A 57,671-nucleotide genomic window follows, 5' to 3' on the forward strand; every position below is an offset into this window, starting at 1 on the left:
ATCACGTCCCGGCCCCTGTCGCGCACCCCCCCCCCGCGGGGGGGCGCGCCCGCTGGGGGGGGGGGGGGGGGGGCCCCCCCCCCGCCGCCGCGCCCCCCGCCCCTCCGTCTTTCCCGGGACTCTCGTCGCGTTCGTCTTCCGTTCGTCCCGAACGCGAAGTGGCTCAGCCTGGGCGGGAGTTCACGAGAACCACCTCCCCCGGAAGACGACAGGGGCTCCCGGACGCCCGTCGTAGCGAACGCCCCCGGCCCCGGCACGCCCCGCGCCCCCGGCCCCGGCACGCCCCGCGCCCCCGGCCCCGGCACGCCCGCGCCCCGGCCGGCCGTACCTGACCGTTCCTCGCGTACCGCGCCGCCTGTTCCTCGCGTGCCCCCGGGCCCGGGACACCCCCGGCACGCGAGCGGCGCAGGGGCCGGACCGGCACAATCCGGCAGGAAGCCGCGCCGGGGGCTGTCAAGGCCCTGTCGGTCGACCGGCGAAGGGCTGCGGGGCAGGTCGGCATGTGATGGCATGACAGACGTCAGTCGAAAGGCCGGACCGGCCAGCTGCCGGTCCCTTCGTGGAAGGGACGATCAGTGGCACCCCCGCAACCCCCGCAGGCCTCGCAACCCCCCTCCGCCCGTCACCTCAGCCGGCGAACACTGCTCACGACGTCCGCCGCCGGCGCGGCCGCACTGCTCGTCGGATCCTCGGCCGCGACCGCCTCCGCCTCGTCCTCGGCCCCCGCCTCCGAGAGCACCGGGCCCGACCTCATCCCGCTCCCGGCCGGCTTCCGCCCCGAGGGCATCGCCATCGGCGGCCACCACGCCTACCTGGGCTCGCTCGGCGACGGCTCGATCTACCGCGCCGACCTGCGCACCGGCGAGGGGCGCATCGTCTCCGCGGGCCCCGGCACACCCTCCGTCGGGCTCAAACTCGACGACCGGGGGCGGCTGTTCGTCGCCGGGCGCGCTCAGGGCGCCCGGGTGGTGGACGTCCGTACCGGCAGGATCATCGCGTCGTACCGGCTCACCACGAAGACGCCGACCTTCGCCAACGACGTCTTCCTCACCCCGCGCGCCGCCTGGTTCACCGACTCGTTCCAGCCCGCCCTCTACGCCCTGCCGCTCGGCGGCAACGGCCGTCTGCCGGGCCCGGACAAGGTCGTCACGGTCGCACTGAGCGGGGACTGGACCCAGGCCCCCGGCGAGGTCGTCAACGCCAACGGCATCACCGGCACCCCGGACGGCAGGGCCCTCCTGGTCGTGCAGTCCGGCGCGGGCGGCCTCCACCGGGTCGATCCCGCGACCGGTGTCACCGAACTCGTCGACCTCGGCGACGCGGCACCCCTCACCAACGGCGACGGCCTGCTGCTCCTCGGGCGGCGGCTCTACGTCGTCCAGAACCGCCAGAACGCCATCGACGTGTTCAAGCTCTCCGCCGACGGCCGTAGCGGCATCTTCGAGGACCGCCTGACGGACCCCGACTTCGACGTCCCGACGACGGCCGCGGCCCACAACAACCGCCTCTACCTGCCCAACGCCCGCTTCACGACGACCCCGACGCCGGACACCCCGTACGCGGTGGTGGCGGTGAAGCGCTGACCTCGCGGTGACGACCGGTGCGTTCCCCGTGGCCCGCAGGGGCACGGGGAACCACGTGAACAGCCACGACTCCCCACCACGCTCACCCGCGGAGAAGCACACCCGCGGATCCACGCGGGCCCGCCGCGGAGCCGGGGTTCTCAGTCGTCCGACGAATCCTCGTCCTCGGCCCCGGCTTCGGTGCCGGCTTCGCTCCCGGCGTCCGTCCCGGCCTCGGCGTCGGCCTCGGGCCGCGCCGGCTTCGGCGGACGCGTACGCCCGCTGGGATTGTCCTTGGGGTTCCACGCCCCGGCGGTCCCGTCGCCGCCGTCGACCGTGGCATGACCGCCCGACGCGGGACCGCCCCCGTCACGGCGCCGCAGATACCGCTCGAACTCGCGCGCGATCGCCTCTCCCGACGCCTCCGGCAGCTCCGCCGTGTCCCGGGCCTCCTCCAGCGTCTGCACGTACTCGGCGACCTCGCTGTCCTCCGCCGCCAGCTGGTCCACCCCCACCTGCCAGGCGCGCGCGTCCTCGGGCAGCTCGCCCAGCGGGATGCGCACGTCGATGAGGTCCTCCAGCCGGTTCAGCAGGGCCAGCGTCGCCTTCGGGTTCGGCGGCTGCGACACGTAGTGCGGTACCGCGGCCCAGAGCGAGACGGCCGGGACGCCCGCGTGCGTGCACGCCTCCTGGAGGATGCCGACGATCCCCGTGGGGCCCTCGTACTTGGTCTCCTCCAAATCCATCCGCCGCGCCAGGTCCGGGTCGGACGTGACACCGCTGACCGGGACCGGACGTGTGTGCGGGGTGTCCCCGAGCAGCGCGCCCATGATGACCACCAGCTCCACGCCCAGCTCGTGCGCGAAGCCCAGCAGCTCGTTGCAGAACGAGCGCCAGCGCATCGACGGTTCGATGCCCCGGACGAGGACCAGATCGCGCGGCTTGTCACCGCCGACCCGGACGACCGACAACCTTGTCGTCGGCCAGGTGATCTTCCGCACGCCGCCGTCCAGCCACACCGTGGGGCGGTTCACCTGGAAGTCGTAGTAGTCCTCGGCGTCCAGCGCCGCGAACACCTCGCCCTTCCACTCCTTGTCCAGATGCGCGACCGCGGTGGAGGCTGCGTCGCCGGCGTCGTTCCAGCCTTCGAACGCGGCCACCATCACTGGGTCGATCAGCTCGGGAACCCCCTCCAGCTCGATCACCCAGCGCCTCCTTCCGACGTGCCCTCGCGTACGCCCCAACCTTACGGCGTGCCGAGGGGGCCTCCGCAGCCCCCTTGCACGGGGGAGTGAACGGATCAATGCCCCGTTCGCACGGCACAAACACGCGTCGGCGGTCCGGGCCCGCGGGTGATCGACTTCTCAGAGCGTGGAACGCAGCCACTGCTCCACGCTCGCGATGTGCACCGTGGCCCAGGAACGCGCGGCGTCGGCGTCGCGGTCGCGCAGGGCGGCCAGGATGGCGCGGTGCTCGTGCAGGGTCCGGCTGACGGCGTCCTCCTGGGTCAGGCCGCGCCAGATGCGGGCCCGGGTGGTCGGCCCCGACAGCCCGTCGAGGAGCGAGCACAGGACGGAGTTGCCGGAACTCTGCACGATGCCCCGGTGGAACTCCAGGTCGCAGGCGACCAGTTCCTCCACCGACGGCTCGGTGCCGAGCTTGTCCAGCTGGGTCGTCAGCGCGTCCAGCTGCTGCTCGCTGATCCTCAGGGCGGCCATCGCCGTGGCGGCCGGCTCCAGTATCCGGCGCACGGCGAGGAACTCCAGGACCGTGTCGTCGCGGTGGAAGTCGACGACGAAACTCAGCGCTTCGAGGAGGAGCTGGGGATCGAGGCTGGTGACATAGGTGCCGTCGCCCTGCCGTACGTCGAGGATGCGGATCAGCGACAGGGCACGCACCGCCTCGCGCAGCGAGTTGCGGGACAGGCCGAGGTCGGCGGCCAGCTCGCTCTCCTTGGGAAGCCGGTCGCCGGGGCGCAGCGCGCCGGAGACGATCATGCCCTTGATCTTCTCGATCGCCTCGTCGGTGACTGCCATGGGCGAACCCTCTCTGTCGTTCAGACATCCGATGTCTCAGGACATTATGGAGGCTCCATCGCCTCTATCAGGCCAAAGCCTCCGAATCGGCCGACCCCGGCGAGGGACAGAACCAGGTCAGCCCGCTCCGCCCCACCGCGTCGAACAGTGGTTCCCGTCGGTTTTCCGAGGTCATGTACGGTGTCGGGCATCTTCGGAACACCAGGAGTGCCCCGCTATGCCCCAGGAACTGCGCGCCGTCGAATGGACCGGAAGCAGCCTTGCGCTCATCGACCAGACGGTCCTGCCGCACCGTACCGAGACGGTCGAGATCCGCGATGTGGACGCCCTGGTCTCCGCCGTCCAGCGCCTCGTCGTCCGGGGCGCGCCCGCGATCGGGGCGGCGGGCGCGTACGGCGTGGCGATCGCGCTGCTGGAGGGCGAGCGCGAGGGCTGGTCGGCCGAGGAGGTACGTGCCGCCGTCGCCCGGGTCCGCGAGGCCCGGCCTACCGCCGTGAACCTGATGGTGTGCGTGGACCGCGTCATGACCCGCTTCGACGAGGGGCTGGAGGCGGTGCTGGAGGAGGCCGCCGCCGTCCAGCGCGAGGACGTCGAGGCGAACCGGGCGATGGGCGCGCACGGCGCCGACTGGCTGCTGAAGAGGGTGGGCGTCGACCGTCCGCTGCGCGTGCTGACGCACTGCAACACGGGGGCGCTCGCGACCGCCGGATGGGGCACGGCACTCGGCGTCATCCGTGAACTCCACGCGCGCGGCCGCCTCGACGTGGTCTACGCCGACGAGACGCGTCCCCTGCTGCAGGGATCCCGGCTGACCGCCTGGGAGCTGGCCCAGGAGGGCATCCCGCACTACGTCCAGGCGGACGCCGCCGCCGCCGGAACGATCCTGCGGGGCGAGGTCGACGCGGCCGTCGTGGGCGCGGACTGCATCGCGGCGAACGGCGACACGGCGAACAAGGTCGGCACGGTGGGCATCGCCCTGGCCTGTGCCGACGCGGGCATCCCCTTCCTCGTCGCCGCCCCCACCACCACGGTCGACGTCGCCACCGCATCCGGCGCCGACATCCACATCGAACTGAGGGGCGAGGACGAGGTGCTGGAGTGGGGCGGCATCCGTACCGCCCCGGCCGGGTCGCGGGGCCACAACCCGGCGTTCGACGTGACGCCGGGACGCCTGGTGACGGGCCTGGTCACCGAGCAGGGCGTGTGGGAGGTATCGGCGGGCGAACTGCCGGGGGAGCGCCTGCGGTAGGGACGGGCACGTGCGCCCGCCGTACGGGAAGGCGGCCCCGGTCACCTCGACCGGGGCCGCCTTCCCACGGGTGCTCGGCTCGTGTGTGGTCAGCGCTGGGTGAGCTCCAACTCCAGCAGCCACTCGACCACTTCGGTGTGGTGACGGGCCTGGCGGGGGGTGGTGCCCCAGACGTAGAGGCCGTGCCCGGCGACGACCACCGCGGGCATGTGCGGGTCGCGGGCGGCCTCCAGGCGGTCGCCGAGGATCTTCATGTCCTGGCTGTTGGCGATGACGGGGAGGGTGACCTCGACGTCGTGGGCGGGGCGGCCGATCCCCTTGAGCATCTCCAGGTCACGGAAGACGATGCCGCCCGGCTCCCGGCGGCCCATCGCCACGGAGGCGACCGTGTGCACATGGACCACCGCACCGGCGCCCGTCAGCGCGGCGACGCGCGCGTGCAGCTCGGCCTCCGCGGAGGGTTTGCCGCCCCGTACGGCGGCGCCGTCGCCGTCGACCAGCACCACGTCCGCCGGGGTGAGTTCGCCCTTGTCGTGGCCGCTAGCGGTGACCGCCAGCCGCAGCGGATCGCGGGACAGGACCACCGAGAGGTTGCCCGACGTGCCGCGCATCCAGCCGAAGGAGGCGAAGCGGGCCGACTCGGTGGCCAGGACGGCCCCCGCTTCCTCCAGGTCGAGTGCGGAGATCTCGGTGGTCATGCGGTGCTCCCGGTGATGGTGACTTCGTCGAACGTCCCCGCCTGGGCGTGGTCGCCGACGCCTTGCTCGTAGTACGGCTCCCCGGGCCGGCGGATGCCGACGGCCCGCCAGCCGGCCTCCCGCGCCGCGTCCAGCTCGCCGGGCCGGTCGGAGAGGAAGAGGATGCGCTCGGGGGTCGCGGAGAGGCCGAGCGCCCTCGCGATCGTGCGGTACGAAGCGGCCTCCTGCTTCGGTCCCGCGTTCTCGGTGTCGTACAACCCCTCGATTAGCGGCAGCAGATCGCCCTCGGGGCTCGACCGGAACCACGCGCGCTGGGCGGCCACGGAACCCGAGGAGTACACGTGGAGGCGTACGCCCGCCGTGTGCCAGGCGCGCAGGGCCGGGAGGACGTCGTCGTAGAAGTGCGAGACGAGGTCGCCGCGGGCGAAGCCCTCGGACCAGATGACGCCCTGGAGGGTCTTCAGCGGGGTCGCCTTGCGGTCCTCGTCGAGCCACTCGTTCAGGGCCTTCTCGACGCGCGCGTGGTCGGCGTCGGGCTCGCCGATGAGGTCCCGCACCTGCGCGACCGCCCGCGCCACCTCCGGATCACCGCTCCGCTCCGAGAGCAGTGCTCCGAAGCGAGAGCGGGAGTACGGGTAGAGCACGTCCACGACGAACCCCGTGGCGCTCGTGGTGCCCTCGATGTCGAGCACCACGGAGTCGACGGAGGACGGGTCGGGGGCCTGGCTCACACCGCTGCCCTGTCCTGCCGGTACCCCGCGTCGATCGTGTCGTAGTCGGGGAAGCGGGAGGCGATGGTGGAGCCGGTGAAGGTGCCGATCCAGCCGTCCTCCTCGTGGAAGAAGCGGATCGCGGTGAACGACGGGCTGGTGCCCATGTCGAACCAGTGCGTCGTACCGCGCGGCACCCCCAGCAGGTCGCCCTTCTCGCAGTAGACCGCGTGTACTTCACCGTTCACGTGCAGATAGAAGATGCCGGAGCCGGAGACGAAGAAGCGCACCTCGTCATCGTCGTCGTGCGTGTGCTCCTGGAGGAACTTCGCGCGCGCGGCCTTCGCCTTCGCCGGGAACTCGGGGTCGTCGCTCGGGTGCAGGCCGAGGACGTCGACGGTGGTGAAGCCCTCCTCGGCGTTGAGCCGGTCGATCTCCGGGCCGTAGGCGGCGAACACGGTGTCGCTGTCGGCGTCGGACGGCACGTCCTCGCGGATCGGCCACTGCTCGTAGCGCACCCCGAGCGGCGCCAGCGCGGCCGCGATCTCGACGGGGTCGGAGGTACGGCGCACCAGGGTCTCCGGTCCGGACTCGGGCCAGGTGGTCAGCAGGGTCATGAGAGCAACTCCAGGAGTCTGGAAGGGATGTCCGGATACCAAGACGAGCACCCGGGAGGCTGGGAAGCGGGAAAGGCGAGGGGCGAGCGACCGGTCAGCGGTGACACGGGGCGCCGGGACAACAACGCACACCGGGCATGCTCTGCGCCGTCGCGTCGGAAGTCGTCATCGGGGCCTCACCGTGGTGCCGGTCGGGTGCCGGTACCGCGATGGTAACGCCGGTCCGTGTACCAGCCACGTGTGACGTAGTCGTTGTCTCACGTGCTGAGAAACCGCTCTCATTTCTTTGACGCATGGCTGAAATCGTTCTCATGATCTGCGTATGAAGACGCTGCTGCTCGTACGGCGGCTGTACGTGGACCTGCTCCGGTCGACCACGGCCAGCTGTCGCTGACCACCCCCGGAGCCCCGACGCGCCCCGACGCGCCCTGACGTCCCGGGCGTTCGCCGTGCACCGCACGGTGGCGCATTTCCGCCCCCCTGCTCCGGGTCGCGTACTCCTTTTCTCCCCTCGCACCGCACCGCACCTGGAGCCGTCATGTCCCGCTCGTCCCGTCGTACCCGCCTCCCCCTCGCCGCCCTCTCCCTCGCCTCCGCCTCGGCCCTGCTCCTGTCGGCCTGCTCCCAGTCCACCGACGCTTCGAAGGACACCGGCGACAGCGCCGCCAAGGCCTCGGCCGCCACCGGGAAGAAGCCCGCGCCCTTCGCCGACGGCGCGGTCAAGGTCGCCCTCGTCCGGCAGAGCGGCGCCGGCGACTACTTCGAGCAGTGGGGCAACGGCGCGAAGGCGCAGGCCAAGGCCCTCGGCATCGACCTCACGGTCTACGACGCCCAGGCCGACAACGCCAAGCAGGCCACCGACCTGTCCTCGGCGATCAACTCCGGCGCCAAGGCGATCATCATCGACCACGGCTTTCCGGCGACGATCCAGCCGGAGATCGACAAGGCCGTGAAGAAGGGCATCAAGGTCGTCGTCTACGACGTCGAGACCGACACCAAGGGTGTCGTCTCCACCAAGCAGGACGACGCGAGCATGGCGCAGGCCGTCCTCGACGTGATGGCGAAGGAGGTCGGCAAGGACGCCAAGGTCGGTTACGTCAACGTCGCCGGGTACGCGGCCCTCGACAAGCGCGACACCGTCTGGAAGTCCACGGTCGAGGCGCAGGGCTGGAAGCAGGCGTTCAAGGTCGGCAAGGTCACCGACTCCACGGCCACCGACAACGTTCCCCTCGTCTCCGCCGCCCTCACCCAGCACCCCGACGTGGCGGGCGTGTTCGCCCCCTACGACGAGCTGGCCAAGGGCACCGTCCTCGCCGTGCAGAACAAGAAGCTCCAGGACAAGGTGAAGGTCTTCGGCGCCGACGTGTCCAACGCCGACATCCAGGCCATCACCGCCAAGGACAGCCCCTGGGTCGCCACGGCCGGCACCGACCCGTCCGCCGTGGGCGCCGCCGTGGTCCGTACGACCGCCCTGGAGCTGGCGGGCCAGTTGAACAAGACCTCGGTCGAGTTCCCGGCCGTCGCCATCACCCAGGACTTCCTGCGCGAGAAGAAGATCGAGAACATGGCCCAGCTGCGCGAGGCGCTCCCCGCGCTGAACCTCTCGCAGGTCTCGACCGCCGACTGGATCTCCAATGTCGCCCACTGACACGGGCCCCGAAGAGGCGGACGGCGGCGGGAACCTCCCCGCCGTCCGCCTGCGGGACATCAGCAAGGCCTTCGGCGGCAGGACGGTGCTCGCCTCCGTCTCGCTGGACATCGCGCCGGGCAGCGTGGTGGCGCTGCTCGGCGCGAACGGGGCCGGCAAGTCCACGCTGATCAAGATCCTGTCCGGGGTCCACGCCGACCACGGCGGGGAGGTCCTGGTCGACGGCGCCCCGGCAGCCCTCCAAAGCCCCCTGGCCGCACGGCAGCTGGGCATCCAGACCGTCCACCAGCGCATCGGCGAGGGAGTCGTACCCGGGCTCACCGTCGCCGAGAACCTCGTCTTCGAGGAGCTGGCGCAGAGCCGCGGCAACCCGTTCCTCAACGGCGGCAGGCTGCTGGCCCGCGCCCGGGAGATCCAGGCCGGCCTCGGCCTCGACTGGACAGACGCCGTCCTCAAGCAGGACGTCACCGAACTCGGCATCTCCGACCGCCAGTTGCTCATCCTGGCCCGCGCCCTCGCCACCCGCCCCCGCCTGCTCATCCTCGACGAACCGACCTCGGCGCTCTCCGCCGCCGAGGCCGAGCGCCTGTTCGCGCTCGTCGAGCGGATGCGGGACGACGGCATCGCCGTCCTCTACGTCTCCCACCGCCTCGGCGAGATCGACGCACTCGCCGACCGGCTGGTCGTCCTGCGGGACGGCCGTCTCACCGAGGACCAGGCCCGCCCCTTCGACTGGGACGCCGCCCTGCGCGCGATGCTCGCCCAGGCCCACGAGACGACCACCGCCCGCCCGGTCCGGGAGGGCGAACAGCAGGACGTCGTCCTGGCCCTGAAGGGCGTACGCCTCTTCGAGGGCCGCGCCCCGCTCGACCTCGACATCCGCGCCGGCGAGGTCACCGGCGTCGTCGGTCTGCTGGGCGCCGGCAAGACCGAACTGGCCCGCGGCCTCTTCGGCGCCGAGCCCTTCACCGCCGGCACGGTCGAACTGGACGGCAGGCCCTACGCGCCCCGCCGCCCCGCCGACGCCATCCGCGGCGGCGTCCACCTCGTCCCCGAGGACCGGCACGCCGACGCCCTCGTCCCCGGCTGGTCGGTGGCCCGGAACGTCTCCCTGCCGTTCCTGAAGTCCCTGTCCCGGCTGGGCCTGATGAACACGGCCAGGGAGAACGCCCTCGGCCGCGACACCATCGACGCCCTCGGCGTCGTCACCCGCGACGAGCACAGCACCGTCGAGGAACTGTCCGGCGGCAACCAGCAGAAGGTCGTCGTCGGCCGCTGGCTCGCCGAGACCCCGCGCGTCCTCATCCTGGACGAGCCGTTCCGAGGCGTGGACATCGGTGCCCGGCGTGACATCGGCCGCCGCGCCCGCGCGCTCGCCGCCGAGGGCGCCGCCGTACTCGTCCTGTCCGCCGACGTGGACGAGGTCCTGGAGGTCGCCGACCGGGTCGTCGTGCTCGCCGCCGGAGAGATCCACCTCGACGCGTACGGCGAGGACGCCGAGCGCGACCGCGTCATCCAGACCATCTCGGCGTCCGTGTGACCCCGGCCCGCCGCACAGCAGCCCCGGGACCAGGACCGGCACCCGGACCAGGACCAGGAAGTCCGAGGAAGCACCCATGACCACCACCCAGAGCACCGAGGTCCCCGCCAAGGCGGCGCTCCCGCCCGCCGGCTCCACGGCCGTACGCGTCCAGAACGCCGTCATCAAGTACGGCTTCATCTTCGTCACGGTCGCGCTCTTCGCGTACTTCGCGCTGAGCGAGGGCTCCTTCCGCGAGTCGGCGACGCTCCTCGACACCCTCCGCTACGTCTCCGTCGCCGCCATCCTGGGCCTGGGCGTCACCCTCACCATGGCCGTCGGCGGAATGGACATGTCCGTCGGCGCGGTCGCCGGCCTCGGCGTCTCCGTCGCCGCCCAGAGCATGGTCGTCCTCAACCAGATCGGCACGGTCGCGATCCTCGCGGTCCTCGCGGCGGGCGCCCTCGCGGGCCTCCTCAACGCCCTGCTGATCGTGGTCATGAAGATCCCCGACATGCTGGCCACGCTCGGCACCATGTTCGTCATCCAGGGCACCAAGCTGATCCTCGTCGACGGCCAGTCGATCACCCCCGGCATGACCCTGGAGGACGGCACGACCGCCCCCGGCAAATTCACCGCCGGCTTCCTGGAGATCGACCGGGGCACGGTCCTCGGCATCCCGATCTCGGTGGTCGTCTTCGGCGCGCTGACGGTCGCCGCCTGGGTCTTCCTGGCCCGCACCCGCTGGGGCCGCGTCTTCTACGCGATCGGCGCCAACCCCGAGGCCTCCCGCCTGGCCGGCATCCGCGTCGGCGCGTACCGCGCGCTGGCGTACGTCCTGTCCGGCGTCCTCGCCTCCGTCGGCGGCCTGATCCTGGCCTCCCGCATCGGCCAGGGCGATGTGAGCGCCGGCACCTCCCAGCTCCTGGAGGCGGTCGCCGTGGCCCTGGTCGGCACCTCGGTCCTCGGCCGGGGCCGCCCGAACGTCTGGGGCACCGCCCTCGGCGCCGTACTCATCGGCATCATCACCACCGGCCTCACCATCAAGGGCCTGCCGTACTACACCCAGGACGTCGTCGAGGGCGCGGTCCTCATCCTCGCCCTGGTCTTCAGCTTCACCTTGTCCAAGCGCCGCACCGCATAAGGGAGTTCACCGACCATGGGCTACCGCATCCTGGAGACCGACGACATCCCGGCGTATCTGCGCGAGCGGGGCCACTGGGACGCAACCGACGACATCACCGTCCGCGAGGTCTCCGACGGCAACGTCAACCGCGTCTTCCTCGCCTCGAACGCCGCCGGGACCCGAGGTCTCGCCGTCAAGCAGGCCCTGCCCTGGGTCCGGGTCGCCGGCCCGTCCTGGCCGCTGAGCCCCGACCGCTCCGACGCCGAGGCACGCGCGTACGAGCAACTCGCCAGGGTCGCGCCCGACGAGATCCCGTCGATCCACGGCTACGACCCCGAGAACCACGCCCTGGTCATGGAGGACCTCTCCGACCTGGAGGTCCTGCGCACCCTCCTCAACGAGGGCGCCTCCTACGGCCCGCACACCTCCCCGCAGATCGGCCGCCTCGTCGCCCGGCTCTCCTTCGCCACCAGCGACTTCGGCATGGACTCCGCCGACCGCAAGGCGCTGCTCGCCGCCTCCGTCAACCCCGAGCTGTGCAAGATCACCGAGGATGTCGTCCTCTCCGAGCCGTACATCGAGCACGCACACAACCACTGGCACCCGGCACTGGACGACCTGGCCGCCGCCTTCCGCGCGGACACCGTCCTGCGCACCGAGGTCGCCGACCTGCGCCATGTCTTCATGACGAGTGCCCAGGCACTCCTCCACGGCGACCTCCACTCGGGCAGCGTCATGGTCGGCGAACGCCAGGGTGGCCACGTGGTGCGGGTCTTCGACCCCGAGTTCTCCTTCGTCGGCCCCATCGGGTTCGACCTCGGCCTGTACTGGGCCAACGCGCTCGTCTCCGAGGAACGGGCCCGCGCCCTGGGCACCCTCACGGACCACGGCGACCAGCTCCGGCTGTCCTGGGAGGCGTTCGAGACCGAGTTCCGCCGTCTGTGGCCCACCCGCGTCGACACCTTCTTCGACGACGCGTATCTGGACCGCTTCCTGCGCCGCGTCTGGACGGAGTCCCTGGGCTTCGCGGGCACGGAGATCGTCCGCCGCATCATCGGCTTCGCCCACCTCACCGACCTGACGACCCTGCCCGACCCGGTCCCGGCGTCGCGCCGGGCGCTGCTGCTGGGCCGTGAACTCATCGTCCGTCGTACGGAGCTGACCTCACCGGACGCCGTCCGCGACCTCGTGGCCTCACCACCGCGATGACTCGGCGTCGAACCACTCCTTCCCGGCGGCCCAGTGCGCGACCCAGCCGGCGAAGCCGGGCGCGGAGGTCGTGTGGCCGAACTCCGCGCCGAAGGGCAGGGCACCCACGTCGGTGACGTGCCATATGTGTCCCCGATGGGGGCCGGTGACGACGAGATGCCAGTTCATGGCGCAGCCGTCGGTCCCGAGCACGACGGAGCCATGGTCGCTCACCGCGTCGATCACGGCGTCCGGGTCCTCGTAGGGCCCCTCGTCCTCCTCCCACAGCCACGCGGCCGTGAGCGGGAACGGCTCGCCCAGGGCACGGTCCGCCCCGTCGCCCCGGTCCTCGGGCAGGTCGGCCAGCCCCACGAGCCCGTACACCGGCGGCCCCTGCGACGACCCGTCGGACACCTCCGCCACGAACGTGCGGTACGGCTCCGGGAGCACCACCCCGTGCTCCGCCTCGAAGGCGTGCACGGCCGTCCAGCCGAGGGCCGACTCCCCGCCGTCGTCCACGGAGAACGCCTCGCGCAGGGCGGCCAGCTCGACGGGATCGGCGTGATCGATGTTCATGCGCTCATGAAAACATCGGCCACTGACAGCAAGAGGCGCATCAGCCGGGCGGGCATGCCGAAGGGGCGGCCCCACAGATGTGGAGCCGCCCCTTGTGCTCGGTGCCCGCCCCGGTCAGGGGAGGGGGCCGGCGCCGAAACCCGGTTACTTCTTGTCGAGCAGGTCCTGGACCTTCGTACGGACCTCGTCCGTGGCCAGCCCTCGTATCGTCAGGGTCGTCCGGCGGCGCAGCACGTCGTCGACGGTCTCGGCCCACTCGGTGTCGCGGGCGTAGACGACCTGTGCCCAGATCTCGGGGGCGTCCGGGTGGACACGCTCGCCCAGCTCGGGGTTCTCGTTGGCGAGGCGGGCGATGTCGAAGGCCAGCGAACCGTAGTGCGTGGCCAGGTGGCGGGCCGTGTCGGCGCCCATGCGGGGGCCGGGCGCCGGACGGTCGACGAGGAGCCGGTGGGCGACCGCGCGCGGGTTGGCGACACCCGGCAGCGGCAGCTTCTTCGGCAACGAGCCGACCGGCTCGAAGTCCTCACCCAGCGGGTGCCCCGGCAGCGCCTCCAGCTTCTTCATGATCGTGCGGCCGATGTGCCGGAAGGTCGTCCACTTGCCGCCGGCGACGGACAGCATGCCGCCCCGGCCCTCGGTGACGACCGTCTCGCGCTTGGCCTTCGCGGTGTCACCGGGACCACCCGGCAGCACCCGCAGACCGGCGAAGGAGTAGGTGATCAGGTCACGGTCGAGCTGCTGGTCGCGGATGGAGAACGCGGCCTCGTCGAGTATCTGGGCCGTGTCCTTCTCGGTGACCGCGACATCCGCCGGGTCGCCCTCGTACACCTCGTCGGTGGTGCCGAGCAGCAGCATGTCCTCCCAGGGGAGGGCGAAGGTGATGCGGTACTTGTCGATGGGGGTGGCGAGCGCGGCCTTCCACGGCGCGGTCCGCTTCAGGACCAGGTGCGCGCCCTTGGAGAGGCGGATCGAGGGGGCCGCGTCCGGGTTCTCCATCTTGCGCAGGTGGTCGACCCACGGCCCGGTCGCGTTCAGCACGAGCCGGGCGTTGACGCCGAACTCGTCGCCGGACAGCCGGTCGCGCAGCTCGGCACCGGTCACCCGGCCCTTGGTGAACCGCAGCCCGGTGACCTCGGCGTGGTTCAGGACGACGGCACCCGACTCGACGGCCGCGCGGACCGTCATCAGGGCCATCCGGGAGTCGTTCATCTGGTCGTCGCCGTACACGGCCACGGCCTTGAGGTTGTCGGTGCGCAGCTCGGGCACGTCCTGCGCCGCCTTGGCGGGGGAGAGGAGGTGGCCCACGCCGTCACCGAACGCCGACAGCGCGGAGTAGGCGAAGACGCCCGCCCCGAGCTTCGCCGCGCCGTGCGGCCCGCCCTTGTACACGGGGAGGTAGAACGTGAGCGGGTTCGCCAGGTGGGGGGCCACCTGCCGGGACACCGCACGGCGCTCGAAGTGGTTCTCCGCCACCAGCTTCACCGCGCCGGTCTGCAGATAGCGCAGGCCGCCGTGGAGCAGCTTGGAGGAGGCCGAGGAGGTGGCGCCGGCGAAGTCGCCGGCGTCGACCAGAGCCACCCTGAGCCCGGACTGCGCGGCGTGCCAGGCGGTGGAGATGCCCAGGATGCCGCCGCCGATCACGAGGAGGTCGTACGACGCCTTGGAGAGCTGCTCCCGGGTCTCGGCACGGCTCGGGTTCGAGCCGGACGCCGGGCGCGTCCCCAGGGCAGGCAGGGTCTGCAGGGTGGTCTGACTGGTCATGTCGGGTTATTACTCCTCATCAGAGCTGGTGTCGGAGCCGTCGCGGGCTCCGGCTCAGCTCTCGTCCTCGAGCCAGCCCATGGTCCGCTCGACGGCCTTGAGCCAGCTCTTGTACTCACGGTCGCGGGTCTCCGCGTCCATGCGGGGGGTCCACTCGGCGGCCCGGCGCCAGTTGGCGCGCAGGTCGTCGGTGCTGTTCCAGAAGCCGACGGCGAGACCGGCGGCGTAGGCGGCGCCGAGGCAGGTGGTCTCGGCGACCATCGGGCGCACCACGGGCGCGTCGAGGAAGTCCGAGAGGGTCTGCATCAGCAGGTTGTTGGAGGTCATGCCGCCGTCGACCTTGAGGGCCGCGAGCTCGACGCCCGAGTCCTTGGTCATGGCGTCCGTGATCTCGCGGGTCTGCCAGGCGGTGGCCTCCAGGACGGCGCGCGCGAGGTGCGCCTTGGTGACGTACCGGGTGAGGCCGGCGATCACACCGCGGGCGTCGGAGCGCCAGTAGGGGGCGAACAGGCCGGAGAAGGCCGGTACGAAGTACGCGCCGCCGTTGTCCTCGACCGAGAGCGCGAGGGTCTCGATCTCGGCGGCGGTGGAGATGAGGCCCATCTGGTCGCGCATCCACTGCACCAGCGAACCGGTGACGGCGATCGAGCCCTCCAGCGCGTAGACCGGCTTCTGGTCGCCGATCCGGTAGCCGACCGTGGTCAGCAGGCCGCTGTACGAGTTGATGATCTTCTCACCGGTGTTCAGCAGCATGAACGTGCCGGTGCCGTACGTGGACTTGGCCTCGCCCTCCTCGAAGCAGGTCTGGCCGAACAGGGCCGCCTGCTGGTCGCCGAGCGCGGAGGCGACCGGGATGCCGCCCAGCAGGTCGCCGAGCCGGCCGCCGGTGACCTCGCCGTACACCTCGGCGGAGGAACGGATCTCGGGCAGCATGTTCAGCGGGACGCCGATGGACTCGGCGATCTTGTCGTCCCACTCCAGGGTGTGCAGGTTCATCAGCATGGTGCGGGAGGCGTTGGTGACGTCGGTGTAGTGCTTGCCGCCGTCGACACCGCCCGTCAGGTTCCAGATGACCCAGCTGTCCATGGTGCCGAAGAGGATGTCGCCGGCCTCGGCGCGCTCGCGCAGGCCCTCGACGTTGTCGAGCAGCCAGCGGGCCTTGGGGCCGGCGAAGTACGAGGCCAGCGGCAGGCCCGTCTCGCGGCGGAAGCGGTCCTGGCCGACGTTGCGGCCGAGCTCGCGGCACAGGGCGTCGGTCCGGGTGTCCTGCCAGACGATGGCGTTGTGGACGGGCTCACCGGTGTTCTTGTCCCAGAGCAGCGTGGTCTCGCGCTGGTTGGTGATGCCGATGGCCTTGATGTCGTCGCGTGTGATGCCGGCCTTCTCGATGGCCCCGGCGACGACCTCCTGGACGTTCGTCCAGATCTCGGTGGCGTCGTGCTCGACCCAGCCCGGCTTCGGGAAGATCTGCTCGTGCTCCTTCTGGTCGACGGAGACGATGCGTCCGTCGCGGTCGAAGACGATACAGCGGCTGGAGGTGGTGCCCTGGTCGATGGCGGCGATGAAGGGCCCGGCGGTGTGTGCGTCGGTCACGGTGTGCTCCTGAAAGTTCACTGGGTATGGGGCTGTACGTACGGCGCGTACCGAGTGTTCCGCGGAATCCCGGGTCTCCCGGGACCCGCGGCTCGGCGCTCTCAGGCGAAAGCGACGTTGTAGATGCCTGCAGCGATGGCGGCGCCGATCAGGGGGCCGACCACCGGGACCCAGGCGTAGCCCCAGTCGGAGCCACCCTTGTTGGGCAGGGGCAGAAGGGCGTGCACGATGCGCGGACCGAGGTCACGGGCCGGGTTGATCGCGTAACCGGTCGGGCCACCGAGGGACAGACCGATGGAGACCACGACGAGCGCGGTGATCAGGGCGCCGAGCGTGCCGAGACCCTTGCCGTCGCCGTTCAGGCCCTGGGTCAGGACCGCCAGGACGAGCACGATGGTGCCGATGACCTCGGTGGCGACGTTCTGCCACGCGACGCGGACCTCGGGGCCGGTGGAGAAGATGCCGAGCACCGGGCCGGCGCCCTTCTCCCGGGCCTCGACCGACTTGGTCTTCGCGGCCTCCGCCGGCTCACCGACGATCTCGCGGTCGGTGAGGTGGGCGTGGAACTGGCCGTAGTAGGCGACCCAGACCAGCGCCGCGCCGATCATCGCGCCGAGCAGCTGACCGCCCCAGTAGATCGGGACGTCGCCCCAGGGGATGCCGTCCTTCTTCAGCGCGAGCGCGAGGGTGACGGCCGGGTTGAGGTGGGCGCCGGACAGCGGCGCGGAGGTGTAGACGGCCGTCAGAACGGCGAAACCCCACCCGAAGGTGATGGCGAGCCAACCGGCGTTACGGGCCTTGGAGGCCTTCAGTGTGACGGCCGCGCAGACGCCGCCGCCGAGCAGGATGAGTAGGGCGGTACCTATGGTCTCGCCGATGAAGATGTCGGAGCTGGACACCCGCGACTCCTTTGTCCTTCGTCCAGGGGAAAGAGTTCGGCCCATGGCGTTGTCACACTCTAGCGCGTATTGCCGGTAGGTGTTCGACAATGTCGACCGATGGACGGGAGTCTTGCTTCGGTGTTACGGGTGCGTCAAGAGCTGTGTTGTCGAAAACACGATCGTTATTGATCGAACCGGCCCATCGATCTTGAAAGTGCTGCTAGAGGCCCGTGCGGGCAGGTGGGCGGGGTGGGCGACGGCGCGCGGCGGAGGGTGGCGGCGTGCCCGGCGGAGGGTCGCGGCGCGCGCGGGCGGAGGTCTCGCACGCGCGCGTACAGCGAAGGGTGGGCGCGCCCTGCGGCGAGGAACGGGCACGCGCGCGTACGGCGAAGGCCGGGACACCCGTGGGGGCGTCCCGGCCTTCGCCGTGTCAGGTGGCGGCCGTCAGAACCGTGCCGCGCCCAGGTCGCGCGAGACCGCGCGGGCGCAGTCCCGCACGGCCGCGATCAGCTCGGGGCGCGGCTCGCCCGCACGGCACAGGCGCTCCACGGCGCCGGTGATGCCCACCGCGCCGACGGGCATGCGCCGCCGGTCGTGGATGGGGGCGGCGACGGACGCCACGCCCTCCCAGGTCTCCTCCACGTCGGCCGCGTACCCGCGCGCGCGGGTGAGGTCCAGGACGTTCTCGAAGTCGTCCAGGGCGTGCACGGTCCGGTCGGTGAACGCCTTGCGCTCGGCCTCCAGGACCTCGCTGTGCGCCACCGGGTCGTACGCGGCGAGGACCTTGCCGAGAGCGGTGGAGTGCAGGGGCTGCATGGCCCCTATCTCCAGGACCTGCCGGCTGTCGTCGGGCCGGAAGACGTGGTGCACGATCAGCACGCCCCGCAGGTGCAGCACCCCCAGATGGACGCTCTCGCCGCTGGAGCGGGCCAGGTCGTCCGTCCAGACCAGGGCGCGGGCCCGCAGCTCGTGGACGTCCAGGTAGGTGGTCCCGAGCCGCAGCAGCTCCGCGCCCAACTGGTAGCGCCCGGAGGCGTCGTCCTGTTCGACGAACCCCTCCTGCTGGAGCGTGCGCAGTATGCCGTGGGCGGTGCCCTTGGCGAGGCCCAGCGACGAGGCGATGTCCGACAGGCCGAGCCGCCGCTCGCCGCCCGCGAGCAACCGCAGCATCGCGGCCGCCCGTTCGAGCGACTGGATGTTCCGTGCCATCGCCGTCCTGCCTCCGTCCCCTTCGACCGCCGTACGCGACTGAACTTCCATCGTTCGGCAATGTCGAACACTACCGGTCGTTGCCGACCTCTCGCTAATGGCCGACACCAGCTTTTCGGACACACCTCGTCGCGCGGTGCCGCCCCTGTGCCCATGGGGTGTCCGTCCGGTGCGGGCGCGACGACCGTGTGATCGTGAGGTGTGCGTGTGGTGTCGGAGCGGTGTCCGGCGTTCGTTTCGTCGTCGGAGTAAACCGCACTCGGCCGCGTACGCCACGCCCGTCCGTCCCGTGGACCGCCCTGACCATCCGCGGCGCTGCGGGCTACCCTTGCGGCGTGCGGCTTCCATGGGAGGCCGCAAAGCCGACAGCCGTCGCACTCCAGGGAGCAGCTCCATGGCCTCGTTGCCGAACCCGTCCTCCTCGTCCGCCGCCGCCGGCCGGGCCCGATCCGAGGCCCTGCGTGAGGCCCTCGCCACCCGTGTGGTGGTCGCCGACGGCGCGATGGGCACGATGCTTCAGGCACAGGACCCCACACTGGAGGACTTCGAGCAGCTGGAGGGCTGCAACGAGGTCCTCAACGTCACCCGGCCCGACATCGTCCGCTCGGTGCATTCCGCGTACTTCGACGCGGGCGTGGACTGCGTGGAGACCAACACCTTCGGCGCGAACCTCACCGCCCTGGGCGAGTACGACATCCCCGAACGCACCGCCGAGCTGTCCGAGGCCGGCGCCCGCATCGCCCGCGAGACGGCGGACGAGTTCGCCGCGCGCGACGGCCGCCCGCGCTGGGTGCTGGGCTCGATCGGTCCCGGCACCAAGCTGCCCACCCTCGGCCACACCACCTTCACCGCCATCCGGGACGCCTACCAGCAGAACGCCGAGGGCCTCCTCGCGGGCGGCGCCGACGCCCTGCTGGTGGAGACCACCCAGGACCTGCTGCAGACGAAGGCCTCCGTCATCGCCGCCCGCCGCGCGATGGAGACGGCCGGATACGACGTCCCCCTGATCGTGTCGGTGACGGTCGAGACGACGGGCACCATGTTGCTCGGCTCCGAGATCGGTGCCGCGCTGACGGCGCTGGAGCCCCTGGGCATCGACATGATCGGCCTGAACTGCGCGACCGGCCCCGCGGAGATGAGCGAACATCTGCGCTATCTGGCCCGCCACTCCCGCATCCAGCTGTCCTGCATGCCCAACGCCGGCCTGCCGGTGCTGACCAAGGACGGCGCCCACTACCCGTTGACGGCCCCCGAACTCGCCGACGCGCAGGAGAACTTCGTCCGCGAGTACGGCCTCTCCCTCGTCGGCGGCTGCTGCGGCACCACCCCGGAGCACCTGCGGCAGGTCGTCGAGCGCGTCCGGGAACTCACGCCCACCGCGCGCGCCCCGCGCCCCGAGCCCGGCGCCGCCTCCCTCTACCAGACGGTCCCGTTCCGCCAGGACACCTCGTACATGGCCATCGGCGAGCGGACGAACGCCAACGGTTCGAAGAAGTTCCGTGAGGCGATGCTTCAGGCGCGCTGGGACGACTGTGTGGAGATGGCCCGCGACCAGATCCGCGAGGGCGCCCACATGCTCGACCTCTGCGTCGACTACGTGGGCCGCGACGGCGTCGCCGACATGGCCGAACTCGCCGGCCGCTTCGCCACCGCCTCCACCCTCCCCATCGTCCTGGACTCCACCGAGGTGGACGTGATCCGGGCCGGACTGGAGAAGCTCGGCGGCCGCGCGGTCATCAACTCCGTCAACTACGAGGACGGCGACGGCCCCGAGTCCCGCTTCGCCAAGGTCACCGCGCTGGCCCGGGAGCACGGCGCCGCGCTGATCGCGCTGACCATCGACGAGGAGGGCCAGGCCCGCACTCCCCAGAAGAAGGTCGAGATCGCCGAACGGCTCATCGACGACCTCACCGGCAACTGGGGCATCCACGAGTCGGACATCCTCATCGACACCCTGACCTTCACCATCTGTACCGGCCAGGAGGAGTCCCGGGGGGACGGCATCGCCACCATCGAGGCGATCCGCGAACTCAAGCGCCGCCACCCCGACGTCCAGACGACCCTGGGCCTGTCGAACATCTCCTTCGGCCTCAACCCGGCCGCCCGCATCCTCCTCAACTCGGTCTTCCTCGACGAGTGCGCGAAGGCCGGCCTCGACTCCGCCATCGTGCACGCCTCGAAGATCCTCCCCATCGCCCGCTTCAGCGAGGAGGAGGTGCAGACCGCCCTCGACCTCATCCACGACCGCCGCGCCGAGGGCTACGACCCCCTCCAGAAGCTGATGGCCCTGTTCGAGGGCGCCACCGCCAAGTCCCTGAAGGCCGGCAAGGCCGAGGAACTGGCCGCCCTCCCGCTGGAGGAGCGCCTCAAGCGCCGCATCATCGACGGCGAGAAGAACGGCCTGGAAGCCGACCTCGACGAGGCCCTCCAGACCCGCCCCGCCCTGGACATCGTCAACGACACCCTGCTGGACGGCATGAAGGTCGTCGGCGAACTGTTCGGCTCCGGCCAGATGCAGCTGCCGTTCGTGCTCCAGTCCGCCGAGGTCATGAAGACCGCCGTCGCGCACCTCGAACCGCACATGGAGAAGTCCGACGCCGAGGGCAAGGGCACCATCGTGCTGGCCACCGTCCGCGGCGACGTCCACGACATCGGCAAGAACCTCGTCGACATCATCCTGTCCAACAACGGCTACAACGTCGTCAACCTCGGCATCAAGCAGCCGGTCTCCGCGATCCTCGACGCGGCCAGGGAACACCGGGCCGACGTCATCGGCATGTCCGGCCTCCTGGTCAAGTCCACGGTGATCATGAAGGAGAACCTTCAGGAGCTGAACCAGCGCGGCCTGGCCGCCGACTTCCCGGTGATCCTCGGCGGCGCCGCCCTGACCAGGGCGTATGTCGAGCAGGACCTGCACGAGATCTACGAGGGCGAGGTCCGCTACGCCCGCGACGCCTTCGAGGGCCTGCGCCTGATGGACGCGCTCATCGGCGTCAAGCGCGGCGTCCCCGGTGCGGCCCTGCCCGAGCTGAGGCAGCGCCGGGTACGGGCCACCGCCACCGCCACCGCGGTCGAGGAACGCCCCGAGGAGGGCCACGTCCGCTCCGACGTCGCCACCGACAACCCCGTCCCCACGCCCCCGTTCCGGGGCACCCGCGTCATCAAGGGCATCCAGCTCAAGGAATACGCGACCTGGCTGGACGAGGGCGCCCTCTTCAAGGGCCAGTGGGGCCTCAAGCAGGCCCGCACCGGCGACGGGCCGACCTACGAGGAGCTGGTCGAGACCGAGGGGCGGCCCCGGCTGCGCGGCCTGCTGGACAAGCTGCAGACCGACAACCTCCTCGAAGCGGCCGTCGTCTACGGCTACTTCCCCTGTGTCTCCAAGGACGACGACCTGATCATCCTGGACGACGACGGCAACGAGCGGACCCGGTTCTCCTTCCCGCGCCAGCGCCGGGGCCGCCGGCTGTGCCTGGCCGACTTCTTCCGCCCGGAGGAGTCCGGCGAGACCGATGTGGTCGGCCTCCAGGTCGTCACCGTCGGCTCCCGCATCGGCGAGGAGACCGCCAAGCTCTTCGAGGCCAACTCCTACCGCGACTACCTCGAACTCCACGGCCTGTCCGTGCAGCTCGCCGAGGCCCTCGCCGAGTACTGGCACGCCCGCGTGCGCTCGGAACTGGGCTTCGCCGGGGAGGACCCGGCCGCAATCGAAGACATGTTCGACCTCAAGTACCGGGGCGCCCGCTTCTCCCTCGGCTACGGCGCCTGCCCCGACCTGGAGGACCGCGCCAAGATCGCGGAACTGCTGGAGCCCGAGCGGATCGGCGTCCGGCTCTCGGAGGAGTTCCAGCTCCACCCCGAGCAGTCCACCGACGCGATCGTGATCCATCACCCCGAGGCGAAGTACTTCAACGCCCGGTAGCTCCGCCGGGACGAGCCCGGCCCGGCCGCGGAGCATGAGGGCGGCCGCGGCGCCGTCGTCGCCGGTCGCGGCCCCTGCCGGGCGGGGGCCTGCCGGGCCGCGAGGCGTTTGTCGGCGCGGCGTCGTAGACTGGTCGGTCCACCGCAGGCCGGTTCCCCATCCGGGAACCGGCCTGCTCGTCCCCCAAGGAGGTGCGCCGGATGACCACGACGATTCCCGCGCCAGGAACCCGTACGGCCGAAGGCTCCGCGCTGCAGGCCGTGCTCCTCGACATGGACGGCACCCTGGTGGACACCGAGGGGTTCTGGTGGGACGTGGAGGTGGAGGTCTTCGCCGGCCTCGGCCACGCCCTCGACGACTCCTGGCGCCATGTCGTGGTCGGCGGCCCCATGAGCCGCAGCGCGGGCTTCCTCATCGAGGCCACCGGCGCCGACATCACCCTCCCCGAGCTGAGCGTGCTGCTCAACGACGGCTTCGAGGCCCGCATCGGGCACGCGCTGCCCCTGATGCCCGGCGCCTCCAGACTCCTCGCCGAGCTCGCCGCGCACGACGTCCCCACGGCCCTGGTCTCCGCCTCGCACCGGCGCATCATCGACCGCGTCCTGGCCTCCCTGGGCCCCCAGCACTTCGCCCTGACCGTCGCGGGCGACGAGGTCGAGCGGACCAAGCCGTTCCCCGACCCCTACCTCCTCGCGGCCTCCGGCCTCGGCGCGGAGCCCGCCCGGTGCGCGGTCATCGAGGACACCGCGACCGGTGTCGCCGCCGCCGAGGCCGCCGGCTGCCATGTCGTCGCCGTCCCGTCCGTCGCCCCCATCGCCCCCGCCGTCCGCCGCACCGTCGTGACCTCGCTGGAAGAGGTCGACCTGCCATTTCTGCGCGGTCTGATGGTGACGACGGGCAATTGAAAGCGCAAGGAATTGGGCGATTCCAAGATCGCGAACAGAGCCGGGCACCGGGGAATTCGGTCCGGTCGCAATGACTGAATTCCCGGACCCGGGAACCCCTTTTCGGCTGTGACGTTTGCCACTCCCGTGCGCGTCCGGTACGGCCTCCGGACGTGTCCAAACCCCGCATTCGGGGGAGTTCGACACGTCCTTGTGTCCCGATTGGCGAAGGCTGCACCCAAACATTCCGTGCGCACTACACCGTTTGTGTCCACACCCGGTTCCGCAGCGTGATGGGAACTCAACTCCGGTGCACGCGAGCCTGTTCGGCGCTGCGGGCTAATCTCGACGCGAGAACATCGCCGTACTTCCCGTGACGCGCTCGCACCACCCCGCAGGCACCCGTCCCGGACCACAGCTCTGGAGAAACCGAGCATGAACCGCAAGACCCTGGTGCTGCCGGCCGTGATCGGACTGCTCGCCCCGGTGCTCGCCGCCTGCGGCGCCACCGAAGGCGCGGGCGCGAGCGGCGACGCGATCGTCGTCGGCACCACCGACCGGTTCACCGCCTCGAAGGAGGCCCCGGCCCCGATCGACCCGGCCTACGCCTACGACGTCGGCACGTGGAACATCCTCCGCCAGACCGTCCAGACCCTCCTGGTCCAGCCGCGCGGCGACGGCGAACCGGAACCCGAGGCCGCCTCCCGGTGCTCCTTCACCGACAGCGGCAACGAGCGCTACGCCTGCACGCTGCGCACCGGCCTGAAGTTCGCCGACGGCTCCCCGGTCACCGCCGAGGACGTCAAGTTCTCCATCGACCGCGCCCGCTCCCTCAAGGCCGACAGTGGTGTCTTCGCCCTGCTGTCCACCATCGACCTCGTCGAGACCAAGGGCGACAACGAGGTGATCTTCCACCTCAACAGCCCCGACGCGACCCTCCCGTACAAGCTGTCCACCCCCGTCGCCGGCATCGTCAACCCGGCCGACTACGACAAGGGCAAACTGCGCGACGGCTTCCAGGTCGACGGCTCCGGCCCGTACACCCTGGACGCCGAGGTCGAGAACAACGAGCTGGTCCGGGCCGTGTTCACCAAGAACCCCCACTACAAGGGGCAGTTGGACCCGAAGAACGACAAGGTCGAGCTGCGCTCCTTCGCGGACGCCGACGCCATGGGCAGCGCCCTGAAGGCCGGGGACATCGACCTGATGACCCGCACCATGACGCCCGAGCAGATCACCAAGCTCTCCGAGTCCACCGACAGCGACATCGACGTCATCGAGTCCGCCGGCCTGGAGATCCGCTACCTCGCCTTCAACACCGACGCCGCCCCGGTCAAGAACACCGCCGTCCGCCGTGCCATGGCCGAGGTCATCGACCGCGGCGAACTCGTCGCCAAGGTCTACGGCACCCAGGCCGAACCCCTCTTCTCGCTGGTCCCGGCCGGCATCACCGGCCACTCCAACTCGTTCTTCAACCAGTACGGCGACCCGGACGTCGCCAAGGCGAAGTCGACCCTGCAGAGCGCGGGCGTCACCGCCCCGGTGAAGCTGACCCTCCACTACACGACCGACCACTACGGCTCGGCCACGAAGAAGGAGTTCGAGCTGCTGAAGAAGCAGCTCAACGGCAGCGGCCTGTTCGACGTGACCATCAAGGGCACCCCCTGGTCCACGTTCCGACCCGCCGAGCAGAAGGGCGAGTACGCGGTCTACGGCATGGGCTGGTTCCCGGACTTCCCCGACGCCGACAACTACCTCGCCCCCTTCCTCGACAAGGACAACTTCCTCGGCTCGCCGTACGCCAACAGCGAGATCCGCGGCAAGCTGATCCCCGAGTCCCGCCGAGCGGCCGACCGTCTCACCGCCGCGGGCAGCCTCACCGGCATCCAGGACATCGTCGCCGACGACGTGCCGATCCTCCCGCTGTGGCAGGGCAAGCAGTACGTCGCCGCCCGGGACGACATCACCGGTGCCGAGTACGCCCTCAACGCCGCCTCGACGCTCCAGCTCTGGGAGCTGGGCCGCGGCCGCGGCAACTGACCGGACCTCAACCACCCTCCGGACCAGGGCCCGTCGGCCTCGGGGGAACCCGGAGTGCCCGCAATACACCGACGACACAAGGCATCCATACGTGAACATACGCACCCAGTGGCCCGTCCTGACCATCGCGACAGGGCTGGCCGCCGGCCTGCTGAGCGGTTGCGGCTCCGACTCGGGGGGACCCGGGGACTCAGATTCCGCCATCGTGATGGGGATGTCCGACGACGTCCTGGCCACCGACCCGGCCTCCGGCTACGACCCCGGGTCCTGGCTGCTGTTCAACAACGTCTTCCAGTCGTTGCTGAGCTTCCCCAACGGCGCCACCGAGCCCGAGCCGGACCTCGCCGAGGAGTGCTCCTTCACCGACGGCGGCACCACGGTCTACGAGTGCACCCTCAAGAGCGGCCTGAAGTTCAGCAACGGTGAGGCGCTCACCGCGAAGGACGTCAAGTTCTCCTTCGACCGCATGCTGAAGATCAACGACGACGCCGGCCCCGCGATCATGTTCCCCATGCTCGACAAGGTCGAGACCCCGGACGACAAGACCGTCCGCTTCGACCTCAAGTACGCCGACGCCACCTTCCCCAGCAAGATCGCCTCCGGCGCCGGCTCGATCGTCGACGAGAGCTCCTACGACGCCGACGGACTCCGCGAGGACGGCGAGGCGGTCGGCTCCGGCCCCTACAAGCTGGAGTCCTTCGGCGAGGACGAGGCCGTCTTCACCGTCAACGACAACTACAAGGGCACCGCCGACGTCGAGAACACCGGCGTCACCCTCAGGTTCTTCCACGGCGACCAGGACGCCCTGAAGAAGTCCCTGCTGGAGGGCGACCTCGACGTCACCTACCGCGGCCTCAGCGCCTCCGACATCTCCGACATCGAGACCGACACCTCCACCGCCAACGGCGTCGACATCGTCGACGGCAGCGGCGCCGAGGTCCAGCACCTCGTCTTCAACATGGACGACCCGGTCGCCGGCAAGCTCGGCATCCGCCAGGCCATCGCCCACCTCCTCGACCGGGAGGCCCTCGTCGACGAGGTCTACCAGGGCACCGCCACACCGCTGTACTCGATCATCCCGGCCGGTATCACCGGCCACAACACGGCCTTCTTCGACACCTACGGCGCCCGCCCCTCCACGGACAAGGCCGAGGCCGCCCTCCGCGCCGACGGCATCACCGACAAGGTCGAGCTGACCCTCTGGTCCACCCCCTCGCGCTACGGCCCCTCCACCGACCAGGAGTTGAAGGCCATCGCGAAGCAGCTCAACGACAGCGGCCTGTTCGACGCCGACGTCAAATCCGTCGCCTTCGCCCAGTACGAGAAGGACATCGCCGCCGGCAAGTACGGCGTGTACGTGAAGGGCTGGGTCCCCGACTACCCGGACCCCGACAACTTCACCGGCCCCTTCTTCGGCAAGGGCAACGTGCTGGACAACAACTACAGCAACAACAGCATCACCGGTGAACTCCTCCCCAAGACCGCCGCCGAGAGCGAGCGCTCCGCCACGGAGAAGGAGTACGCCGAACTGCAGAACATCGTCGCCACCGACGTCCCCCTCCTCCCCATCTGGCAGGCCAAGCAGTACGCCGTCGTCGGCGACGACGTCTACGGCCTGGAGTACTGCCTGGACGCCTCCACCGTCTTCCGCTTCTGGGAGCTCAGCAAGGGCTGACGCCACACGGCCGCACACACCGAGGGCGCCCTCTTCCGACGAAGAGGGCGCCCTCGGCGCGTGAACACGATGCGCGATGCCTACTGCGCGCCGGGGCGCACCAGCCCGCTCTCGTACGCGTACACCGCCGCCTGCACCCGGTCGCGCAGCCCCAGCTTGGTCAGCACATGACCCACATGCGTCTTCACCGTGGTCTCGCTGACGAACAGGTCGGCGGCGATCTCCGCGTTCGACAGACCCCGGGCCACCAGCTTCAGCACCTCGACCTCACGGTCGGTCAGCGTGTGCAGGGTGTCCGGCACCGGCTCGTCGCCCGACGGCAGATGCTCCGCGTACTTGTCCAGCAGCCGGCGCGTGATGCTCGGCGCGAGCATCGCCTCGCCGCCCGCCACCACCCGGATCGCCTGCACCAGCTCATTGGCCGGCGCGTCCTTCAGCAGGAACCCGCTGGCACCCGCCCGCAGCGCCTCCACCACGTACTCGTCCAGGTCGAACGTCGTCAGGACCAGCACCTTCGCCGGCCCGTCCCGCCCGGGGCCGGTGATCTGCCGCGTCGCCTCCACCCCGTCCATCCTGGGCATACGGATGTCCATCAGCACCACATCGGGCTGCAGCGCCCGCACCTGGTCGAGTGCCTGCAGACCGTCACCGGCCTCCCCGACGACCGCGATGTCCTGCTCCGCCTCCAGAATCATCCGGAAGCCGGTACGCAGCAGCGGCTGGTCGTCGACCAGTAGGACCCGGACGGCCACGAAAGTCTCCTTCGCTAGAGCCTGATACGGGATCAGACCGGCTTCGGGCCCCCCGGCCCGGGCCTGATCCACCGAAGACCCTAGTCCGGCCCCATTCTGCCCTGCCCGTCGACGCCCGACTCGGGCGACCTCACCTGAAGGATCTGCAGGGGGTACGGCGGGGGAGTGCCCCCGAACTCCGGACACACCGACCGGTGGTCGCACCAGCCGCACAGCTTCGTCGGCCGGGGCCGCCACTCACCGCTCTCCGTGGCCACCCGGATCGCCTCCCACAGCGCGAGCAGCTTGCGCTCCACCCGCTCCAGATCCGCGATCACCGGGTCGTACGTCAGCACGTCACCGCTGCCCAGATAGACCAGCTGCAGCCGGCGCGGCACCACCCGCTTCAGCCGCCACACCACCAGCGCGTAGAACTTCATCTGGAACAGCGCGCCCTCGGCGTACTCCGGACGGGGCGCCTTGCCCGTCTTGTAGTCGACGATCCGCACCTCCCCGGTGGGCGCCACATCCACCCGGTCGATGATCCCGCGCAGCCTGAGCCCCGACTCCAGCTCCGCCTCCACGAACAACTCCCGCTCGGCGGGCTCCAGGCGCGTCGGGTCCTCCAGCGTGAACCAGCGCTCCACCAGCTGCTCGGCCTCGGCCAGCCAGCGCGCCAGCCGCTCACCCTCCGCGTCGTCCGCGAACAGCTCCACGACCTCCGGCCGGGTCTCCCGCAGCCGGTCCCACTGCCCCGGCACCAGCGACCTGGCCCGCGGCGCCGTCCGCTCCGCCGCCGGCGCGTCGAAGAGTCTCTCCAGCACCGCGTGCACCAGCGTGCCGCGCGTCGCCGCCTCGCTCGGCTTCTCGGGCAGCCGGTCGATCACCCGGAACCGGTACAGCAGCGGACACTGCATGAAGTCACTGGCCCGCGACGGCGACAGCGAGGCAGGCGGCGCGGCGGCCCGCACGGCGGGACGGCCGTCCTCGCCGCCCACGGGGACGGGGCCGGTGCCGTCGGTGCTGGTTTCCATGACCTCAGACCATACGGCCCACCACTGACAGTGACAGCCACCGGGCCGCACCGCCCCAGGCCGGCGCCCCGCACCCCGACGCCCGTGTGCCCGATGCGACGCGGGGGAGAACAGAGGGGTGCCGGGGCGGAACGTGCCCCGGCGACCGCATAGCATCGACCGCAGACCCTTCCGCCCGGCCACCGGGCGCGGAAGACGCTTCGAACGAGGGGACATCGTGGAGACGAGCGGCGGGAGCGGACAGCCGCGGTCCGACAGCGACGAGGCGCCCGAGCGCGCACACCGCGACGCGACCGAGCCACCGGCCGAGAACGACGCCCCCACCCCGGCCCCGCACACCCCCGACGAACCGTCCACCCCCGCCGACACCCCCGGAGCACAAGCCCCCGAGCGGCCCGACGCACCCGAAACACCGGACGCCTCCCGACCCACCGGCGAGCCCGACGAACAGCACCCCGCCGAAGAACCCACCGCCGCCCGGCCCCCAGGCGACCCCGCGAACCCCACGCCCCCACCCACCGCGGACGAACCGCCGACGGACCCGGCGACTCCCGCCGACCCGATCGGCCCGGTCGACCTCGACAAGGCGCCGGAGGACGAACAGGAGCGCACGGCGGCCTTCGCACGCCCCGAAGCCCCCACGGACGCCGCACCCAAACCTCCCGCACGCCCCAAGGAGCCCGGCGGCGGCATCCTCATGGGCCGCCCCTTCGGCGTCCCGGTCTACGTCGCCCCCAGCTGGTTCCTCGTCGCAGCCCTCATCACCTGGGTCTTCGGCGGCCAGCTCGACCGCGTCCTGCCCGAACTCGGCGCCGCCCGCTACCTCGTCGCCCTCTTCTTCGCCGTCGCCTTCTACGCCTCCGTCCTCGTCCACGAACTCGCCCACACCATCGCCGCCCTGCGCTACAAACTGCCGGTACGCCGCATCCAGCTCCAGTTCTTCGGCGGCGTCTCGGAGATCGAGAAGGAGTCCGAGACCCCCGGCCGCGAATTCGTCCTCGCCTTCGTCGGCCCCCTGCTCTCCCTCGTCCTCGCGGGCGTCTTCTACCTCGCCCTGCTCGCCGTCGAACCGGGTACCGTCCCCGGCGTCCTGCTCGCCGGCCTGATGGCCTCCAACCTGATCGTGGCCGCGTTCAACCTGCTCCCCGGCCTGCCCCTCGACGGCGGACGCATGCTCCGCGCCGTCGTCTGGAAGATCACCGGCAAACCCATGAGCGGCACCATCGCCGCCGCCTGGGTCGGCCGCGCCCTCGCCGTCTCCGTCCTCATCGGACTGCCGCTCCTCACCCAGTCCGGCCTGCTCGGCTCCGCCGCCGAGGACAGCGTCGGCATGGACACCGTCCTCGACGCCCTGCTCGCAGCGATCCTCGCCGCGATCATCTGGACCGGCGCCGGCAACAGCCTCCGCATGGCACGCCTGCGCGAACACCTGCCCGAACTCCAGGCCCGCGCCCTCACCCGCCGCGCCGTCCCCGTCGAAACCGACACCCCCCTGTCCGAAGCCCTGCGCCGCGCCAACGAGGCCGGCGCCCGCGCCCTCGTCGTCGTCGACCCCGACGGCGAACCCCTCTCCCTCGTCCGCGAGGCCGCCATCGTCGGCGTACCCGAACACCGCCGCCCCTGGGTCGCCGTCAGCGGCCTCGCCCAGGACCTCACCGACGGCATGCGCGTCTCCGCCGAACTGGCGGGCGAAGAACTCCTCGACGCCCTCCGCGCCGCCCCCGCCACCGAGTACCTGGTGGTCGAGGACTCCGGCGAGATCTACGGAGTCCTCTCGGCCGCCGACGTGGAACGCGCCTTCGTCAAGGCGATGGCACGGCCCAGCTGAACTCCCCGCGACCATGGTCGGCGCGCTCCCCGGGGACCGGTAGGCTGGTCACATGTCCGAACCGACCGGTGCCGCCCGCCGTCGCGGGCCCTTCAAGGTCGGGGACCAGGTTCAGCTGACCGACCCCAAGGGCCGCCACTACACGTTCACGCTCGAAGCCGGAAAGAACTTTCACACCCACAAAGGTTCCTTCCCGCACGACGAGCTGATCGGCGCACCCGAGGGCAGCGTTGTCCGCACCACCGGAAACGTCGCCTACCTCGCGCTGCGCCCCCTGCTCCCCGACTACGTCCTGTCCATGCCCCGCGGCGCCGCCGTGGTCTACCCCAAGGACGCGGGGCAGATCCTCGCCTTCGCCGACATCTTCCCCGGCGCCCGCGTCGTCGAGGCCGGAGTCGGCTCCGGCTCGCTCAGCAGCTTCCTGCTGCGCGCCATCGGCGACCAGGGCATGCTGCACAGCTACGAGCGCCGCGAGGACTTCGCCGAGATCGCGCAGGCCAACGTGGAGCGCTACTTCGGCGGCCCCCACCCCGCCTGGCAGCTCACCGTCGGCGACCTCCAGGACAACCTGAGCGACACCGAGGTCGACCGCGTCGTCCTCGACATGCTCGCCCCCTGGGAGTGCCTGGAAGCCGTCTCCAAGGCCCTCGTCCCCGGCGGCATCGTCTGCTGCTACGTGGCGACCACCACCCAGCTCGCCCGGACCGTCGAGTCCATCCGCGAGATCGGCTGCTTCAACGAGCCGAGCGCCTGGGAGTCGATGGTCCGCAACTGGCACATCGAGGGCCTCGCCGTCCGCCCCGACCACCGCATGATCGGCCACACCGGCTTCCTGCTCACCGCCCGCCGCCTCGCCGACGGCGTCGAGCCCCCCATGCGCCGCCGCCGCCCCTCCAAGGGCTCCTACGGCGAGGACTACTCCGGTCCCAACGCCGACGGCGGCGCCGGCCGCTGAACCACCACCCACCCGGACGGGCGGCCCACGCCGCCCACCCCGGTGCCGTGGACGGCCGCCCACCGCGGACAACGCGCCCCTGACATGCCCGAGTTCCCGGCAGCGCCCGCGAACTCGGGCACAGCGCTCCGCCGTTGCCACGCCATCGGAAAGCCGCGGGAACCATCCACCCCGCCGTTCCACCCCACTGTGACGTGTGGCACCATGCGGGTCACCCCCACCGGCACAGCACCCCCAGGAGACGCTCCTAGTGCAGCAATCCGCCGTCCCGGAACTGGCACACGCACACACCCGCCCCATCCACTGGCTCGCCACGGCCACCGCCCTCGCCGGCGTCGTCGCCCTGTCGTCCGCCCTCCAGCCCGACGCGGCACGAGCGGCCCAGCCCACCCCGAAGGCGAACCCCGCCCCGGCCGCCGTGGCCGCCCCCGATCCCACCGAGGCGGACCTCCCCCTCGACTGCGGACCCGTCGGCATCGTCGTGAAGAAGCAGGCCTCCGGAGACCTCGACGCGGACGGCCGCCCCGAAACCGTGGCCGTCGTGCACTGCGACGCCAGCATGGGAACCCCGCCCGACGGCGTCTACGTCCTCACCCGCTCCACCGACGCCGCGCGGCCCCGTGTCGTCGCCACCCTCGTGAACCCCAAGGACCGCGAGACGGTGTCCGACTTCGCCGTCCGGGACGCCGCCGTCACCGCCACCCTGCACGGCTACTCGTCGGCCGACGTACCCAACTGCTGCCCCGACGTCATCGACCCCGTCAAGTGGCAGTGGAAGAACGGGGCGTTCGTACGCTCGACGCCCGCCGGAACACAAAACGTCTGACATCGCCCACCTCGGGCGAACGGGAAGTGATCACCCGGCAAACCCGCTGTGAGAAAGCAGACACGCGGCGACGCGGAGTACCGGGTGGGTCACTCCGCGTCAGGACCGAACACCTCGACCCTGTCCGAAACGCGACGTACATGAATGCACTCGCCCGGACACTCCTTCGCGGAGTCCACCACATCCGTGAGAAGCGGCAGCGGAACGGGCGTTGTCGCCCCCGGAGCCTGCAACAACTCCTCACCCGGGCTCTTCACATAGGCCAGCCCGTCGATGTCCAGCTCGAACACCTCGGGCGCGTACTGGACGCAGATACCGTCGCCGGTGCAGAGGTCCTGGTCGATCCAGACCTCGAGCGCCTCGCCCTCGGCCCCGGCCTCCTGCTGCACGGTCATCTCTCCAGTCCCCTCGATCGTCGTCTCCACCGCCGAGCCGTTCGGGAACGATGCAGACTCCGACGGGTGTTGAACACTTCGACCCTACCCGGGGCGGCTTCCCAATCATGTTCGGTGGGTATTCCCCTGGCGTGAGGGAGAGCGCAAGGGTGAAGATCGGACACACCCCGACCGTCTTTGTGATCTAGGGGTTTCAATCGACACCCACCCAGGTAGGGTCTGGAAGCGTCCAGCTCCCCTTGGAGGAGGTGAGGACCGTGGCAGCCCACGACGACGACATGAACCGCGGCATCCGCCCGGGACGAGGGTCCGACGACCCGTCCGGGCAGATTGCCTACCTTGAGCAGGAGATCGCCGTCCTGCGACGCAAGCTCGCCGACTCTCCGCGACACACGAGGATTCTCGAAGAGCGGATCGTCGAGCTGCAGACCAATCTGGCCGGCGTGTCCGCACAGAACGAGCGGCTCGCCAACACCCTCCGTGAGGCCCGCGACCAGATCGTGGCCCTCAAGGAGGAAGTCGACCGGCTCGCACAGCCGCCGGCCGGCTTCGGTGTCTTCCTCACGGCGAACGAGGACGGCACGGCCGACATCTTCACCGGAGGCCGAAAACTCCGCGTGAACGTCAGCCCCAGCGTCGACCTGGAAGAGCTCCGGCGAGGCCAGGAAGTGATGCTCAACGAAGCTCTCAACGTGGTCGAGGCCATGGAGTACGAGAGCGTCGGCGACATCGTCACCCTCAAGGAGATCCTCGAGGACGGCGAGCGCGCACTGGTACAGGGGCACACCGACGAGGAACGGGTGGTGCGGCTCGCCGAGCCACTGCTGGACATCACCATCCGCCCCGGCGACGCCCTCCTGCTCGAACCCCGCTCCGGCTACGTCTACGAGGTCGTGCCCAAGAGCGAGGTCGAGGAACTCGTCCTCGAAGAGGTCCCCGACATCGGGTACGAGCAGATCGGTGGCCTCGGCAACCAGATCGAGATGATCCGCGACGCGGTCGAGCTCCCCTACCTCTACCCGGACCTGTTCAAGGAGCACGAACTGCGCCCGCCCAAGGGTGTCCTGCTCTACGGACCCCCCGGATGCGGAAAGACGCTCATCGCCAAGGCCGTGGCCAACTCACTGGCCAAAAAGGTCGCCGAAGTCACCGGCCAGGCCCAGGGCAAGAGCTTCTTCCTCAACATCAAGGGCCCGGAGCTCCTCAACAAGTACGTCGGCGAGACCGAGCGGCAGATCCGCCTCGTCTTCCAGCGTGCGAGGGAGAAGGCCAGCGAGGGCACACCCGTCATCGTCTTCTTCGACGAGATGGAATCCCTCTTCCGCACCCGCGGCTCCGGCGTCAGCTCGGACGTGGAGAACACCATCGTCCCGCAGCTGCTCGCCGAGATCGACGGCGTGGAAGGCCTGCAGAACGTCGTGGTCATCGGCGCCTCCAACCGTGAGGACATGATCGACCCCGCCATCCTGCGCCCCGGCCGGCTCGACGTGAAGATCAAGATCGAGCGTCCGGACGCCGAAGCGGCCAAGGACATCTTCCAGAAGTACCTCACCGAGCGTCTCCCGCTCCACACGGACGACCTCGGCGAACACGGCGGCTCCAAGACCACCACCGTCCAGAGCATGATCCAGACGGCAGTGGAACACATGTACGCCGAGTCCGAGGAAAACCGCTTCCTGGAAGTCACCTACGCCAACGGAGACAAGGAAGTCCTCTACTTCAAGGACTTCAACTCCGGCGCCATGATCGAGAACATCGTCGGCCGCGCCAAGAAAATGGCCATCAAGGACTTCCTCGACAAGAACCAGAAGGGCCTCCGCGTCTCCCACCTCCTCCAGGCCTGCGTGGACGAGTTCAAGGAGAACGAGGACCTGCCCAACACCACCAACCCGGACGACTGGGCCCGAATCTCCGGAAAGAAGGGCGAACGGATCGTCTACATCCGTACGCTGATCACCGGAAAGCAGGGCGCCGACACCGGACGCTCCATCGACACGGTGGCGAACACCGGACAGTACCTGTAAAACACAGGGCGGCTGCGGGTGCCCTCAGTGGGTACCCGCAGCCGACTGTTTTCCAGGCACCAGCCGGAGCGAGGCAATGACGCAAATGATCTCCCCACCAGCGCGAAGCCGTTCTAGGCTCGTTCCTACCGCCGAGTCGCGCAGTGCGGGGACGGGCACCGCACACGCACGGGAGCGCCAGCGGTACTTGAGCGGCGTCCCCGACCGAGGACGCCGCCGGGCAAGGAGGGCCGCATGACCGTACGGCGAGTAATGGGCATCGAGACGGAGTACGGGATCTCCGTCCCCGGCCACCCCAATGCCAATGCCATGCTCACCTCGTCCCAGATCGTCAACGCCTACGCAGCGGCGATGCACCGGGCCCGCCGGGCCCGCTGGGACTTCGAGGAGGAGAACCCGCTGCGGGACGCGCGAGGCTTCGACCTCGCCCGCGAGGCCGCCGACTCCAGCCAGCTCACCGACGAGGACATCGGCCTCGCCAATGTCATCCTCACCAACGGCGCGCGGCTCTACGTCGACCACGCCCACCCCGAATACAGCGCACCCGAGGTCACCAACCCCCTGGACGCCGTCCTGTGGGACAAAGCCGGCGAACGCATCATGGCCGAAGCCGCCGAACGCGCCGCCCAGCTCCCCGGCGCCCAGCCGATCCACCTCTACAAGAACAACACCGACAACAAGGGCGCCTCCTACGGCACACACGAGAACTACCTGATGAAGCGGGAAACCGCCTTCTCGGACATCGTGCGCCACCTCACCCCGTTCTTCGTCTCCCGCCAGGTCTTCGCCGGCGCCGGCCGCGTCGGCATCGGCCAGGACGGCCACGAACACGGCTTCCAGCTCAGCCAGCGCGCCGACTACTTCGAGGTCGAGGTCGGCCTGGAAACCACCCTCAAACGCCCCATCATCAACACCCGCGACGAACCCCACGCCGACGCGGAGAAGTACCGCCGCCTCCACGTCATCATCGGCGACGCGAACCTCTCGGAGATCTCCACCTACCTGAAACTGGGCACCACGGCCCTGGTCCTCTCCATGATCGAAGACGGCTTCATCGCCGTCGACCTCGCCGTCGACCAGCCCGTACGCACCCTCCACCAGGTCTCCCACGACCCGACCCTGCAACGCCTCGTCACCCTCCGCAGCGGCCGCACCCTGACCGCCGTACAGCTCCAGATGGAGTACTACGAGCTGTCCCGCAAGTACGTGGAGGAGCGCTTCGGGGCCGACGCGGACGACCAGACCAAGGACGTCCTCAGCAGGTGGGAGGACACCCTCAACCGCCTGGAGAACGACCCCATGAGCCTGTCCGGCGAGCTGGACTGGGTCGCCAAGCGTGAACTCATGGAGGGCTACCGGCGCCGCGACGACCTCGACTGGGACGCCGCGCGCCTCCACCTCGTCGACCTCCAGTACGCCGACGTACGCGCCGAGAAGGGCCTGTACAACCGTCTCGCGGCCCGCGGCAGGATGAAGCGGCTCCTGACCGAGACGGACGTCGACCGGGCCCGTACGAAGCCGCCGGAGGACACGCGGGCGTACTTCCGCGGCCGCTGCCTGGAGCAGTACGCCGACGACGTCGCGGCTGCCTCCTGGGACTCGGTGATCTTCGATCTCCCGGGCCGGGACTCGCTCCAGCGCGTCCCAACCCTCGAACCGCTTCGCGGAACGCGAAATCACGTCAAGGAGCTCCTGGACCGCTGTCGCACGGCAGAAGACCTGGTCAGGGTCCTGTCCGGGCACTGAACCGGGGTCCAATCGTGATCAGCCGGGCAGGGTGGAAACACCGCCGTCCGGGAATCATCGAGGTGGCCCCCTGGCGTTGTGGAAACAACGGGGCCAATGTCGGACCCGGCTTGTAGGGTCTGATCATCACCGATCGGCAGGAATGCCGACCTGTCGACCATGTCGGGCAACAGAGCGGGGTGAGGGTTATGGCGACCAAGGACACCGGCGGCGGCCAGCAGAAGGCCACCCGTTCCACCGAGGAGACCGAGGCGGCGCCGGAGGCGCAGGCATCGGAGGACCTCAAGGAGCGACAGGAGAAGCTCAGCGACGACGTGGACTCGGTTCTGGACGAGATCGACGATGTCCTGGAGGAGAATGCAGAGGACTTCGTCCGTAGTTTCGTTCAGAAGGGCGGCGAGTAGCCTTCGAATCTTAGGTGACGGGGGCTTTGCGGTTGGCAAGTGATGGTGATGTGAAGCGTTGCTCGCGGTGCCAGGAGTCCAAGCCGCGGGCAGCCTTCGCGGGGAACAAGTCGACTCGTGATGGGTTGCAGGCCTACTGCCGGGAATGCTGGGCGGAGTACCACCAGGCCCGGCAGACAGCCAAGGGGAAGAATGTCCGGCCGCGTGTGCGGACGCCGGAGGGGCACAAGTTCTGTCGCAGCTGCGGCGAGATCAAGCCTCACAGTGAGTGGCATCGCAACGCCACCGCTTCCGACGGTCTCTCGACCAGCTGCAAGGAGTGTCGGGCGAACAAGGCGCGTGCCGGTCACCTCAAGCGCCACTACGGCATCACAGAAGCCGAGCGCGACGAGCTGATCGCCTCTCAAGGGGGCGTCTGCTGCATCTGCTTGGCTGCTTTGCCGGTGCATGTGGATCACTGCCACGAGACGGGTAGGGTCCGAGGCGTACTGTGCTTCAGCTGCAACGCGGCGCTGGGGCAGTTCAAGGATCGGCCCGACGTCATGAGGCGGGCTGCGACATATGTGGAAGGAAACGCGTGGAAGCCAACACTCGTAGCACCGGGCGTCTACCAGCTGCCTTCCTGACGCCTGGGTCGTCGTCCTTCATGGACTTCCTGTCGGACCACCAGCCGGAGCTGTTGCCCGGCAAGCGGCAGCTGCCGCCGACCCAGGGTGTCATCGAAGCTCCGCACGGCACGACGATCGTGGCCGTGACGTTCCCCGGTGGTGTGGTGCTCGCCGGTGACCGCCGGGCCACGATGGGGAACATGATCGCGCAGCGGGACATCGAGAAGGTGTTCCCGGCCGACGAGTACTCGGCCGTCGGTATCGCCGGCACGGCCGGTCTGGCCGTGGAGATGGTGAAGCTGTTCCAGCTGGAGCTGGAGCACTTCGAGAAGGTCGAAGGCGCGCAGCTGTCCCTGGAGGGCAAGGCGAACCGGCTGTCGACCATGATCCGTTCCAACCTGGGCATGGCCATGCAGGGTCTGGCCGTGGTGCCGTTGTTCGCCGGTTACGACGTGGACCGGGAGAAGGGCCGGATCTTCTCGTACGACGTGACGGGCGGCCGTTCCGAGGAGAGCGGTTACGCGGCGACCGGTTCGGGCTCGATCTTCGCGCGCGGTGCGATGAAGAAGCTGTACCGTGCCGACCTTTCCGAGGACGAGGCGACGACTCTCGTCATCCAGGCCCTCTACGACGCGGCGGACGACGACTCGGCGACCGGTGGTCCCGATGTGGCCCGCCGGATCTATCCCATCGTCACCGTGATCACCGAGGACGGCTTCCGCCGGCTCACCGACGAGGAGTCCTCCGGCATCGCGCGTTCGATCCTGGAGCGGCGTCTGGAGCAGCCGGACGGTCCCCGGGCCGCGCTGCTCTAGCCGGTCCGGCCCGACGGCCCTCCTTATCCAGGTGATCCAGTGACTTCGACAGAAAGGGACGGATAACCGGTGTCGACTCCGTTCTATGTCTCACCCCAGCAGGCGATGGCCGACCGGGCGGAGTATGCCCGCAAGGGCATCGCCCGTGGCCGCAGTCTGGTCGTGCTGCAGTATGCCGATGGCATCGTGTTCGTCGGGGAGAACCCGTCCCGTGCGCTGCACAAGTTCAGCGAGATCTATGACCGGATCGGTTTCGCGGCCGCCGGCAAGTACAACGAGTACGAGAATCTGCGGATCGGTGGTGTGCGGTACGCCGATCTTCGTGGGTACACCTACGACCGTGACGACGTGACCGCTCGTGGTCTCGCGAACGTCTACGCCCAGACGCTGGGCACGATCTTCTCCTCGGCGGCCGAGAAGCCGTACGAGGTGGAGCTGGTCGTGGCCGAGGTGGGGGAGACCCCCGAGGGTGACCAGATCTATCGGCTGCCGCATGACGGGTCGATCGTGGACGAGCACGGTTCGGTCGCGGTCGGTGGTAATGCCGAGCAGATCAGCACCTATCTGGACCAGCGCCATCAGGACGGTGTGTCCTTGGCGGAGGCTCTGAAGCTGGCCGTGCAGGCGCTGTCGCGGGACACGAACGGCACGCAGCGGGAGATCCCCGCGGAGCGTCTGGAGGTGGCGGTCCTGGACCGCACGCGTCCGCAGCAGCGCAAGTTCAAGCGCATCGTGGGCCGTCAGCTGGCTCGTCTCCTGGAAGCCGAGGGCGCCGCCACCGAGGCGGAGAGTTCGGACGAGGAGGAGTAGTTCCTGCGGCTGCGAGACCTGTCCGTAGTGCGCCCCGGCCGACGTAGGCCGGGGCGCGCGGCTTTGTGTGCTCAGGCCCTCGGTGGCGCTGTGGACCCGCGTACGACCAGTTCCACGGGAATGTCTCCCCGTGTGGGTGTGCGTCCGTCCAGGACGGCCAGGAGGGCTTCCATGCCGCGCTCGCCGAACTGTTCGGCGTCGAGTCGGACGGTGGTGAGTTCGGGGTCGAGTGCGGTGGCGAGGGCGAGGTCGTCGAGTCCGGTGACGGAGAGGTCCTCGGGGACCCGCAGTCCGAGCCGTCGTGCGGCCTTGTAGGCGCCGGCGGCCAGTTTGTCGTCGTCGCAGACGAGTGCGGTGGGCCGGGGTGTGCCCGGCGCGGTGTCGGTGAGCGCGGTCTCGGCGGCGGCGAGTGCTCCGTCGATGGAGATGGGTGCGGCGGCCGTGCGCAGTGATGTGCCGGGGGTGGAGCCGATCCGTGCCGCGAGTTCCCGTGCGCGGACGTCGAAGGTCCAGGAGGGGATGTCGGCGGCCAGGTGGAGGAAGTGGCGGTGTCCGAGGCCGAGCAGGTGGTCGGCGATCTGTCGTACGCCGTCGCGGATGTCGAGGTTGACGGTGGCGGCGCCGCGGCTGCCTTCGGGGTCGCTGTCGAGCATCACCAGGGGGAGCTGGTCGCCGCGGATGGCGGTGAGGGCGTCGGCGGCCATGGAGGAGGCGATCACGCCGTCGAGGGCGGCCTGGGCGGAGGCGAAGGGGTCGCGGGCGGGGCCGACGCCTTCGGGGGAGGGGTAGAGGACGACGCCGAAGCCGTGGCGGGCGGCGACGCGGGCGGCGCCGGTGTAGACGCCGGCGAAGAATTCGGTGGTCAGGGCGGGGACGACGAGCAGGACGGTGCGGGTGCGGCCGAGGCGGAGGTTGCGGGCGGCGAGGTTGGGGCGGTAGCCGAGGTCGCGTGCGGCTTCGCGGACGCGTTGGGCGGTGGTCTCGGAGACGCGGCCGCGCCATTTGTCGCCGAGGACGAGGGAGACGGCGGCCTGGGAGACGCCTGCGGCCTGGGCGACGTCACGGCTCGTGGGCCGTGTACTACCTCGTGCCACGGTCGGCGTGCTCCTTCGTCTGGACTGGTGGGTTGGGCACATGGTACGTATGACGGGAGACGTTATACGTAACACGTCGCTCGTCGAGAGCCCTTCGAGAGGCAGGACATGGCCGCCGGATATCTCGGGATCCTCAGGACGCGGCACGCCGCGCGGCTGCTCGCCGGAACGCTGGTGGGCCGGCTGCCGAACGCCACGGCCGCGATCGCCGTCGTGCTGTTCGTCAGGGCGGAGGGCGGCACCTACAGCCTCGCGGGCGCGCTGGCGGCCGTGTACGGCCTCGCGAACGCCGTGGGGCAGCCGCTGCTGGGACGGCTCGTGGATCTCCACGGACAGCCGCGTGTGCAGCTGCCGGCGGCTGTCGTGTCCGCGCTGGCCATGTCGGCCTTCGCCCTGTCGGGGCTGGATCCGCTGCCGGTGGCGTATCTGGCCATAGCGGTCGCCGGGCTGTTCACGCCTCCGCTGGAGGGCGGGCTGCGGGCGCTGTGGTCCTCCGTGCTGCGCGGGGAGGAGCAGGTGCACACGGCGTACGCGATGGACGCGGTGGCGCAGGAGGTCATGTTCACCGTGGGGCCGTTGCTGGTGACCCTGTGCGTGGCGCTGTGGTCGGCGTCGGCCGCGCTCGTCGTGCTGAGTGTCATCGGGGTGCTCGGGGCCCTGTGGGTGGTTCTCTCGCCGCCTTCGCGGGCCTGGCGTTCGGCTCCCCGCGAGGCGCACTGGCTGGGCGCGCTGCGTTCTCCGGGGCTGCTGGCGCTGCTCGGCGCGTTCTTCTTCGTCGGTGTCGCGCTCGGTTCGATCACGGTGGCCGCGCTGTCGTACGCGGACGGCCACGGTGGGGACGCCGTCTACGGCTGGCTGATGGCGGGTGTCGGGCTGGGCGCGCTCGTGGGCGGGACGGTGTACGGCGCGCGGCGGTGGAGCGGGGCGCCGGAGCGGCGTCTGCAGGTGCTGGTGGCCCTTCTGGCGGTCTGTTATGTGCCGCTGACGCTGATGCCGGGTCCGGTGGGCATGACGGGGCTGACGACGCTCGCGGGTGTGTTCCTGGCGCCGGCGATCGCCTGTGTGTTCGTTCTTGTCGACCGGCACGCGCCGCGCGGCACGGTGACGGAGGCGTTCTCGTGGATCGTGACGACGTTCACGGTGGGCCAGTCGGCGGGAACGGCGGTCGCGGGGCCGGTCGTCGAGTGGGGCGGGACGCTGTGGGGGTTCGTCGTGCCGGGGGCGGCGGGGGCCGTGTCGTTGCTGGTTCTGCTGGCCACCGGGCGGGTTCTCGCTGTTCCCTCCGAGGGTGCGGTGGTTGCGGTCTCATCGGAAAATGATCCAAACCGTGCTGCCGAACCCCGTTTCAGCTCGGTGGATCGGGCGTAATGTTCAGTCATGGACCGCCGCATTTTCGGGCTGGAGAACGAGTACGGCGTCACGTGCACGTTCAGGGGACAGCGCCGTCTGTCTCCTGACGAGGTGGCGCGGTACCTCTTCCGCCGTGTCGTGTCATGGGGCCGCAGCAGCAATGTGTTTCTGCGGAACGGGGCCCGCCTCTATCTCGACGTGGGCTCACATCCGGAATACGCGACACCCGAATGTGACAACGTGACCGAACTCGTCACTCACGACAAGGCCGGCGAGCGCATTCTCGAAGGACTGCTGGTCGATGCCGAACGCCGCCTGCACGAGGAGGGAATCGCGGGCGACGTCTACCTCTTCAAGAACAACACGGACTCGGCGGGCAACTCGTACGGTTGCCATGAGAACTATCTGGTGGCCCGGCACGGGGAGTTCTCCCGGCTCGCCGACATCCTGATTCCGTTCCTCGTCACCCGGCAGTTGCTGTGCGGCGCGGGCAAGGTGCTGCAGACTCCGCGCGGTGCGGTGTACTGCGTGAGCCAGCGCGCGGAGCACATCTGGGAGGGCGTCAGCTCGGCGACCACCCGCTCCCGGCCGATCATCAACACCCGCGACGAGCCGCACGCGGACGCCGAGCGGTACCGCCGTCTCCACGTCATCGTGGGCGACTCGAACATGTCCGAGACGACCATGCTGCTGAAGGTCGGGGCCACCGACCTGGTGCTGCGCATGATCGAGGCGGGCACGGTCATGCGTGACCTCACCCTGGAGAACCCGATCCGGGCGATCCGCGAGGTCAGCCATGACATCACCGGCCAACGCAAGGTGCGGCTGGCCAGCGGCCGTGAGGCCTCCGCGCTGGAGGTGCAGCGCGAGTACTACGAGAAGGCCGTGGACTTCGTGGAGCGCCGCGGCATCCGTACGGGCACCGTCGAGCAGGTCCTGGAGCTGTGGGGCCGCACGCTGGACGCGATCGAGGCCGAGGACCTCGACCGGATCGGTACCGAGATCGACTGGGTGATGAAGTACAAGCTCATCGAGCGGTACCGGGCCAAGCACAACATGACCATGTCGCATCCGCGGGTCGCCCAGATAGACCTCGCGTATCACGACATCCACCGCCGTCGTGGCCTCTACTACCTGTTGGAGAGGAAAGGTCAGGCCACCCGTATCTGCAATGACTTGAAGATCTTCGAGGGCAAGTCGGTTCCGCCGCAGACGACTCGGGCGAGGTTGCGTGGTGACTTCATCCGGCGTGCTCAGGAACAGCGTCGGGATTTCACGGTCGACTGGGTTCATCTCAAGCTCAACGACCAGGCGCAACGCACGGTTTTGTGCAAGGACCCGTTCCGTTCGGTGGACGATCGGGTGGAGAAGCTGATCGCCGGAATGTGAGCCGGCTCGTTCCGGGTGGGATTGCGGAACGCAACGCGGGGCGCCGTACGTTTGCCGTACGGCGCCCTTCGCACGCCGTAGAGTTGCGCGCACGCCATCCGACAAGATCGACCGATACGAGGCCTTCACCGTGCGCCGACGCTCACTCCTCATCGCTGTTCCCGCTGGACTGGTCACGCTCGCCGCCTGTGGTGACGGTGAGTCCGACTCGGCCAAGGCCAGCAGCAGCCCGTCCGCGTCGGCGAGCGGCGCGGCGAAGCCGCCGAAGATCGTGGACGGTCCGCTGCCGGCGATCACGGGCGGGGTGAAGTTCGACGAGAAGCCGACCGTCGCCAAGGGCAGTGGCGATCCGTCGAAGGATCTGGCGGTGAAGACGGTCATCGCGGGCAGCGGGCGGACCGTCGCCGAGGGCGACTACATCCAGGCGAACTACCTGGGGCAGGTCTGGTCGACGGCGAAGGTCTTCGACAACTCCTACGACCGCAAGACGCCGCTGGTCATCCAGCTCTCCCCGCAGGGCATCATCGACGGCTGGCGGTATGCGCTGACCGGCAAGAAGGCCGGCAGCCGGGTGCAGATGGCCGTGCCGCCGACCTGGGGCTACGGTCCGAAGGGCAACCCGAATGCGGGGATCAAGGGCACCGACACGCTGGTCTTCGTCGTCGACGTGCAGGACACCTTCAACGCCAAGAGTTCGGCGAAGGGCACGAAGGTCGCGCAGGGCGACGCGAATCTGCCGAAGGTGGGCACCAACACCGACGGCAAGGCTCCCTCCATCGAGGTGCCGAAGGTCGACCCGCCGACGAAGCTGGTCGCGAACTACATCCTCGAGGGCGACGGCCCGGAGGTCGGCGCCGACGACAGCCTTCTGGTGCAGTACAAGGGCGTGCTCTGGGACACCGGCAAGGAGTTCGACTCCTCGTACAGCCGTGAGGCGCTGAGCTCGTTCGGGTTGAAGCAGGTCGTCAAGGGCTGGTCGCAGGGCATGACGGGCAAGAAGGTGGGCAGTCGCCTTCTCATCGTCATCCCGCCGAAGCTGGGCTACGGGGACACGCCGCCCAGTGGCAGCGACATCAAGAAGGACTCCGTGATGGTGTTCACCGTGGACATCCTCGCGAAGATGTGAGGCCCCGGGATGCGAGACTGTCCGGCGTTGTCCAGTACATACACAAGCAGGAGCCTGAAGACGTGAGCATTGACAAGCCCGAGATCGACTTCCCCGAGGGCGCGCCGCCGGCCGACCTGGAGATCAAGGACATCTGGGAGGGCGACGGCGAGGTGGCCCAGGCGGGTCAGACCGTCACCGTGCACTACGTGGGTGTGTCGTACTCCACCGGTGAGGAGTTCGACGCCAGCTGGAACCGTGGTGCGCCGTTCCGCTTCCCGCTCGGTGGCGGTCGTGTCATCAAGGGCTGGGACCAGGGCGTGCAGGGCATGAAGGTCGGTGGCCGCCGCCAGCTGACCATTCCCGCGCACCTCGCCTACGGCAACCAGAGCCCGACGCCGGCGATCAAGCCCGGTGAGACGCTGATCTTCGTGGTCGATCTGCTCGGGGTCTGATCTGTCGCAAGCCGTGTCAGGGCCGACCGTGTCGTGACCGGTCTCGACTGTCTGGGGTCCATGCCTGTTCGGGCATGGACCCTCGGCTTTTGCCGCGACGCTTCGTAGCGGTAGGTTCGTGCCGCGCAAACACCCGAGGGAAGGGCGTCGATGGCCATTGCCAAGGCCGAGCGGTTGATGAACCTGGCGCTGTGTCTGCTGGGGACGCGCCGGCCGCTCAGCAAGCGCGAGCTGCGGGATTCGATCGAGGCGTACGTCGAGGCCGTCAGGCCGGAACACGGCGCAGCGGGAACCGACGACTCCTTCAACCGCATGTTCGAGCGCGACAAGGACGATCTGCGCGAACTCGGCCTGGTCATCGAGACGGTGGAGAACCTCGACGGCGAGGTCGGCTATCTGGCCCGCCGCGACAGCAACAGCCTTCCGCCCATCACCCTGGACGCCGAGGAGGCCGCGGCCCTCGGGCTCGCCGCGAAGGTCTGGCAGCAGGCCCGCCTCGCCGGAGCGGCGAGCGGCGCCCTGCAGAAGCTGCGCGCGGCCGGGCTGCCCGAGGACGTCGATCCGTACGAGGCCCATGGCGCCCTGGAACCGCGCATCCCGGTGCACGAGGCGGCCTTCGAACCGCTGATGCTGGCCTGCCGTGACCGCCGCCCGGTCCTGTTCGAGTACCGCAAGGCCACCGCCGCGCGTCCCGAGCCCCGGCATGTCGAGCCCTGGGCCCTGGAGTGCTGGCGCGGTCACTGGTATCTCGCCGGGTACGACCGTGACCGGGGCGCCGAGCGGGTCTTCCGGCTCTCGCGGATCACCGGCAAGGTCCGCAGCCGGGGCGGTGCGTTCACCGCCGAGGTGCCGGACGTCGTCACCGTGCGGGAGACGGTCGCGAGCTGGGCGGGGGAGACCGCCGACCGCTCCGCGCGGATCCGGCTGCGCTCCGGTGCCGGCTACCCGCTGCGGGCGAAGTCCTCCGCCGTGCGGGAACTCGGGGACGGCTGGGACGAGTTGGAGATTCCGTACGGGCACGGTCTGGATGCCTGGCTGGTGGAGTTCGGGCCCGATGTGGTGGTCCTGGAGCCCGCGGAGCTGCGGGCCGATGTGGTGGACCGGCTGCGTGCCGTGGCCAAGGGTTGAGGGGACGTAAGAACGTGGTGGGAAAACCGGCGCGGCCGGGGAACGCCATCGACCAGACCCGGCGGATGCTCTCCCTGGTGACGTATCTGCGGGAGCGGCCCGGCGCCCGGATCGAGGACGTCGCCCGTGCCTTCGGGATCACCGAGGACGAGCTGGTCTCGGACCTCGACGTGCTGCCCATGTGCGGGACCAGCTTCCGCGGTGGTGATCTGCTGGACATCGACACCGACGGCGAGCGCATCTGGTGGCACAACCCGGCCGCGCTCGGCGCGGAGGCGGCCGAGCCGCTGAGGCTGGCGGCCGACGAGGCCACCGCCCTGCTGGTGGCCGCCCGCGCGGTGGCCACGCTGCCGGGACTGCGCGAGAGCGACCGGCAGGCCCTGCTGCGGGCCACCGCCAAGGTCGAGGGGGCGGCCGGGGAGGCGGCGGGCGCCAGCTCGCGGCTGTCGGTCACCTTCGAGGCCGAGGGCGGGGTCTTCGCGGACGTCGACCGGGCCATCTCGGAGCGCCGGCGGCTGTGGATCCGCTACTACTCGCCCGCCCGGGACGAGCTCAGCGAACGCGAGATCGACCCGATCCGCCTGGTCAGCGTCGGTCACACCTATGTCGAGGCCTGGTGTCGCCGCTCCGAGGCGCGGCGGACGTTCCGGCTGGACCGGGTCGCCGAGATCAAGATCCTCGACGAGCCGTCCGCGCCGCCCGAGATCGAGCTGCGGGACCTGTCGGAGGCGCTGGTGCAGCCGGCCGCCGAGGATCCCGAGGTCGTCGTCGAGGTGGGGCCCGGGGGGCGCTGGGTCGCCGAGTACTACCCGCACGACAGTGCCGAGGAGCTGCCGGAGGGCGGACTGCGCATCAGCCTGCGCACACCCGACCCGGCGTCGCTGCGGCGCCTCGCGCTGCGGCTCGGGCGCGACGGCCGGATCGTCTCCCCGCAGGATCTCGCGGACAGTGCCCGCAGGGCGGCCCGTGAGGCGCTGGCGGCCTATGGCGAGGCTGTGCCGACGAGTCCGTGACGACGGGCCCCCGACGAGTCCGTGACGACCGACGAGTCCGTGACGACGGGCCCGTGACGACGACGAGTCCCTGACCGCGGGACCGTGACGACGGCGTACGACCGGAACAAGGAGATGCGAGGGCTGTGAGCGGCGGTTCGGTTGTGTCGGGTGTGAAGGCCGGTGTGAGGGCCGGGGTGCAGTCCGGCGTGCAGGAGATCCAGGAGCTCCGGGAGATGAGCGTGGCGGTCGCCTTCGCGGGCATGAAGAAGGCGGTGGACGTGGTGTTCAGAGCCGGCTGCCCCGACTGCCGGGCCCATGTCGAGCTGGGCGCGAGCGCGCTGCGCCTGGCCATCGGTGCCACCAGCAGGACCACGTTCTACTCCTTCACCTGCCCCGAGTGCGGCATCGCCGTCCGCAAGCCGGCCGGCGAGCGGATCGTCGAGCTGCTGACCGGGGGCGGGGTGCGGACCCTGCGGCTGCATTCGCCGGGTTAGGTCGCAGCTCGGCGGATCGGGCCGGCCGGCGGACGGCGACGCTCCGTAGGCGCCCGTGAGCGGTATCTGGTGCGGGCGGCCGCGGGGCGGGTGCGTGCGCCGGACCGTGCCGCTGGCCCGATCCGCCGGGCAGGCCCTAGGGTCGTCGCCATGTTCTGGGCGATGTTCGCGGTGGCTGTGGGTTTTGTGGGGCTGGTCGTGCTCGGGGTGCTCGCCGTACGGGTCTTTCTGGAGGCTCAGCGGCTGGGTATGCAGGTCACGGAGTCGGCGCGGAGGATCAGCCGGGCGGCGGAGGATCTGGAGCGGGCGACGGCGAGCGCGGCCCGTTCCGCGGACGTTCTGTGAGTTCCGGTCGAGGTTCCTGTGTCTTGCCCGGTGAGTGCGTTTTGCGCCACTTCGCCCTGTCACCTTCTCACCTTGTGCAGGTACGCTGCCTGTCGCGGCACGGAGAACGAGGCCCGGGTCGCGAATCGGGAGTACGCACGGGGATTGCCTGACGTTTACCCCTGAGCGTTACGATCGCTGCCAGCACGATCGTTCGGACACATGTCCGACCGGTCGGACAGCCCCCACCCGCCGCCTCGGTGAAGAAGGAAGACAGCTATGGGTAACCTCGGCCCCACCGAGATCATTCTGATCCTTGTCGTCATCGTCCTGCTGTTCGGGGCGAAGAAGCTGCCGGACATGGCGCGTTCGCTCGGCAAGTCCGCTCGCATCCTCAAGAGCGAGGCCAAGGCCATGAAGTCCGACGGCCAGGACGACAACACCTCGGCGGCCGCGCCCCCGCACGCCGGCGGCGAGACCCCGGCGCAGCGCACCATCCAGGCCTCTCCCGGCGATGTGACCACCGCTCGCCCGGTCGCCGAGCCGACGGACACGACCAAGCGCTGACGCAAGGCCGGACAAGGTTTCCGGCCTGCCGCACGAGATGAGGACGTGGGTTGCTCAAGTCTGCCCGCAAGACGGAGAAGGACAAGGATCCCGAGGGGCGGATGCCCCTCGCGGAGCACCTGCGCGAGCTGCGAAATCGCCTTGTCAAGAGCCTGCTGGCCATCGTCGTCACGACGGTCGTCGCGGTGATGTTCTACAAGGACATCATCCAGTTCTTCACGGATCCCATTCTCCAGTCGGTGGGATGCCAACACAGCTTCGCCGAGTTGGCGAAGGACACCAGCTCGGTCAAGTGCGCGCGCATCGTGCAGAACGGTCTGCTGAGCCCGTTCACGCTCGCTCTCACGGTCTCGCTGTCATCGGGCGTGGTACTCGCCGCCCCGGTCTGGCTGTACCAGCTCTGGGCGTTCATCGCCCCGGGTCTGCACCGCAACGAGAAGAAGTACAGCCTCGGCTTCGTGGCGGCGGGCTTCCCGCTGTTCCTCATGGGCTCGTACTTCGCCTACTGGTCGTTGCCCAAGATGGCCTCGGTCATGCTGCAGTTCTCGATCATCGGAAGCGACAACCAGCTGCCGCTCGATGATCTGCTGAACCTGATCATGCGGATGATCGTCGTCTTCGGCCTCTCCTTCGAGTTGCCGCTGCTGCTCGTGATGCTGAACTTCGGCGGGGTGCTCTCCGGCAAGAAGATGTTCGGCTGGTGGCGGGGCATGATCATCAGCATCACGCTCTTCGCGGCGATCGCCACCCCGAGCACCGACCCCATCTCGATGATGGCGCTGGCCGGCCCCATCTGGGTCCTGTACTTCTGCGCCTGTGCCGTCGCGCTGACCAACGACAGGCGCCGGGCCCGCGTCGAGGCGTTGAAGCCCGACGACGACGAGGCCTCCGAGCTGGATCTCACCCCCGAGGACGTCGGTGAGATCGAGACCGTCTCGGCGAGCCGGGCACTGCCCTCGCAGGCCGAGCCCGAGCGGGAGCGGATCAACGGGTACGACGACGTCACCTAGAACGGGCCGGGGTTCCGCGGGCGGACGGGTGCTCTCCGAGTGAGGGGTCCCGATCTGCTCTCCCGCCCGCCTCGAACGCCACTGGGGGCCCACCGGTACAACCGGTGGGCCCCCAGTCACTGTTCGGCGGCGAACGCCGGGATTCCGCTAGATCTCGGGTGAGCCCTGCAGGGGGGGCGTGCCGCCACCCGTTCCGTCGTTGTCGATGTCCCAGTTGATGTCGCCGTCGGCGGTCCAGCCACCCGTCGTGGTGCTGTGGAAGGTCGTGGTCGAGAAACCGCGGTTGCCCGACTGGGCGAAGTCGGTCGCCTCGGCCCAGTCGGCGCTACCGCTGCACTGGGTGCCGTCGTTGCGCTCCAGGCGCAGATTGACCTTGAGCTTGTCCATGCCGGTGCTGAGGCCCCCGCCACCGTCCGACCACCGGAACTTCACGGTGGCCTGGTAGTCGTTGCCCGACGTCCTCGACACGCACAGGTTGACGTACACGTCGAGGTCGGCGCCGATCGTGTCGTACGTCTTGTGCTGCTCGCCCGTGCACTTGCTGGCGGCGGCGGCAGTGGCCTGGGACGGGACGGCGACGAGGCCGACCATGGCAAGTCCCAGGGCGGCACCGGTGGTCATTGCGCGGGTGCTGCGTCGTTTCATGTGAACTCCCCGTAGAAATAGACGACCTGCGGCCGGATGGTCATCGGCCGTCGGCGGACTTCGGTGATCGTTGTTGCCGTGTCGGAGGCTTGGCAGGGCAATTGAGAAAGCGCTTACCCGCGTGCGGGTGCGACGGACGGGACCGCGACGGGCCGACGGTCACGGAAGCACGGGCCCGGCGGAGCCCCCGGACGCCGTGGCCGGTGGGCCGCTGCCGCCGCTCGTGCGCCGTGGGTCCGAGGGGGCGCCGAGGCAAGGGTGTGAGCTGCGCTTATCCCAGGTTTAACAGGATCTGATCCGGATAATGATCGTCCTGTTGTCGGTGGGGCCCGGTACGCTCGAAAGCACGATGACAGAGGACCTCTCCCCGGCCGAGCGTTACGCGGCAGCACGTAGGCGCGCTGTCGAGCAGGCCACCGCGCTCGCCGGTTTCCGCGCGATGTACGACTTCGGTCTCGACCCCTTCCAGATCGAGGCCTGCCAGGCCCTCGAATCGGGCAAGGGCGTCCTGGTGGCCGCCCCCACCGGCTCGGGCAAGACGATCGTCGGCGAGTTCGCCGTCCACCTCGCCCTGGAACAGGGCAAGAAGTGCTTCTACACGACCCCGATCAAGGCCCTGTCGAACCAGAAGTACTCCGACCTGTGCCGCCGCTACGGCGCCGACAAGGTCGGCCTGCTCACCGGTGACAACAGCGTCAACTCCGATGCCCCGGTGGTCGTGATGACCACCGAGGTGCTGCGGAACATGCTGTACGCGGGCTCCCAGACGCTCCTGGGCCTCGGGTACGTGGTCATGGACGAGGTGCACTACCTCTCCGACCGCTTCCGGGGCGCCGTCTGGGAAGAGGTGATCATCCACCTCCCCGAGTCGGTCACGCTCGTCTCCCTCTCGGCCACCGTGTCCAACGCGGAGGAGTTCGGGGACTGGCTGGACACCGTGCGCGGTGACACCGACGTGATCGTCTCCGAGCACCGGCCCGTGCCGCTGTTCCAGCACGTGCTCGCCGGCCGGCGGATGTACGACCTGTTCGAGGAGGGCGAGGGCAACAAGAAGGCCGTCAACCCGGACTTGACCCGGATGGCGCGGATGGAGGCCAGCCGGCCCTCCTACCAGGATCGCCGACGCGGCCGGTCCATGCGCGAGGCGGACCGTGAGCGCGAGCGCAGACAGCGGTCGAGGATCTGGATCCCGAGCCGCCCCGAAGTCATCGAACGGCTCGACTCCGAAGGCCTGTTGCCCGCCATCACCTTCATCTTCAGCCGCGCCGCCTGCGAGGCCGCCGTCCAGCAGTGCCTGTACGCGGGCCTCCGGCTGAACGACGACGAGTCCCGGCTCAAGGTGCGCGCCCTGGTCGAGGAGCGCACCGCCTCCATCCCGAACGAGGATCTCCACGTCCTCGGCTACTACGAGTGGCTGGAGGGCCTGGAGCGTGGGATCGCGGCCCACCACGCGGGCATGCTGCCGACGTTCAAGGAGGTCGTCGAGGAACTCTTCGTACGCGGCCTCGTCAAGGCCGTGTTCGCCACCGAGACCCTCGCGCTCGGCATCAACATGCCCGCCCGTTCGGTGGTGTTGGAGAAGCTCGTCAAGTGGAACGGCGAGCAGCACGCCGACATCACCCCCGGCGAGTACACACAGCTGACGGGGCGCGCGGGCCGGCGCGGCATCGACGTCGAGGGCCACGCGGTGGTGCTGTGGCAGCGCGGGATGAACCCCGACCATCTGGCAGGGCTCGCGGGCACCCGTACGTATCCGCTGCGCTCCAGCTTCAAGCCGTCGTACAACATGGCGGTCAACCTGGTCGAGCAGTTCGGGCGGCACCGCTCGCGCGAGCTGCTGGAGACCTCGTTCGCGCAGTTCCAGGCCGACAAGTCGGTCGTCGGGATCTCCCGGCAGGTCCAGCGCAACGAGGAGGGCCTGGAGGGCTACCAGGAGTCCATGACCTGCCACCTCGGGGACTTCGAGGAGTACGCGCGCCTGCGGCGGGAGCTGAAGGACCGCGAGACCGATCTGGCGAAGCAGGGCGCGGCCCAGCGGCGGGCGGAGGCGGCGGTCGCGCTGGAGAAGCTGAAGCCGGGCGATGTCATCCATGTGCCGACCGGCAAGTACGCGGGTCTGGCGCTGGTGCTGGATCCCGGGCTGCCCGCCGGGCGGTCCAACGGCCACCGCGGGTTCGAGCAGCACGACGGTCCGCGCCCGCTGGTGCTGACCGCCGAGCGGCAGGTCAAGCGGCTGGCCTCGATGGACTTCCCGGTGCCGGTGGAGGCGCTGGAGCGGATGCGTATCCCGAAGTCCTTCAACCCGCGTTCACCGCAGTCGCGGCGGGACCTGGCGTCCGCGCTGCGCACCAAGGCCGGGCACCTCGTGCCCGACCGGCACCGCAAGCGGAGAGCCGCCGCGGCGGACGACCGTGAGATCGCCCGGCTGCGGGCGGAGCTGCGGGCGCATCCGTGCCACGGCTGCAGCGACCGTGAGGACCACGCGCGGTGGGCCGAGCGCTACCACCGGCTCAAGCGGGACACCGCGCAGCTGGAACGCCGTATCGAGGGCCGGACGAACACCATCGCGCGGACCTTCGACCGGATCGTCGCCCTGCTGACCGAGCTGGACTACCTGCGGGCCGACGAGGTCACGGAGCACGGTAGGCGGCTCGCGCGGCTCTACGGCGAGCTGGACCTGCTGGCGAGCGAGTGCCTGCGGGCGGGTGTCTGGGAGGGGCTCGGCCCGGCCGAGCTCGCCGCGTGCGTCTCCGCCCTGGTGTACGAGGCACGGGCCGCGGACGACGCGATGGCGCCGAAGCTGCCGTCCGGGAACGCCAAGGCCGCGCTGGGGGAGATGGTGCGGATCTGGGGGCGGCTGGACGCGCTGGAGGAGGAGTTCCGGATCACGCAGAGCGAAGGGGTGGGGCAGCGCGAGCCCGACCTCGGCTTCGCCTGGGCCGCGTACATGTGGGCTTCGGGGTCGGGACTCGACGAGGTGCTGCGGGAGGTGGAGATGCCGGCCGGTGACTTCGTGCGGTGGTGCAAGCAGGTGATCGACGTGCTGGGGCAGATCTCGGCGGCGGCGCCGCCCGGGTCGAGCGTGGGGAAGAACGCGCGGAAGGCCGTGGACGGGCTGCTGAGGGGGGTGGTGGCCTACTCCTCGGTGGGGTGAGGCCGCCTGAAGCCATATACGGGACGGAACCGCTAAGGCTGGTCGGCTCGGTGGTTCAGATAGGTGCGCCAGCCGCCGTGGTCCGTGATGTCCTCGGCGTCCCGCAGGGCCGTCGGCTCGCAGAGGAAGCCCGGGGCCCGGGTGCCGTCGGACAGTTCGACGGTGCCCAGGGCCATGGGGCGGGGGAGCGCGGTCAGCAGGCGGCCCAGCCCCGCCGCCGGGAGGCGCCAGATCTCGGTCTCGATGGCGGCACCGCCCTCGCCCACATGGACCAGGCCCGGCTTCGGCGGAGTCGTGCGCAGGGCGTGCAGGCGGTAGACGGGGGCCGTGGTGGTCGTGCGCTCCAACTGGGCGCCCAGGGACAGGAGCTGGCTGTTCAGGGGCTGGCCGGACAGATGGGCGCCCACGACCGCCAGCCGGGCCTCCGGCTGGAGGAGAGCGGCGACGCCGGCCAGGCGGGTGTCCGTGAAGGCGGGGCCGATGAGCATGACCCCGAACGGGAGGCCGTTCACCTCGCCCGCGGGGACGGCGACGGCCGCCAGGTCGAACAGGTTCGTGGAGTTGGTGAAACGGCCGAGGCGGGCGTTCGCGCCCAGCGGGTCGGCGGTGACCTCGGCGAGCGTCGGGTGCCCCGGCGCCGTCGGCAGCAACAGGGCGTCCGCGTCGGCCAGTTCGGCGAGGGCGCGGGCACGCAGGGTGCTCAGCCGGTCCTGGTCGGCGAACAGCTGGTGGGCCGGGATGTCCCGGGCCCGGGTGATGATGCCGGCGACCGTGGGGTCGAGGGAGTCGACGCCGTCCGCGAGCGCCTTGTCGACGAAGCCGCCGACCGCCGTGTAGCGCTCGGCCACGAACGCGCCCTGGTAGAGCATGGCCGCGGCCTCGGTGAAGGGGGTGAGGTCGAGGGGGCGTACGTCCGCGCCCGCGGCCCTCAGACGGGTCACCGCCGACTCGTACGCCTCCGCCCAGCCCGCGTCCAGTTCGCCGAGCTGCTCGCGTGGGGGTACGGCGACGCGCCAGGGGCCCGGGGGGCGCTGCGCGAGCGGCGGGAGGACGCGGTCGGGCGGGGAGGCCATGTGGGCGAGGGCCTGTTCGGCCTCCGGGAGGGTGCGGGCGAACACCGTGACGCAGTCGATCGAGGCGCACGCCGGGACCACGCCGGTGGTGGGGACCAGGCCCCGGGTGGGCTTCAGGCCGACGATGCCGTTGAAGGCCGCGGGAACCCTGCCGGAGCCGGCCGTGTCGGTGCCCAGCGCGAAGTCGACGATGCCCAGCGCCACCGCCACGGCCGAGCCGGAGCTGGAGCCGCCGCTGATGCGGGACGGGTCGTGGGCGCTCCGTACGGCGCCGTGCGGGGAGCGGGTGCCGACCAGGCCGGTGGCGAACTGGTCGAGGTTGGTGGTGCCGAGGACGATGGCGCCGGCCGCGCGCAGGCGGGCGACCACGGGGGCGTCGGCGTCGGGGGTGTACGCGTACGCCGGGCAGCCCGCGGTGGTGGGGAGGCCGTGGACGTCGATGTTGCCCTTGACGGCGACGAGGCGGCCGGCGAGGGGGAGGGCGGTGCCGGTGGCGAGGCGGGCGTCGAGGGCGCGGGCCTCGGCCTCGACCTCCGCGCGGGGGCGGAGGTCGATCCAGATCTCGGGGCGGTCCACGGCTTCGATGCGGGCGTAGGCCGTGCGGACTCTGGTGAGGGTGGGGGAGGTCGGCATCTGTGCTCCTGGGCGTGCTGTGGTCGGCTGCGAGGCGGAGGGGTGCGTGATGTGCTCGCCCCCGCCGCCCCTACCCGTCCCCTTCCTGAGGGGCTGTGCCCCGTCGACCCCCTTGCGCAGGAGAGCTCGGGGGTGCGGGATCGTCGGCGGGTGCGGGTGGTTCGGGGTTGCTCGCGCGGTTCCTCGCGCCCCTAAAGGGGGCTCGGCGTCAGGATGAGCAAGGGGGTGCCCGCGTTCACCTGGGTGCCCGGGGTGGTCAGGATCTGGTCGACGATGCCGTCCGTGGGGGCGGGGACGCGGGACTCCATCTTCATCGCCTCCAGGGTCAGCAGGGGCTGCCCGGTGGTCACCCGGTCGCCCGGGCGCACGTTCACCTGCCAGACGGAGGCGGTGAACTCGGCCTCGATCAGCCGGCTGCCCTCGGGGACGTGGATCTGCGCCGGGGCGGCCGGGGGCTCGGGGGCCGCCTCCGCCCGGGTGAACTCGCCGGCCGCCTCCCAGGCCGCCCGCTCCGCCGCGAAGGCGGCCTGCTGTCCGGCCCTGAACTCGGCGATGGACTCGGCGTGTTCCGACAGGAACGCCTCGTACTCGGCCAGGGAGAACGTGCCGTCCTCCACGCGCGGGACGAAGCGGCCCGAGACGATGTCCGAGCGGAGGGAGAGCAGTTCGTCGGCCTCGACCGGGTACCACTTGATCCGGTCGAAGAAGCGCAGGAGCCACGGGGAGCCGGGTTCGAAGGCGCCGCGCTGCTGCCAGGGGGACCAGACCTGGGTGGTCCGGCCGACGAACTGGTAGCCGCCGGGCCCCTCCATGCCGTAGACGCAGAGATAGGCGCCGCCGATGCCGACCGAGTTCTCCGCCGTCCAGGTGCGGGCCGGGTTGTACTTCGTCGTCACCAGGCGGTGGCGGGGGTCCAGCGGGGTCGCGACCGGGGCGCCCAGATAGACGTCGCCCAGGCCCAGGACCAGGTACTCCGCGGCGAAGACCGTGTCATGGACGTCGGCCGGCGAGTCCAGGCCGTTGACGCGGCGGATGAACTCGATGTTCCAGGGGCACCAGGGCGCGTCGTCGCGGACGCCCGCCATGTAGCGGGCGATGGCCTCGCGGGTCGCGGGGTCGTCCCACGAGAGGGGGAGATGGATCGTGCGGGAGGGGACGACCAGTTCGTCCGTCGGGGGGAGGGACGCCACGATCCGGCGTACCGCCGAGAGGAGTTCGGGCTGGGGCAGGAGGATCGGGTCCGTCTGGATCTGGAGGGAGCGGATGCCGGGGGTGAGGTCGGTGACGCCGGCGAGGCCGGCTTCGGCGACCGCCTCCATCAGGGCGTGGACGCGCATCCGCAGGGCCAGGTCGAGCTGCATGGGGCCGAACTCGACGAGGAGGTTGTCGTCGCCGCTGCGGCGGTACGTCACGTCGCCGTCGCGGGCCAGGATCCCGCCGTCGACGATCGCGGGGCGGGGCGAGGTGTCGTCGGCCACCGGGAGGAAGCGGACCGTGTCGCCCGGGCGCAGCTGGCCGAGTTTCCAGCGTTCGGTGGACAGGATGGTGGCCGGGCAGACGAAGCCGCCGAGGGAGGGGCCGTCGGGGCCCAGGAGGACCGGCATGTCGCCGGTGTAGTCGACCGCGCCGACCGAGTACGGGGTGTCGTGGATGTTGGAGGGGTGCAGACCCGCCTCGCCGCCGTCGGTGCGGGCCCAGCGGGGCTTGGGGCCGACCAGGCGTACGCCGGTGCGGGCCGAGTTGAAGTGGACCTTCCAGTCGGCCGCGTAGAACTCGTGGATGTCCTCCTCGGTGAAGAACTCCGGTGCCGCGTGCGGGCCTTCGAGGGCGGCGACCTGCCAGGTCGTGGTGAAGGACGGGCGGGTGTCCGGCGGGACCGCTCCGCCCTCGTTCGTGACGTTCCCGCCGTGCAGTACGTCGCCGGTCCGCAGCTCCCGGCCGCCGTGGCCGCCGAAGCGGCCCAGGGTGAAGGTGGCCGCGCTGCCCAGGAAGGACGGCACGTCCAGGCCGCCGCCCGCGAAGAGGACGTAGGAGCGCAGTCCGTGTTCCGTGGGGGCGCCGACGGACAGGACGGCTCCGGCGGGTACGGTCACGGGCTCCCACTGCGCGACCGGCGCGCCGGCCACGGTCACCTCGGCGGGGGCACCCGTCACACAGACGGTGGTGGCGTGGGTGAAGCGGAGGGCCGGCCCCTGGAGGGTGCATTCGAGGCCGGGGGCGCCCTCGGGGTTGCCGAGCGCCCGGTTGCCGAGGCGGAAGGACAGGTCGTCCATGGGGCCGCAGGGCGGGACGCCGACCTGCCAGTGGCCGGTGCGGCCCGGCCAGTCCTGGACGGTGGTGAGGGTGCCTCCGGAGACGACCTCGATGCGGGGGGTCGGATCGGTCACGGTGGCGAGGGTGGCCGTGGAGTGGGTGGCGTGCCGGACGTCCGGGTCGTCGAGGGCGGCCCGGACCAGGCCCAGGTTCGTCTCGATGCCGTCGACCCGGGTCCCGGCCAGCGCCTCGTCCAGCCGGCGCAGGGCCTGTGCGCGGTCGGAGCCGTACGCGACGACCTTGGCGAGCATCGGGTCGTACGCCGTCGTGACCTCGGTGCCGGTCTCGGCCCAGCCGTCGACGCGGACGCCCGGCGGGAACGCGACCCGGGTCAACAGGCCCGCGCTCGGCCGGTGTTCGCGCGAGGGGTCCTCGGCGTAGATCCGGGCCTCGACGGCGTGCCCGCGGGGCTGCCCCGGGGCGCGCACGACGGCGGAGTCGCCGCGGGCCAGGCGCAGCATCCACTCGACGAGGTCGACGCCGTAGATCTCCTCGGTGACCGGGTGTTCGACCTGGAGGCGGGCGTTGACCTCCAGGAAGTACGCCTCCTCGCGGGCGGCGTCGTAGACGAACTCGACGGTTCCGGCGGAGCGGTACTCCACGCTCGCGCACAGGTCGCGGGCGGCGGCGGCCAGTCGGGCGCGCACATGGTCGGGGAGGCCGGGGGCCGGGGCCTCCTCGACGACCTTCTGGTGGCGACGCTGGAGGGAGCAGTCGCGGTCGCCGAACGTGACGACGAGGCCGTCGCCGTCGCCGAAGACCTGTACCTCGACGTGGCGGGCCCGTTCGACGAGGCGTTCGAGGTAGACGCCGGCGGAGGAGAAGGAGGCGGCGGCGACGCGCTGCACCCGCTCCCACGCCTCGGTGAGTTC

General features: G+C 70.4%; 47 protein-coding genes (1 of these 47 running past the window's edge). 30 read left to right on the top strand and 17 right to left on the bottom strand.

All coding sequences use genetic code 11. From position 1 onward, the window contains the following. Positions 1-575 precede the first annotated feature (575 nt). Complete coding sequence (locus ACWCRJ_RS06095) at positions 576-1,583, top strand: SMP-30/gluconolactonase/LRE family protein (protein ID WP_450938170.1); 1,008 nt, start codon at positions 576-578, stop codon at positions 1,581-1,583. Between the two features lie 140 nt (positions 1,584-1,723). Here ACWCRJ_RS06095 and ACWCRJ_RS06100 read toward each other — a convergent pair whose 3' ends face one another. Together ACWCRJ_RS06100 and ACWCRJ_RS06105 are read right to left on the bottom strand one after the other, a co-directional pair. Beyond that, entirely contained in the window at positions 1,724-2,767 is a 1,044-nt protein-coding gene (locus tag ACWCRJ_RS06100) for a PAC2 family protein (RefSeq protein WP_450938171.1), read from the bottom strand. Positions 2,768-2,926: 159 nt separating this feature from the next. Further along, entirely contained in the window at positions 2,927-3,598 is a 672-nt protein-coding gene (locus ACWCRJ_RS06105) for a FadR/GntR family transcriptional regulator (protein WP_005485190.1), read from the bottom strand. Positions 3,599-3,815: 217 nt separating this feature from the next. Here ACWCRJ_RS06105 and mtnA point away from each other — a divergent pair, with 217 nt between their 5' ends. Then, positions 3,816-4,847 carry an S-methyl-5-thioribose-1-phosphate isomerase gene (gene mtnA / locus ACWCRJ_RS06110; protein WP_450938172.1) on the top strand — a complete coding sequence of 344 codons (1,032 nt, stop codon included), beginning with the start codon at positions 3,816-3,818 and terminating at the stop codon, positions 4,845-4,847. Between the two features lie 89 nt (positions 4,848-4,936). Here mtnA and mtnB read toward each other — a convergent pair whose 3' ends face one another. Genes mtnB through ACWCRJ_RS06125 form a run of 3 tightly spaced genes read right to left on the bottom strand, consistent with a single transcriptional unit; the run spans position 4,937 to position 6,872 of the window. After that, entirely contained in the window at positions 4,937-5,545 is a 609-nt protein-coding gene (mtnB, locus tag ACWCRJ_RS06115) for a methylthioribulose 1-phosphate dehydratase (protein ID WP_450938173.1), read from the bottom strand. Next, a complete protein-coding gene (mtnC, locus tag ACWCRJ_RS06120; protein ID WP_450938174.1) occupies positions 5,542-6,276 on the bottom strand; it encodes an acireductone synthase in 735 nt (244 codons plus the stop codon). The genes mtnB and mtnC overlap by 4 nt, the downstream gene beginning before the upstream one ends. Then, positions 6,273-6,872: a 1,2-dihydroxy-3-keto-5-methylthiopentene dioxygenase gene (locus tag ACWCRJ_RS06125; protein WP_450938175.1), complete on the bottom strand. Its 600-nt coding sequence runs from the start codon at positions 6,870-6,872 to the stop codon at positions 6,273-6,275. Before ACWCRJ_RS06125 ends, mtnC begins: the two co-directional genes overlap by 4 nt. A 538-nt stretch (positions 6,873-7,410) precedes the next feature. Between ACWCRJ_RS06125 and ACWCRJ_RS06130 the strand changes: the two genes are divergently transcribed. The 4 genes from ACWCRJ_RS06130 to mtnK all read left to right on the top strand — a co-directional run bounded on the left by ACWCRJ_RS06130 (position 7,411) and on the right by mtnK (position 12,374). Then, complete coding sequence (locus ACWCRJ_RS06130) at positions 7,411-8,520, top strand: substrate-binding domain-containing protein (protein ID WP_450938176.1); 1,110 nt, start codon at positions 7,411-7,413, stop codon at positions 8,518-8,520. After that, positions 8,507-10,060, top strand: coding sequence for a sugar ABC transporter ATP-binding protein (locus ACWCRJ_RS06135; RefSeq protein ID WP_450938177.1), 1,554 nt, complete (start codon positions 8,507-8,509; stop codon positions 10,058-10,060). Before ACWCRJ_RS06130 ends, ACWCRJ_RS06135 begins: the two co-directional genes overlap by 14 nt. A gap of 76 nt (positions 10,061-10,136) precedes the next feature. Continuing rightward, on the top strand, positions 10,137-11,183 hold the full coding sequence (locus ACWCRJ_RS06140) for an ABC transporter permease (RefSeq protein WP_450938178.1): 1,047 nt from the start codon (positions 10,137-10,139) through the stop codon (positions 11,181-11,183). A gap of 15 nt (positions 11,184-11,198) precedes the next feature. Then, positions 11,199-12,374, top strand: a complete 1,176-nt coding sequence (gene mtnK / locus ACWCRJ_RS06145) for an S-methyl-5-thioribose kinase (RefSeq protein WP_450938179.1) — start codon at positions 11,199-11,201, stop codon at positions 12,372-12,374. Here mtnK and ACWCRJ_RS06150 read toward each other — a convergent pair. The 5 genes from ACWCRJ_RS06150 to ACWCRJ_RS06170 all read right to left on the bottom strand — a co-directional run bounded on the left by ACWCRJ_RS06150 (position 12,360) and on the right by ACWCRJ_RS06170 (position 18,373). Then, positions 12,360-12,929 (bottom strand): SMI1/KNR4 family protein, encoded by a 570-nt coding sequence (locus tag ACWCRJ_RS06150; RefSeq protein ID WP_450938180.1) that lies wholly within the window; start codon positions 12,927-12,929, stop codon positions 12,360-12,362. The genes mtnK and ACWCRJ_RS06150 overlap by 15 nt on opposite strands. Before the next feature lie 144 nt (positions 12,930-13,073). Beyond that, entirely contained in the window at positions 13,074-14,690 is a 1,617-nt protein-coding gene (locus tag ACWCRJ_RS06155) for an FAD-dependent oxidoreductase (RefSeq protein WP_450938181.1), read from the bottom strand. Between the two features lie 54 nt (positions 14,691-14,744). Continuing rightward, positions 14,745-16,283 (bottom strand): glycerol kinase GlpK, encoded by a 1,539-nt coding sequence (gene glpK, locus ACWCRJ_RS06160; RefSeq protein ID WP_450938182.1) that lies wholly within the window; start codon positions 16,281-16,283, stop codon positions 14,745-14,747. Positions 16,284-16,384: 101 nt separating this feature from the next. Further along, entirely contained in the window at positions 16,385-17,182 is a 798-nt protein-coding gene (locus ACWCRJ_RS06165) for an MIP/aquaporin family protein (RefSeq protein WP_450938183.1), read from the bottom strand. A 426-nt stretch (positions 17,183-17,608) separates the two neighbouring features. Further along, positions 17,609-18,373 (bottom strand): IclR family transcriptional regulator, encoded by a 765-nt coding sequence (locus ACWCRJ_RS06170; RefSeq protein ID WP_450938184.1) that lies wholly within the window; start codon positions 18,371-18,373, stop codon positions 17,609-17,611. Between the two features lie 394 nt (positions 18,374-18,767). Between ACWCRJ_RS06170 and metH the strand changes: the two genes are divergently transcribed. The 4 genes from metH (at position 18,768) to ACWCRJ_RS06190 (ending at position 26,894) form a co-directional block, all read left to right on the top strand. After that, the gene (gene metH / locus ACWCRJ_RS06175; protein WP_450938185.1) at positions 18,768-22,295 is read left to right on the top strand and encodes a methionine synthase; all 3,528 of its coding nucleotides are present in this window, start codon (positions 18,768-18,770) and stop codon (positions 22,293-22,295) included. A 200-nt stretch (positions 22,296-22,495) separates the two neighbouring features. Then, a complete protein-coding gene (locus tag ACWCRJ_RS06180; protein ID WP_450938186.1) occupies positions 22,496-23,200 on the top strand; it encodes an HAD family hydrolase in 705 nt (234 codons plus the stop codon). Positions 23,201-23,614: 414 nt separating this feature from the next. Continuing rightward, positions 23,615-25,219: an ABC transporter substrate-binding protein gene (locus ACWCRJ_RS06185; protein ID WP_450938187.1), complete on the top strand. Its 1,605-nt coding sequence runs from the start codon at positions 23,615-23,617 to the stop codon at positions 25,217-25,219. A 91-nt stretch (positions 25,220-25,310) separates the two neighbouring features. Next, the gene (locus tag ACWCRJ_RS06190) at positions 25,311-26,894 is read left to right on the top strand and encodes an ABC transporter substrate-binding protein (RefSeq protein WP_450938188.1); all 1,584 of its coding nucleotides are present in this window, start codon (positions 25,311-25,313) and stop codon (positions 26,892-26,894) included. An 80-nt stretch (positions 26,895-26,974) separates the two neighbouring features. Here the strand turns inward: ACWCRJ_RS06190 and ACWCRJ_RS06195 are convergent, their stop codons facing one another. Further along, the gene (locus tag ACWCRJ_RS06195) at positions 26,975-27,646 is read right to left on the bottom strand and encodes a response regulator (RefSeq protein ID WP_005485214.1); all 672 of its coding nucleotides are present in this window, start codon (positions 27,644-27,646) and stop codon (positions 26,975-26,977) included. 80 nt (positions 27,647-27,726) lie between these two features. After that, positions 27,727-28,659 (bottom strand): RecB family exonuclease, encoded by a 933-nt coding sequence (locus ACWCRJ_RS06200; RefSeq protein WP_450938189.1) that lies wholly within the window; start codon positions 28,657-28,659, stop codon positions 27,727-27,729. Positions 28,660-28,876: 217 nt separating this feature from the next. Here ACWCRJ_RS06200 and ACWCRJ_RS06205 point away from each other — a divergent pair, with 217 nt between their 5' ends. The 3 genes from ACWCRJ_RS06205 to ACWCRJ_RS06215 all read left to right on the top strand — a co-directional run bounded on the left by ACWCRJ_RS06205 (position 28,877) and on the right by ACWCRJ_RS06215 (position 32,268). Further along, positions 28,877-30,487 (top strand): site-2 protease family protein, encoded by a 1,611-nt coding sequence (locus ACWCRJ_RS06205; RefSeq protein ID WP_450938190.1) that lies wholly within the window; start codon positions 28,877-28,879, stop codon positions 30,485-30,487. 52 nt (positions 30,488-30,539) lie between these two features. Next, positions 30,540-31,442: a tRNA (adenine-N1)-methyltransferase gene (locus ACWCRJ_RS06210; protein ID WP_450938191.1), complete on the top strand. Its 903-nt coding sequence runs from the start codon at positions 30,540-30,542 to the stop codon at positions 31,440-31,442. A gap of 250 nt (positions 31,443-31,692) precedes the next feature. Next, entirely contained in the window at positions 31,693-32,268 is a 576-nt protein-coding gene (locus ACWCRJ_RS06215; protein ID WP_450938192.1) for a hypothetical protein, read from the top strand. 89 nt (positions 32,269-32,357) lie between these two features. Here ACWCRJ_RS06215 and ACWCRJ_RS06220 read toward each other — a convergent pair whose 3' ends face one another. After that, on the bottom strand, positions 32,358-32,663 hold the full coding sequence (locus tag ACWCRJ_RS06220; protein WP_028796671.1) for a ferredoxin: 306 nt from the start codon (positions 32,661-32,663) through the stop codon (positions 32,358-32,360). A 257-nt stretch (positions 32,664-32,920) separates the two neighbouring features. On the opposite strand from ACWCRJ_RS06220, the gene arc reads away from it, so the two are divergent. The 6 genes from arc to prcA all read left to right on the top strand — a co-directional run bounded on the left by arc (position 32,921) and on the right by prcA (position 39,070). Then, a complete protein-coding gene (arc, locus tag ACWCRJ_RS06225; protein WP_046918633.1) occupies positions 32,921-34,687 on the top strand; it encodes a proteasome ATPase in 1,767 nt (588 codons plus the stop codon). A gap of 234 nt (positions 34,688-34,921) precedes the next feature. Next, entirely contained in the window at positions 34,922-36,433 is a 1,512-nt protein-coding gene (dop, locus tag ACWCRJ_RS06230) for a depupylase/deamidase Dop (RefSeq protein WP_450938193.1), read from the top strand. 188 nt (positions 36,434-36,621) lie between these two features. Further along, positions 36,622-36,837 (top strand): ubiquitin-like protein Pup, encoded by a 216-nt coding sequence (locus ACWCRJ_RS06235; protein WP_005485230.1) that lies wholly within the window; start codon positions 36,622-36,624, stop codon positions 36,835-36,837. A 32-nt stretch (positions 36,838-36,869) separates the two neighbouring features. Beyond that, complete coding sequence (locus tag ACWCRJ_RS06240; RefSeq protein ID WP_450938414.1) at positions 36,870-37,463, top strand: endonuclease VII domain-containing protein; 594 nt, start codon at positions 36,870-36,872, stop codon at positions 37,461-37,463. After that, positions 37,415-38,260 carry a proteasome subunit beta gene (gene prcB / locus ACWCRJ_RS06245; protein WP_450938194.1) on the top strand — a complete coding sequence of 282 codons (846 nt, stop codon included), beginning with the start codon at positions 37,415-37,417 and terminating at the stop codon, positions 38,258-38,260. Before ACWCRJ_RS06240 ends, prcB begins: the two co-directional genes overlap by 49 nt. A 69-nt stretch (positions 38,261-38,329) precedes the next feature. Continuing rightward, positions 38,330-39,070 carry a proteasome subunit alpha gene (gene prcA / locus ACWCRJ_RS06250; RefSeq protein ID WP_450938195.1) on the top strand — a complete coding sequence of 247 codons (741 nt, stop codon included), beginning with the start codon at positions 38,330-38,332 and terminating at the stop codon, positions 39,068-39,070. A gap of 71 nt (positions 39,071-39,141) precedes the next feature. Here prcA and ACWCRJ_RS06255 read toward each other — a convergent pair whose 3' ends face one another. Continuing rightward, positions 39,142-40,164, bottom strand: coding sequence for a LacI family DNA-binding transcriptional regulator (locus ACWCRJ_RS06255; RefSeq protein WP_450938196.1), 1,023 nt, complete (start codon positions 40,162-40,164; stop codon positions 39,142-39,144). A 108-nt stretch (positions 40,165-40,272) separates the two neighbouring features. On the opposite strand from ACWCRJ_RS06255, the gene ACWCRJ_RS06260 reads away from it, so the two are divergent. From ACWCRJ_RS06260 to tatC, 10 genes are all read left to right on the top strand, one after another. Then, positions 40,273-41,532: an MFS transporter gene (locus ACWCRJ_RS06260; RefSeq protein ID WP_450938197.1), complete on the top strand. Its 1,260-nt coding sequence runs from the start codon at positions 40,273-40,275 to the stop codon at positions 41,530-41,532. A 9-nt stretch (positions 41,533-41,541) separates the two neighbouring features. Then, entirely contained in the window at positions 41,542-42,903 is a 1,362-nt protein-coding gene (pafA, locus tag ACWCRJ_RS06265) for a Pup--protein ligase (RefSeq protein ID WP_005485235.1), read from the top strand. A gap of 130 nt (positions 42,904-43,033) precedes the next feature. Further along, a complete protein-coding gene (locus ACWCRJ_RS06270) occupies positions 43,034-44,029 on the top strand; it encodes an FKBP-type peptidyl-prolyl cis-trans isomerase (protein WP_450938198.1) in 996 nt (331 codons plus the stop codon). Between the two features lie 62 nt (positions 44,030-44,091). Further along, positions 44,092-44,463, top strand: coding sequence for an FKBP-type peptidyl-prolyl cis-trans isomerase (locus ACWCRJ_RS06275; RefSeq protein WP_005485237.1), 372 nt, complete (start codon positions 44,092-44,094; stop codon positions 44,461-44,463). A 150-nt stretch (positions 44,464-44,613) separates the two neighbouring features. Then, positions 44,614-45,591 (top strand): helix-turn-helix transcriptional regulator, encoded by a 978-nt coding sequence (locus ACWCRJ_RS06280; protein ID WP_450938199.1) that lies wholly within the window; start codon positions 44,614-44,616, stop codon positions 45,589-45,591. Positions 45,592-45,605: 14 nt separating this feature from the next. Further along, entirely contained in the window at positions 45,606-46,604 is a 999-nt protein-coding gene (locus tag ACWCRJ_RS06285; protein ID WP_450938200.1) for a helix-turn-helix transcriptional regulator, read from the top strand. A gap of 215 nt (positions 46,605-46,819) precedes the next feature. Next, positions 46,820-47,080, top strand: a complete 261-nt coding sequence (locus ACWCRJ_RS06290; RefSeq protein WP_037627854.1) for a hypothetical protein — start codon at positions 46,820-46,822, stop codon at positions 47,078-47,080. A 150-nt stretch (positions 47,081-47,230) separates the two neighbouring features. After that, the gene (locus ACWCRJ_RS06295) at positions 47,231-47,425 is read left to right on the top strand and encodes a hypothetical protein (protein WP_450938201.1); all 195 of its coding nucleotides are present in this window, start codon (positions 47,231-47,233) and stop codon (positions 47,423-47,425) included. 258 nt (positions 47,426-47,683) lie between these two features. Continuing rightward, complete coding sequence (tatA, locus tag ACWCRJ_RS06300; RefSeq protein WP_005485245.1) at positions 47,684-47,971, top strand: Sec-independent protein translocase subunit TatA; 288 nt, start codon at positions 47,684-47,686, stop codon at positions 47,969-47,971. A gap of 50 nt (positions 47,972-48,021) precedes the next feature. Then, the gene (gene tatC / locus ACWCRJ_RS06305; protein ID WP_450938202.1) at positions 48,022-48,981 is read left to right on the top strand and encodes a twin-arginine translocase subunit TatC; all 960 of its coding nucleotides are present in this window, start codon (positions 48,022-48,024) and stop codon (positions 48,979-48,981) included. A gap of 147 nt (positions 48,982-49,128) precedes the next feature. Here tatC and ACWCRJ_RS06310 read toward each other — a convergent pair whose 3' ends face one another. Further along, complete coding sequence (locus ACWCRJ_RS06310) at positions 49,129-49,626, bottom strand: hypothetical protein (protein ID WP_450938203.1); 498 nt, start codon at positions 49,624-49,626, stop codon at positions 49,129-49,131. A 304-nt stretch (positions 49,627-49,930) separates the two neighbouring features. Here ACWCRJ_RS06310 and ACWCRJ_RS06315 point away from each other — a divergent pair, with 304 nt between their 5' ends. Continuing rightward, entirely contained in the window at positions 49,931-52,780 is a 2,850-nt protein-coding gene (locus ACWCRJ_RS06315) for a DEAD/DEAH box helicase (protein ID WP_450938204.1), read from the top strand. Between the two features lie 32 nt (positions 52,781-52,812). Here the strand turns inward: ACWCRJ_RS06315 and atzF are convergent, their stop codons facing one another. Further along, a complete protein-coding gene (gene atzF / locus ACWCRJ_RS06320; RefSeq protein WP_450938205.1) occupies positions 52,813-54,486 on the bottom strand; it encodes an allophanate hydrolase in 1,674 nt (557 codons plus the stop codon). A gap of 191 nt (positions 54,487-54,677) precedes the next feature. After that, positions 54,678-57,671, bottom strand: partial view of a 5-oxoprolinase/urea amidolyase family protein gene (locus ACWCRJ_RS06325; RefSeq protein WP_450938206.1) — the 3' portion only. It continues 525 nt past the right edge of the window; 2,994 of the gene's 3,519 nt are visible here — the last part of the coding sequence; the start codon falls outside the window, past its right edge; the stop codon is at positions 54,678-54,680.

Source organism: Streptomyces sp. NPDC002324, from assembly GCF_053593335.1.

What these genes read in the sequence shown, in the direction of transcription:
- ACWCRJ_RS06315 (WP_450938204.1), top strand. Translation starts at nt 49,931, where the DNA reads ATGATCGTCCTGTTGTCGGTGGGGCCCGGTACGCTCGAAAGCACGATG.
- dop (WP_450938193.1), top strand. Translation starts at nt 34,922, where the DNA reads ATGACCGTACGGCGAGTAATGGGCATCGAGACGGAGTACGGGATCTCC.
- ACWCRJ_RS06220 (WP_028796671.1), bottom strand. Translation starts at nt 32,663, where the DNA reads ATGACCGTGCAGCAGGAGGCCGGGGCCGAGGGCGAGGCGCTCGAGGTC.
- ACWCRJ_RS06280 (WP_450938199.1), top strand. Translation starts at nt 44,614, where the DNA reads ATGGCCATTGCCAAGGCCGAGCGGTTGATGAACCTGGCGCTGTGTCTG.
- ACWCRJ_RS06155 (WP_450938181.1), bottom strand. Translation starts at nt 14,690, where the DNA reads ATGACCAGTCAGACCACCCTGCAGACCCTGCCTGCCCTGGGGACGCGC.
- tatA (WP_005485245.1), top strand. Translation starts at nt 47,684, where the DNA reads ATGGGTAACCTCGGCCCCACCGAGATCATTCTGATCCTTGTCGTCATC.
- ACWCRJ_RS06125 (WP_450938175.1), bottom strand. Translation starts at nt 6,872, where the DNA reads ATGACCCTGCTGACCACCTGGCCCGAGTCCGGACCGGAGACCCTGGTG.
- ACWCRJ_RS06260 (WP_450938197.1), top strand. Translation starts at nt 40,273, where the DNA reads ATGGCCGCCGGATATCTCGGGATCCTCAGGACGCGGCACGCCGCGCGG.
- pafA (WP_005485235.1), top strand. Translation starts at nt 41,542, where the DNA reads ATGGACCGCCGCATTTTCGGGCTGGAGAACGAGTACGGCGTCACGTGC.
- ACWCRJ_RS06185 (WP_450938187.1), top strand. Translation starts at nt 23,615, where the DNA reads ATGAACCGCAAGACCCTGGTGCTGCCGGCCGTGATCGGACTGCTCGCC.
- mtnB (WP_450938173.1), bottom strand. Translation starts at nt 5,545, where the DNA reads ATGACCACCGAGATCTCCGCACTCGACCTGGAGGAAGCGGGGGCCGTC.
- mtnK (WP_450938179.1), top strand. Translation starts at nt 11,199, where the DNA reads ATGGGCTACCGCATCCTGGAGACCGACGACATCCCGGCGTATCTGCGC.
- ACWCRJ_RS06210 (WP_450938191.1), top strand. Translation starts at nt 30,540, where the DNA reads ATGTCCGAACCGACCGGTGCCGCCCGCCGTCGCGGGCCCTTCAAGGTC.
- mtnA (WP_450938172.1), top strand. Translation starts at nt 3,816, where the DNA reads ATGCCCCAGGAACTGCGCGCCGTCGAATGGACCGGAAGCAGCCTTGCG.
- ACWCRJ_RS06105 (WP_005485190.1), bottom strand. Translation starts at nt 3,598, where the DNA reads ATGGCAGTCACCGACGAGGCGATCGAGAAGATCAAGGGCATGATCGTC.
- ACWCRJ_RS06130 (WP_450938176.1), top strand. Translation starts at nt 7,411, where the DNA reads ATGTCCCGCTCGTCCCGTCGTACCCGCCTCCCCCTCGCCGCCCTCTCC.
- ACWCRJ_RS06135 (WP_450938177.1), top strand. Translation starts at nt 8,507, where the DNA reads ATGTCGCCCACTGACACGGGCCCCGAAGAGGCGGACGGCGGCGGGAAC.
- ACWCRJ_RS06235 (WP_005485230.1), top strand. Translation starts at nt 36,622, where the DNA reads ATGGCGACCAAGGACACCGGCGGCGGCCAGCAGAAGGCCACCCGTTCC.
- ACWCRJ_RS06180 (WP_450938186.1), top strand. Translation starts at nt 22,496, where the DNA reads ATGACCACGACGATTCCCGCGCCAGGAACCCGTACGGCCGAAGGCTCC.
- ACWCRJ_RS06150 (WP_450938180.1), bottom strand. Translation starts at nt 12,929, where the DNA reads ATGAACATCGATCACGCCGATCCCGTCGAGCTGGCCGCCCTGCGCGAG.
- ACWCRJ_RS06170 (WP_450938184.1), bottom strand. Translation starts at nt 18,373, where the DNA reads ATGGCACGGAACATCCAGTCGCTCGAACGGGCGGCCGCGATGCTGCGG.
- ACWCRJ_RS06140 (WP_450938178.1), top strand. Translation starts at nt 10,137, where the DNA reads ATGACCACCACCCAGAGCACCGAGGTCCCCGCCAAGGCGGCGCTCCCG.
- ACWCRJ_RS06200 (WP_450938189.1), bottom strand. Translation starts at nt 28,659, where the DNA reads ATGGAAACCAGCACCGACGGCACCGGCCCCGTCCCCGTGGGCGGCGAG.
- metH (WP_450938185.1), top strand. Translation starts at nt 18,768, where the DNA reads ATGGCCTCGTTGCCGAACCCGTCCTCCTCGTCCGCCGCCGCCGGCCGG.
- ACWCRJ_RS06295 (WP_450938201.1), top strand. Translation starts at nt 47,231, where the DNA reads ATGTTCTGGGCGATGTTCGCGGTGGCTGTGGGTTTTGTGGGGCTGGTC.
- ACWCRJ_RS06310 (WP_450938203.1), bottom strand. Translation starts at nt 49,626, where the DNA reads ATGAAACGACGCAGCACCCGCGCAATGACCACCGGTGCCGCCCTGGGA.
- atzF (WP_450938205.1), bottom strand. Translation starts at nt 54,486, where the DNA reads ATGCCGACCTCCCCCACCCTCACCAGAGTCCGCACGGCCTACGCCCGC.
- ACWCRJ_RS06290 (WP_037627854.1), top strand. Translation starts at nt 46,820, where the DNA reads ATGAGCGTGGCGGTCGCCTTCGCGGGCATGAAGAAGGCGGTGGACGTG.